Here is a 57,671-nt window from a genome sequence, read left to right as displayed (position 1 = left end):
AGAATTATATAATCCAATCCTCTCATAATCAATATTATTTTCTTTTATAAATTGATCTCCTAATTGTACAATATTATCTCCTAAATCTATATATTCTAAATAATCTTTTAATGTTTTATATGGTATTTCATGATTACTTAGGTATTCTTCCGCCAAAGTGAGAGCTAGAATTGTTACATCAAACTTTCTTATAAGACTATCATATAATGAAATAATTAATTTACAATGCCCTCCTCCATATACTGGAATAAATATCTTTTTTTTCAATTAATCACCCTCCTATATAAGATCATTAAATGATGGTTTTTTAGTAAATTTATTATCAATATATATTCTGTACCATAACTCTACAACTAATATAGCTCTAAGCTGTCTAGTATAGTTTTCCTGGCTATTTTGATGTGATTGAATCATTTTTAAAACTCTGTCATAATTAAATACCCCTCTATTTTTAAACTTCTCTGAACATATAATTGGATTAATTTTATCAATAAACTCCTTATCTTTGAACCATTCACCAATTGGTACTGTAAACATTTGTTTCTTCCTTTTTATAAAGTCATCATCAAAATCTTTAGAAAGAATATTTTTAAGTAAATATTTTTTTTCTCCGTTGTAGATTTTCTTACTAGAATCTATGTTAAACATCATTTCAATTATTCTATAATCTAACAAGGGGTATCTTCCCTCAATTGAGTTAGCCATACCCATTCTATCAGGTTTCACTAAATTATTTCCTTCTAACAAATAGTCTGAATCAAAATACATTATTTTATTTATGAAATCCGAATTATGAATTCCTATATATTTTTCTTCAATTTTTTTAAAAGAATCAATCTCAATTAAATCAGACTTAAACTCGTTAGACAAAATCGATTCTTTTTCTAAAATATTAAAAACACTAATTTTATTAAAATAATTTTTAAAATTTTCATTTATATCTAATTCCTGATTATAGATAAAATCCAAATACTTATCATATCCTCCAAAAATTTCATCTCCCCCATCACCAGTAAGAACTACCTTTAAATATTTTGATGCTAATTCTGATAAAATAAATGTAGGCGCAAAAGATACATCTCCGTGAGGATTTTCACAAAACCATATAGAGTTAACTAATTGCTCTAAAAAATCATCTTGATTAACTATCTTATAAATATGGTTTGTGTTATATGTTTCCGATACTTTTTTTGCATAATCTAACTCATTATAGATTTCTTCAGTGAAACCAATTGAAAAGGTTTTAAACGAATCTTCTGTTTTCTCTCTCATGTATTTTGTTACTATAGTTGAGTCAATCCCTCCACTTAAAAAAGCTCCTACCTCTACATCACTTCTCATCCTTATTTCAACACTGTTAGAAATAAGTGAATCTAAGGTTTCAAAATTTTCAAAGTTATTATTATATATAGACTTTTTAGGAATTTCCCAATATGTTTTTTTTGATATTTTATTATTTTTAATTATGATGCTCTTCCCAGGCTCTAATCTATAAATATTTTTAAATGCTGTATTAGGGTATGGAACATAATTAAAAGTTAGCATATCATTAATAGAATCTTTATTCGCTTCACACTTTATATCACTGCATAATAATAGAGATTTTATTTCAGATGAAAAATAAAAAATATCATTCATTATAGAATAGTATAATGGTTTCTCACCTACTCTGTCTCTAGAAACAATTAGAACATTATTTTTAATATCAAAAAGTGTATATGAAAACATTCCATTTAAGTAACTCGAAAAATCTTCTCCATATTCTTCGTATAAATGCACTAACACTTCTGTATCACTAGAGGTATAAAACTTATGCCCTTTTTTTAATAATTCATCTTTAATTTCAATATAGTTATAAATTTCTCCATTAAATACTACAACAATAGATTTATCTTCATTAAATATTGGCTGAAATCCATTATCTAAATCTAAAATACTTAACCTTCTCATCCCCATAATTAAATTTTTAGACTCATATTTTCCTTCTCCATCTGGTCCTCTATGAATCATAGATTCTAACATCTTGCTTAATTCTTCAGTCTTGCTTAATAAGTTAGTTTTCTCATCAATTGAAAATTGACCTACAATACCACACATCTTATACCTCCAGATTTGAATAGTTTAATTTACATCCTTCTTGTTTAAAACATTAAGTATAGTTTTAATTATTATCATTAAATCAGTTTTAAAACTAATATCTTTAGTATACTCTTTTTCCCAATATAATTTTAGGTCTTGAGTTAAATTACTTCTTCCATTAATCTGAGCATATCCTGATATCCCAGGCTTAAATTTAAATATTTCAGTTTGAATATACTCTTGTGGATAGTCTTCATATACCCCAGGCCTATAACCCACAAGACTCATATCTCCCTTTAAAACATTGAATAGTTGGGGCAGCTCATCCAAACTAGTTCGTCTTAAGAATTTGCCTGTTTTTGTAATTCTATTATCATCTTGCGAGGTACGTTTAGGTCCCAATTTATCAGCATCCTTAAGCATTGTTCTAAATTTATATATATAAAAAGCTTTTCCAAATTGTCCTACCCTTTCTTGCTTGTAAAGAGGTGAACCTTCTGAATCTATAGAAATCAAAAGCATTATCACAATAAATATTGGCGATAAAATTATAATAGAAGGAAAAACAATTATTAAATCAATTGCTCTTTTTCCAAATTTGATATAAAAATTATTTTTTTTCGTTATAAATTCGTTGTTTTTTTGAAACAACTTCATTCACCCTCTCTATCACTTCTTCTCTGTTTCTTGCAAAATCAATTTCAGACCATGTTTTTATTTTTCTTTCTATATCCCTAATTTTTTTTATTTCCTTAATTAAGTTGTTAGTAAAGTCTTGATGTATCACTTTTTCTCTAAATTCTCTTGATAAAATAACCGATTGTGAGTTTAACCTATAATGTTCTCCAATTATTATTTCCGCCGGAACATCTCCTTGACCAATTTTTGCAATCCCACCAAATCCAAATTTTATATCCTTATACTTTATCGTGTCGCTCAAATATTCTACAATTCCACCAGATAATAACTCGAACATAAAATCAAGTCCCATTCCCAAATGCAAATCATTTAATCCTATATGAATTCTATCTATCCCTTTAACTTCTATAATATTTTTAATTCGACTCAATGCCTGAGGTGTTTCTAGCAGCAAGCAAACTTCAGCTCTTTTATCAACAATTTTTATAAATTCTTTAACTTCATTTTCAGTTTTAAACATAGGAAGCATAATTATATCTGCTCCATAATTTATTGCTATGTTAACCTCTTCGTGCGTTTTATTATATAAAGGATTAACTCTAACTAAAATTAATGATTTTGTTATTTTTGATTTTATTAATTTAATATCTTCTATTTTATGGTCCGCTATATGTGTATCTAAATGCCCTTGTCTCTCTTTTTTTCCATTTATTTCTAAATCAACAAATATTATGTCTATACCTGCCTGTTCTGCACTAACAGCTTCCTCAACCTTATTAGTAATAAACATTAATTCCATATCGTTCTCCTTTATACTCTTATCATAATTAGCACAATACATGGCGGAATCATCATTAAGCCCGTAGATATTCCAAAAAATATCCCATAAAATGCTATATTCACAGCTAAGAATAAGTATATTTTATTGCCATTTGATTTGACTTTAGTATATATACATCCTAAGTTTGATAATAAAAATATTGTACCAATGAAAACAAATATGCTAAAAATAAACATATTAGAAACAAAGATTTTACCTGCCCCATGATTAAGCATATTTACAGCTCCATCAATTCCTCCACCATAGAAAGTAATATTTTTATTTAGCATAAATAAAAAATATGTAAAAAATTTATATATTACTGGTAAAAGTATAATTAAACCTATCACAATTTTTTTTATGTTTTTTTTCTTTATAACCTTATCACTGTTTGTTATATATAGGGATATTATTGAGAATACGAAAGTAACAGTCATAGTTCCACTACTTACCATTGTAAAGAGAAAACCAAAAAATAACTTAGATATAAATAAAGGATTTATAGCTATTTTCTTATTTTCATTCTCCAAAAATAGACTTATCACTATCATGAATCCAAAAAATGCAGGAATTAATCTTCCATTCATTATGAATGCTAAAATTAATAATGGTATTAATGTAATCATACATTTAATAACGAAAGAAATATTTCTTTTATTATTTCTGTATTTACTTATATTGTCTATAATTAAAAAATATAAAAATGAAAGAAGAATTATACAATAATACGTAAAGCCTATATTCAAGTTTACGTTAAATATTTGCGAAAAAATATATCCTGGATAAGATATTAAAAGCCTCACCGAATGAGGGTGACCACTTAAAATCCAATATAACAGACTATCATCCATTTTCAGTAACTCATTTGCTTGTGGCAAAAATTCAAATTTAATTAGCTGGATTTTAGTTAAAATACAAAGCAAAAAATAATAAAGAATAGAGAATAATCTACTGTAATTATTGTTGGCAGGTAAAAGATATAATACCAAAGTAACTAAACAAATGGATAAAAAAAGTGACTCACAATTATATAAAAAAGAAAGCAAATACAAAACTATAAAAACAGCTACTGTTGTTATAATCATGAACATAAAATCTACTGATTTCTTTTTGTAAATTAATTTCAGCATATATACCTCGCAATCAATAACCTCTGCATGCTATTAATAATATTGATAGCATGCATTATTATAACTATTACTATTTTTCAATATAAATAGCATTTATACCTAAATTATATTTACTATTCAAATTTGAAATTTGATTGATATGATCCTTGTTTGTAAAATTTTCTTCTACTATAATAAAAGTTTTATCATATAACTTCGATTGAACTAAAAAATTATTATCGGTATAATTTAATATATTAATTTTAATCTCATTTTCATCAAACATTTCTTTAATATATTCAATATTATATTTCTCAATATTATCATCTAATCCAATTAAAACACTCTCAAAATTGGCTAGCATAACAAAATATAGAATTTTATCTATTTCAGTTTTGCTTAGTTGTTTATTAAGAATTAAATCTACTTCAAATCCATTTTCTGTTAGATAAGATGGTAGCTGAATCCTTTTGCTATAATAAGTACTTATAAAAGAAGCTATTATTCCTAGTACTAATCCAAAAGCTAAGCCAAATATCAAGAAAATAGGCAATGTGTTAGAATTAAGCTTATAGGACATAGCTTTATCTATAATAACAATTTCATAATCTTTCAAATTTTCGTTCGCCTTTGCCATTTCTACTAATTTTCTAGGTATCTCATTTGCAATATCTTCAGCAATTTTATTATTACTATCTTTAACTGATATCATAATGAGATTACTTCCATTTGGATTTACAATTTCTATATTCTCTTTCAATTTCTTTACTCTTAAATATTCACCCTTCTTATTCTTTATATCCAATTCTGAAATAACATTACGCAATAATGTGTAAGATTCTATATATCCTTTAATCGTAGGTATCATATTGTTTTGCATTCTGTCTTGATAATACACATATCCTTCACTTATTTCTTCGGGATTAGTCGGAGTCTTATAGTTATATATAATAGATATACTACTAGAAGCCTCGTATTTATAATTGTTTTCAAAAAGAGGAGAAAAAGCATAAATAAATGTTAATATAGCAACCAACGCAAAAACTTTGAATCCTATTATTCTTTTTTTAAATAATATATGTGTCAAATCAGCAAATGATATTTCTTCTTGTTTTTCCATTATAATATCCTTTCCTTTGAGTTCTTAATAGTTAATGATATACAAATTCCTATAAAAATATAAATTATTGGAGAAATAGCTAAGATGCTATCATTAAAAACTGATGAAATTAAATATCCTACAATCCCTAAACTCATTATATTCCAGTTATATTTAACATCACTAAAAAAAGTATCTTGAATATTTCTATATAATAATAAAAATATGCCAATTAAAATAACTATTAATGATAAAACTCCTGATTGGACCCCCACTTGTATATAGAAACTATGTGGTTTATCAGTAATAATCCATAATCTAGTTAAGTGGTCATCTACTTGTCTACCATAAATATCGTTTCTAGGAAATTCAATTACAAAAGAATCCTGACCTGTCCCAATCAAAAGATTTTCAATCATAATAGGAAAACTTCTTGACCATATATATCCTCTTCCACTGGCTATCATACCTTTACCTGTAAATCCAATGTGTTTAGATGGCTGCAAATCTCTGTTAATATCTAATTTTTTATAAAAAGAATCAGCTATATTCAATTTTCCTTTATCAAATATAAAATATAAATCTACTCCATAGGGATTTGCACTATACTTTATACCATAAACATCACTATATTCAGTTTTATTGAGCAACAATTGTGCCTGATATGATTCGTGACTATCTAAAATATAAATTTCTCCATCAATCAAATCATCTATATTTTTATTCCAAACAACTTTATCTTCTTCCAAAATATTTATATTTGAAGAATCATCAATTTTAATATAAGTGGAACTTTGATTAATTACTATTTCAATCATTTTATCATCTATATGTTTTATATCATTTATAGGCCCTATCTCCTTGTAATCTTTGCTTTTTAAGTCGGATGGTTTAAATAAAGCTACTGCTTCAGTTCTTATTCTAGTTAGTGGATTTTGTGAGATTGGTATGTATGATAAACTCACTGGCAATATAATAAGTACTCCTAATATAGGTACAAATTTCGCAAACATTATTTTTTTATACTCTTCTTGAGGCTTATCTTTGATTATATATCTAGCTATTACCACTAATATTAGTAGTAATACAGTTCCTATCGTCCCTAATACTCCTGCTTCACTACGACTGCCATATAATGCAAGGATAGAAAGTATAAAGAATATAGAAAATATGATTTTTTCTTTTATATTTTTAGATATTATAGCAAATGATAGCATTAATGGTGCATAAAAACTTATATATCCTCCTAAATAGTTAGGGTTATAAAACACTCCGTATGAATATTTTTCTCCAAACTGTATGTTAAATTCCTTTATTTGTGCTTGTATTTCTTTAGAAATCATATAGTCCTTGGCAAATTCAGTTGCAAATATATCCATCCCAAAATATTGAAAAATTGATATGATAGATATTATGACTCCTGATATGCCCAATGTGTAAATTATAGCTTTAATTTGTTTCTCCGTTTCTACTAGGTTTATAGTTGAAAACATAAGAAGTAAATAACAAAGCACTATCCACATACCTTCTCTTCGTTCTACAAATCCATTCAGTGTTATCTGAGGGTATTTCGAAAAAACGGTAGATAATATTATTAATATTGCATAGGTTCCCATAAAATAATATGCCTTAGTAAATTTAATTTTTTTTGTAAAAAGAAAAGTGTTTAACATTGCCCAACACGTTACTATATATATAAATATTTGTTTATAATATGTAAAAAAATCTGCATTAATTTTTTCACCATTCCAAAATTCATAAAATGGTCCTTCTAGTGGGATTATTTTAAGCCTAATAACAAATGGCAATAATCCCACTATAAATAGTAGAGGGATTATTTTATATATCTCGTAGTAAAAATCTCCATTGTGTCCATATGACAAAACTTTAGATTTTTTTATACTGTCTTTTTTTATATTAGTATCTTTACTATTACTTAACTTACGCAACTAGTCTACCTCCTTCATCATTCTAATACCAGTTTATTATATCATAAGAGGTATATTAATTACTATTTCTATAACCAATTTACACCATAATCAAAAAAACAAGCTCTTTTTTAGTAGGTTAATTATAAAAATAATTTTACTAAAAAAGAGCTTATTAAGTTTCAAATAATACACTACCCAATATTCCCTCCAACTAGGAGTGGGTTGTTATACATTTCAACTAATAGCGCATGTTGCGATTGTATTTTTTCAATGCCATTTTGAATTTCAATTAATCCAAGTGTCAAATCTAAATAGTCTTGATTAATTGCAGTACCGGCTTTAATAGCAACTTCTAATACTCTTTTTTTCTCTTCTAAATCTTTAAGTTTTAGAAGAGTATTTTCATAGGTATTCTCAAGTTTTTTTATAGAGTTATATTTCCCAATAACGGAGTCTTTTAAATCTTCTTTTGCTTGCTCTAAATCATTAGAAGAAATCCTTGCATCCAATTCTAAAGATTCATATGGCTCTGGACTCGATTGCTGATTGCTTGGCGCTCCACTAATGTAGTTTAAAGAATAAAAATCTACATCAATTCTTTGAATATCTAGTTGCTGCTCTTTTCCCCAAATATTTATATCACTACTAATCGCTCTCGTCACTTTAAAATCTATATCTTCCTGAGTGTCATTAACCGGAGAATATTCAAAATCTAATTTTTCGATTTCATATCTAGTAAACCTATCAAATCCAAGTAGTTTGTTTAATTCTATATAATGATCATCTAAATCCTTTTCTAGTGCTTCAATATCCTTTTTTGATTGACTAATTTCAATATCTTTTGTAGTAATATTGGTTTTACTCTCCATTCCGTATTCTAACTTTAAAGCCATAGTATTTCTCTTTTTAATAGAATTATCTAATTGAAGTTTTTTTAGTTCAATATCATTTTTAATTAAATTTATATTATTAAATATAGATTTAATTTTAAATGCCAAACCTTGTTTTATATAATTTTCAGTTCTCTCTACTTTTTCAGTATTAAGTTTATCGTTTTTTTGAAGTTTCATAAGGGCTAGTACTTGAGGGTCATATAAGCTAGTTCCAAAATTATCTAATGCATCATCAATTTTTATAGTATTAGAATCTTTTTCAAGTTTTAGGTTCTTGATATCATTGTTTTCTTTGAATGCTAATTTTATAGCTTCATCATATGATAAAATTTCTAAATTCTCAGCTATAGGCATCTCCGCTTTATTCGCATATATGAAATTCGGATTCACTATGGAAAATATTAATACGAGAGAAATTCCAATTTTCGTTATATTTTTATTCATTTTTGTTATTCTCCTCTATGCTTAATCATTTAACACCTTAAATGTTAAAGTTTCTTTTTTAGGGTAAGTTTCATTAACTTCTAAAACTACAGTAACTGTCATTTCTCTTATTTCTTTATCATCTTCTGGCAATTTTGAAAATGGAATATATGTTTTTAATTCTTCATTCCTCCTAATCCATTTAAATAAATCTCTATCTAAGTTTTCTTGAAATTGAAAAGATGCTTCATATTTATCTGTACTTGTCTCTATAATTGTTGACATAGCGTCAATCTTAACCCCTGTATCAGCATCTTCATTTTCTAATGTGAAATATAAACGCCCATCATTACCTTCTTCTCTAATTGATAGCCCTTCTAAAGTAAGCTTATAACCATTTTGTGCAATTCTAGCTGGCAATTTTGTGTAATCAGAATTTGCAGAAGTCGATGATTCTAATTTCTCTATTTTCTCTTCAAGTATTTTAATCTTTTCTTCATATTCTTTGATTTTTTCTTGTTCAATGCCAACATCCGGATTAGAGTTTATGCTTACAGTTTTCGTATCGCTATCAAAAGTTGTATTCGCTCCAAGTAGCTGAGCTATATAAGATGCCGGTAAATATGTTCTATTTTGATAAACTAAAGGTTTTAATCCTTCTGGATGATATTTAAATTCTCCATTTACTTTAATAAGAAAATCATTTTGTAAATAAGCTTCTACAACTTTAGGAGTTGCATAACTAAATGTTGAAAGTCCCACAAATAGTCCTAGCGCTATAGCTAATATTTTTTTCATTATTCATTCCTCCTTAATAAAATAAGTTAAGTAATTCAGTTTATTAGTATAATTGAAGTCATGATCTAAAATAAAATCATACACTATAATTTTACCCTAAATCATAGCTTAAATTATAACAGCTATGTTACATTTTTATAAAAAAGAGAGCTGAGATATCTCAGCTCTCTTTTATTTGATTATAATTATTCGTTTAGACTCAGATTATTGAGCGTTAGGGAATAAAGTTACAGTTCTAGAAGCTGCATCATAAACTATATCAGTTCCATTTTGGATACCGAAAGCTTGAGCAACATAAACAACTGATACAAATGCTCTTCCGTTAACTATTTCTGGCTTAGCATCCATTGGAACTGGTGATCCGTTTACTAAAAGAATATTAGTGTCTAAGTTCATAGATACAACTAGGTTATCTTTAGTAAATACAGCAGTTCTTGTAGATGGTGAGTAGTTAAGAGTAGCACCTGCTAATTGAGCTACAGTTCCTATAGGAAGCATAGTTCTGTTATTAGAAATATATGGTGCTGCATCTAACATTTTAGTTTCAGAACCTACAGTGTAAGTTGCAGAATCAATAGTAAATACAGTTTTTTGTTGTCTAGCTGTTTGTACTTCTGTTACTACGTTTAAGAAAGGAACTTTCTCAACGATAGTTTCTACATCATAATCAAAACCTTTTTCTTCTGGATCAAGACCAAATTCACCATCAGTAGCAGTTGGAGTAGTTTGATCTCCATCAGCAACAACAGCTCCGAATCTTAAATCAAGCTGTCCAAATGGAACTGCTCTATCAAGAGTTGCAGTAAGTCCTTTAATAACTATAGAAGAAGCTTCTTTATTTGACTCTCCATCTATATAAACTACTACTTTCTCGCCATTTTCGATAGTATAAACGTCATCTACACTAATGTCTCCAGTAGTTTCAAACTTAACAGTTGAATCAATAAACTCTACTCCTGTATATCTAGCTTGATTAAGATCGAATACATAGTATCCTTCTTGTAAAGAACCAGCTTCAGTTTCAGTTATTGTAATTTCAGGTGTTGCTTGGTTTTGAAGTCCTACTACAACGTCAGCAACAGTTTTCTTGTCATCAACCTTAGTAGTTATTTTAGCTGCTGCTAAAACATCTGCTAATTTAATAGTTTGTTCTTCAACTCCTGCACCTTTAGCAGTAATTTTTAATTCTCCAGCTGCATCCCAGTCAGCTTTAAGGTATAATTCAAATTTTAAATCATTGTCAGTTGTGTAAGCATTAGTAAGATTAACTTCAAACTCATCATCATAATCTCCAACTATGTTGTCAAAAGAAGTATTAGAAGGAGCAGATCCTTTTAATTTAACATCTCCGCCAGCTACAGTAAAATCTATAGGTCTTCCAGCTATGAAAGAATTTCCAGCAGTTTCTAATTTAACTTCTACAACATAATCTTTGCTAGTATCAGATTTTCCAGCTACTATAGACTCAACTTTGTCTACTATAAGCTCGATTCCAAAATCTTTGTATTCAGCGATTTTAACATCTTCTGCATCAACATCAGCAGTTTTGTCTAAAACTTCAACTGTAATATCTCCGAATTTAGCATCTTTAGTCAAAGTAACTTCAGGACTAACAATAATTCTATCAATTACTGTATCAAGAGCTCCAGCTACAGTCACTGTTAATTCTCTATCTCCGAAAGCAGATACTGCTAATCCATTTCCATTTAAAGTAACAGTTGTTCCAGCAGCCCATTCTACATCTTTTGGTAATCTTAATACAAATGTTCCATTAGACATAGCATCTTTTGTAGTTTCTCTTAATTCGAAATCAGATGCATCTTTAGTTCCTCTAGTTACAGTAGTAACATCTCCAAGTCTTCTTGAAACAATTGTTCCACTTCCAGAAACAACAGCATAAGTAAGAACTTGTCTAGAAACTCCAGAGTTTGTTATGTTCTCGATAGTTACTTTTTGGTCTCCATCTTTTGCACCATCTAATGTAACTTCTCCAGAAATTTTAATATTTCCAGTTGTAGCATCAGCGTTTATTACGTACTCAGCTCTTTGCTCTCCAACTACAGTTGCAGCATTTCTAAGTGTAGCTCCTCCTGTTGCATTAGGAGCAGTTGCCCACTCAGCATCATCGCCTAGAGTAAGTTCAAAGATTCCTCCTGAAGTAACTCCTGCACCTTTAATTTCGATATCTAAATCGAAATCCACTGTTCCGTCAGCACTAGTTACTACTGTATTAACTACAGCATCACTTGCAGCAAACGCCATGTTAGCAGGTACTAATGTTAACATCATCATTAATACCATTAATAGAGATAATTTTCTCTTCATGTTTGTCTTTCCTCCTTTAAAATATGTGTTTTAGTTTTTTGAGAATTTTACAGCTTCTCTAGCTGGTCTGTCGCTCATGTCGTCAGACTTACAAAATGAATTATAGCATTACATCCAACTCGAGTCAAGCTCTGAATGTGCATGTAATAGAGTTGTAACTTGAGAAGTTTACATACTCCACCCCCAAGTTCTTATAGCTATTATACTACTAAAACTAGGTTTTTAATATTACATGTCTGTTACACTTGCTTGTTTTTGTTGTAATATTAACATTATTTACCTGTTATTTCTGCTTTATAAATTCAATTGCTGTAATTAGTTGATTATCAGTATTTGAGTTATTTATAGGCATGATATACTCTACTTTTTTATCAGGATTTAATCCTTTTAAGTTTATACTTCTGCCTGTTGGCAGGACATATTTTGCTATAGTTAGCTTTATTGCCTCACCGTTTTTTAGAGGATATAGGTCCTGCACTACTCCTTTACCATAGGTAGTAGTTCCAATTAACGTTCCTGATTTTGTATCCTGAATAGCTCCTGCTAGGATTTCTGATGCCGATGCTGTATTTCCATCTATTAGTACTGCAACTTTTTCAAACTGAAGGTTACCAGTAGAATAAAATGCATCAGGTTTATCTTCCTTATATTGTATCTCTAGGAGTTTGCCTTTTGGTACGAAATAGTTAGATACCTTTAGGACCTGGTCTAGTGAGCCTCCTGGATTCCCTCTTAGGTCTAGTATTATTTTCTTAATTCCTTGCTTTTTTAGGTCTTGTATAGCTGTAGTCATATTATTATAGGTATTATTATTAAATTCAGTTATTCTTATATAACCTAGGTCTTTTTCTAAAGTTTTATACTCTATAGGGTTTACTTGAATCTGCGCTCTTACTATATTTACTGTAAGAACTTCATTTCCTCTTTTTACAGTTAGCTTTACACTAGTTCCTGATTGACCTCTTATTTGTTTTACTAGAGACTCTGTATCTTGCTTTAGGTCTATCGCTTTATCATTCACAGATATTAATATATCCATAGGCTTTAGCCCTACTTTTGATGCTGGTGAGCCTTCGTTTATGCTTACCAGATAAAATCCATCATCTCTTTTTCCTACTACTGCCCCTATGCCTGCAAATTCACCTGTAGCTTCTTCCATGAAGGCTTTGTATTCTTCTTCATCCATATAAGTGCTATATGGGTCAAGTGCATCAAACATACCCTTTATAGCTGAGTCGTAGAGCTGGTCTTCTGTTACTTCTAGAGCGTAGTTTTGCATGATGTACTCTTTGACTGCATCAAAGAATTCTTTGTCTTTTGTTATCGGATCTGCATATGCAAGATTCGTAGACAATATCACTATAGTGAATAGCAATGTTAATGTCTGTCTTAGTTTTTTCATTTTCAGGACTCCCTTTTAGTAGTTGACTATTCTTTCTCTAAAATCCTCTCTTAGGTCATAGCTGAGGTAGTGAATGTAGTTATTTAGTATGCTAGCTGCTTCTGCTCTAGTTAAGCTTTTGTTCGGTTGGAAGAATCCATTTTCTGTTCCATCGATTAGTCTTAGATTTCTAGCCATATATACAGAATCTTTTGCCCAGTAAGGTATAGAGTAATCGTCTTTGAATCCTGTAGAGTAAGCTCCGTTAGGTGCTAGAGCTTCTACTCCTAGAGCATTTATTAGGATGGTTGCCGCTTGAGCCTTGCTAAGCTCTCCCTTTGGTTCGAACCTATCTTCTCCTACTCCACCCATGATTCCTTTTGTTGCTACTGCTTTTACGTATTTATATTTCTCTGAGTCCATCGCAGTGTCAGTAAATAATGGTTGCTCTTGATTTTTCTTGCTTCTTCTTACTGTGGTTTCTTCCTCTACTATATCTGATACCACAGCTACTGCTTTTGCAAACTCTTCTCTACTGATTGCTAGGGACGGAGCAAAGTTTTTCGCATTTGGCGAGATAGCATTTAATGATGCTAGAATTTTTATAGGTTCCTCTGCCCAGTGTCCGCTAGTATCTCTAAGCTCTGGAACATTTAATCTAGTGAACTTTGGATTGTTTGCAAGTGTAAGCGAATTCGATCCTACTCTACTGTTTATATCATATGAGTATTCCATTACACTTTCATCTTTTTCTGATATCATATATCCGCCTCTAAATGAAATCTGAGTAGGCTGATTTTGTGCATATACTATATCTTTAGTTACATTGTTAGAATTTTTAACTGTGTAACTTCCTTGAATACCTTTTGAATCCGAAGACGATATATAGTAGTTCATGGTTCTAGTTTCAGTATTCCCCCATGCTTGGTCGTAGCCTACAGAGCTTCCTTCCATGTCCACTGTGATATCTGGAGTTTCATCGTCTCCTTTATATACTTTTCTGTAAGCCATGTTTCCTGCGTAGTAGCTGACAGCTGGTTTGTTATCGTAGATAATACTCTGAGTAAATTCAGAGGTCTTATCATCTGCGCTATAAGTCGCATCACCTAGTTTTATTGTTTCCTTAAATGAATCCACTTCAGCTACTTCTACTGTCTGTCCGTAGTTGTCCTGAAGAGTAGCTGTAAGAGAAAGGGAGCGCGAAAGAGTAAATTCTCCAGACGCGTCTTCTAGTTTGTAGGTATATTTTTCTGTTCTTTCATCATCTTTTTCTTTTACAGAGGTTTTTACTGTTCCTTTCATAAGAATTGGTCGTCCTGTCAGAAATACAACTTCCTGATATCCTTGAAGGTTTTCTATTCCTGGGTCGAATCCTCCAAGAGGCTCTGCGTAGGCAGATGATACAGAAAGTGACGATATCATCAGGCCTGCTAAAATCGTTGAAAAAAATTTTTTCATAGTCTACTCCTTTTTTATTCGAATATTATTTCTTTTCTATTTCTATATTCGCTTTTTATTTTATTTCTATATTTTGATTTTATAATTTCGGTTGTTTCCTTAATAGTTATTATCTATTCTATATTTTTAATGCTCATATTTTTATTATACATGTTTTACTTTATTTTTTATAAAGAAAAGTCTCTTCCTTAATATACGTGATGTATATGATAAGGGCAGAGACTTTTCATTTTTTAATCTACTATTATAACTATACCATTATTTTTTCTGGTTGTGTTTTGTTTGTAGACTGCTCTTATTTTTTTGCCTATCAGTTGTTCGGCTGATAACTTAGGTAGTTCTTTGTTTCCTGATATAATGCTTGCTTTTGATATGTCTATAAGCTCCTCTGTCTGCTGAGGCACGAATATTTCTCTTAGAGAGTTATATTTACTTATCTCTGAAAGCGTAAGCGTTTTGGCAGTTATATCTACTGCTTTTACTTTTCCTGTCATGACATTTTGAGTATTTACTTCATCATAGCCTGATTCAGATAGGAAATTTATAGATATAGCTACGTCGTCTTTTGTTACTACATATACCTGTCTATCGTAGTAAACTGGATCTTCATCGTCATATTTACTTCCTTCATATTTGTAATCTCTAAAATCTCTAACTGGAATTTCTTTTCCCTTACCTCTATTATAGTCAGAATCATAAATAGTAGTACTGTCATTGTAGGAAATTCTCGGTCCTTCACTTCTTGCTCTAAAGCTGGCCCATACTGAACCTCTCATTTCATAGTAGTATCTATCGTCTTTATCATTTCCTAACTCTATAGAGTAGTCAAAGATATCTTCAATAGTTCCTCTGTAGATTTTGTATGGATATTCCCTATTATCTGATGAATACTGAGTGTTGTTCATAACTATAAGTGAAGCATTTTTGTTAGTTCCAGACTCAACATATGCTCCTACATCAGCCTGAAGGTTTCCTGGAGCTACTATCCTGCCATCTTTCACTATCAGAGTTCCTTCTGTGTAGTTGATGAGATTCGTCTCGATGTTTAGGTAGCTACCTGGGTAGTCCACCTGAGATATTTCATCTGAGAATGATAAGGCTGAACCTCTTCTTATATTTGCTTTTTCTATTGTAGGATTATTTTGATTTTTTGCTAGTACTGCATAGATTTCTTGACCCTTATAGTCTTTTAGCTTTGCAGCTGTTAGTTTTTTGCTTCCGTCATAGATATCTCCACTTAGCTTTAGCTTTGTGTAGCTAGTATCTGCAGCTACCCATCTATCTCCGTTTAGCTTTGTTACGGATTTAAGTGCTAGCTCTCCTCTTCCTAATGCGTAGCTGTCTATGGTTCCTTTTATTATAGTGTCAACTTGTCTTTGAGGTCCTTCTACCTCTGCTCTAGTCACCATAGGAGCATAGATATCATCAAAGAAAAGTTTTACTCTATCGCCTTCCTTTATATCTCTATAATCAGTTAGCTCACCGTTTCTTAGGATAAAGGTGTCTGGATTTATATAGTACTGCTTATTGTCTGTAAGAGTTACATAGTTTGCAGTTACATCTAGCACTACTCCAGCAATTAGCTTTGATTCTGCTGGTATATAGCCATCTAAATCCGAGTCTCTAGGAACGAAGGTCTTAAGCTCATGTACTAGACCATTTTTGACTGCTAGCTGCATATCTTGATTGAAAATCAAATCCTTTGCTGCTATAGTTCTAGATTTTCCTTGATTGTCAAGCTCACCTTCTACTTCTAGGATTACCATGTTTGGATGAGTTTTATAGGTTCTGATTTGGTTGTTAAAATCCAAAATAGTCAAAGTGTCTCCATTTAGACTTTGAAAAGTTCCATTTATGGTCTGAGCTGTCGTCACTTCTGATATAGCAAATTGAACTTGGTTATTTTTGTAATAAAAAGAGGCTACCTCTCCTTTTGATAGGTTTGTCATGTTAAGAGATATCTGCCCATTTTTTACTACTGGGATATCTTGGTTACTAAGGATGGTTATATAGCCTCCTGTATCTTGCTTTACTGAGGTCGCTATTTTATTTACTCCATCTTCAGTTATAGTTTTTTGGTCTACTATTTCACCTTTTAGCAAGGTGAAGCCTTTCGCTGGAGCTACTAGTTCCTGATTGTTATGAAATAGCTCTGCCGCATCTATTCTTCTAACAGTAGCATTCGGCAAGAGCTTGTACTTAGTTTCTTTTTGAAGACCAGTGCTGAGCCATTTATTAAATTTTTCAGCTGTAGCTAGCTTTGTAAACGGGGTATCTGGTGTATCGCTATACTCAGCCAAATCTACATCTGTTATGATGCCCATCTGAGTAGCCATATCGATATAGCCTGTTCTCCAGTTTGTAGGATTTGGCTCTATCTGTTCACTCATTCCTGAAGCATTCACTACTGCTGCCAGGACATCCATCTCTGTCATAGGAGCAAACGGATTAAATCTAGTGTTTGTCACCGACATAACTCCAGTACCTAGTGCAAAGTAAGGAAGTGTGCTTCCTGATGCATCTGTCACTGTCATTTTTAGCATATTTTCCTGAGGATTAATAAGTCCTCTATATACTGGATATGGTGATACGTCATCATAGGCTGCCCATGAGGTAACTGCTGATGAAAGTATCATGATTAAGCTTAGGAAAAGACCCAGAATACGGGTCTTTTCTTTTTTATTTGTTTGTAAGAAGTACATAGTTTCCTCCTTGAGTGATGATGTTTGACTGCAGTATTGAGAATGTGTCTGCACTTTCTATATATACTGCGTGGTATTTAGGATATGCTGGGGCGTTTATGTTTATAGTAGCACTTCCTGATAGCATAGCTATAGGGGTTACTAGTTTTGGCTGTGCTAGCTCAAAATAGATTCCATATACGTTAGAGGCTTTTTTATAGACTCTAGGTATAGCTCTAGTTAAGCCTTCTTCTACTTGTTTTTCTGCCGCTGATATCTTAAATCTAAATACCGCATCATCTGGTGCATTTCTAAGCTCAGGGGTATTAAGTGAGCTGTAGCTTACTGTCAAGCTCAGATCTTTGTCTGTTATTGTTATAGTTTTGTTTCCTGATTTTATATCTTTTACAGGAATTTGAACGTATTTGGTTTTATTTTTTGCAGTAGTGTTTGAAAGATTGATAGTAGACTCTCTAGTTCCTACAGTGTAATATAAGGTATCTCCTATTACTTCTTGCTTTCCTTGAGTTTCTATTTCATATACTGCATCATCTACTGCATCTACCTTCTCTTTTTCTTTGTAATCTTGACTTTGTCTCAAAGTAGTTTCTCTCACACTTGCAAAGTCTTCTGCTTCTCCGTATTTGTTTAGTACTCTAACTAGTATATCGTAGGTTGTGTCGTATTTTAATCCTTTTATTACATAGGACTGCTCAGTTGTATCTTGTTTTGTATCTCCTACGAAAGTATAGTCTCCGCTTCTACGCTCTCTTACGTAGATTTCAAATTTTTCTGCTGCATTTAGTACGTCTTTGTCTACTTTCCATCTCAGTAGCATTGTTCTTTCAAAGCCTGGTATAGCTTCGATATCTGGCACGTCTGGGACTGGTGGTTTGATGTTGCCTTGTCCCGGTTCAGACATACCAGTGTCTGGATTCACTATTATGATTGAAGTATTTTCAAGAGATTCTATTCCATCAGGCATTTTAAATGTTATTTGGTTAGTTCCTGTAACGGTAACATTCGCGGCCTCTACCCCACCTACAAGATGTGCCTCTTGATTTATCCCATCAGTTGTTACTCCAAGCATACCTGTTACAGATGCATCAGCAGGTTTCTTGCCTTTAGTTTGCTCTGCTCCTATTACTACCTTAGCTCCTGATAGAAAATCTTCTCCAAAAAGTCTTACTTCTGTAGTCGTGTCATTGAAGAATATAGAACCTTCTGTTTTAGAAATTTTAGGCTGAGATACATATGTGAAATCTTTTGGCTCTGAAGTTCCTCCATCTGCATTTACTACCTGTAGCTTTGCTTTCCCAGTTACAGATGGCGGCATAATTACTTTTAGCTCTACAATTTCACCTTGCTCATTTTTAACAGTGCTCTTTAATCCAGCTGGCATAGAGCCGTTTACTGTTATAGTTATTCTTTCTTCTACTTTGTCAGAAATAACTCCAAATTCATCCTTTTCTCTAAAACCTTTACCTTTTATAGTAACTAATGTCCCTCCAGTTCTAGGGCCAACTACTGGAGATACTGTTTCTATTACTGGTTTTGAATCAGCTGCTATATACATGAAGTATACAGGCGGTACGGTTTTTGAAGAAAACCCATTTCCCTCTTTCGTTACCACTATAACTTCTAGAGGTTTTCCAACTTCACCCTGAGTTGCTTTTGGAACAGATACTATCATGTAAGTATAGTCAGGTGATACCGATTCTATTTTTACATCTTTTGTTCCAAACTTCACAGACTGAACATCTTTGAAATTCTTTCCTATTATTTTAACAGTTCCATCAACTGTATAATCTTGAGTTTTTACTTGAACCTTTTTTTGAACTCCATCAATCTCAACTGTTCTTTCTTTGCTACCTTCTAAATCTGTTATAACAGGAGCATCAGTTCCTCCATGGAATTCAAATGGAGCAGTATCAAAAGTACCATCTTGATTTATAACAGTGATAGTAGTCTTTCCTGAAATACTATGGTAAGGGGTAGCAACTACTAATGAAGCTACATTTGTACTGTTGTTTACGGAATAATTTAGTATTTTCCCTAGTCCTCTTCTACCCACTACTTTATTTACCCTACCATCTTGAACTATTTCAAGAGATATATACTCCGTGTTCAGCTTCGATATCAAGTCTGGATTTGAATTCAAAGTAGAGTTTTTATGATAAGCTGGATTTTTCCAGTTTACTCCTACAATTACTTTTTCTCCGACTTTATTTAGAGCTATTTTACCATTATCCGTATTTATTGCATCATTCATTAATACCAGATTCCCATTTTGATCATCATAGTATATTTCAAAATTCTTACCATCAGTTGCTTTCGGCAAATATTTAATCACAATTTTCTCAACATCATTGTTTACTACATCTGAATCATCACCTTTTGGTTTAAATAAACTAAAGTAATCTTCTGTAGATGTAAGGTCCATGAAGTTAGATTTATCACCAAAAGCTACTATTAAATCATTCTTATAAACTCCTTTTGCCGATATCTTAACCTCATCAAAGAACTTTGATGCTTTGAGCATTGAATCATTTTCAATAATCTCTGGTTTTCCTTGATTATATATAAATCCTTTTTCCAGTATAGCAGTACCACCATCTGGATTAATTACCATTACATTCAAAGAACCATCTTGAGCTATGTTCAATGGCTTCGGTGGTATTTTTACTAAAATTCTAGGGAAGCGATGAATTTGACCTAATGTCCCAGGTTCTTCTTTGTCAACAATTTCAACTTTACTATATCCAAAGTATATATCTGGATACTGTAATTCTAAGCTTAGTGCTGAACCAGTAGTAACTCCTAAAAGATTATCTCCTTCTACCCAGAATAAATCTCCTGCATTACCTTTGTTTGTTTTTGGCTGTACATCTTTTTTATAGACGCTTGTTATCTTCATTAAATCAGAATATGTTGGATTGAAATAAGTGAAACCTTCTTTAACAGTAGCAGTTGCGCCACTTTCTTTTTTCTGCAGAGTTACAGGAACCGTATACTGTTCTCCAGCTTTTAACTTAATATCTACTAATGGTGGTACATCAACATAAACTTCAGTAAAGTCAAGATTTGTTCCTATTATTTTAGCTTTTTGACTACCAAAATATACATCTACTCCACCAGAAAAATTGGTTCCTGGCTTTGCTGTGATTGTCGAAGGTATTCCTCCTTTTAAATCTCCATGATCTGGATCTATAGATTGTATTTCTACTACGTCGCCATGTACATCTCTAACTAGAAATGGTAAGCCTTGGCTTCTACTTTTATCCGGATTCTCAACTTGAATGTTATGATTACCTAATGTTGTGTTTTCTGGAATTTGAAATACCATTGTGTTCGAATCTTTTACTATAGCTCCAGATATTGGTTGTCCATCAATTAAAATTTTCGAAGCTGTATTTGGGTCATTATTTTGAGGCATAATAAATCCGATATTATTTATATCATCATTTCTTTTTACAACAACCCAAGTCCCTGCTTGTCCATTATTCGGAATTAATTCCTTTAAAAAAGGACCATTTACCGGTTGAAAATCTAGATTATACGAATCCATTAGGCCTTCTAGTGATATAACTTCTAATCTAGTCTTTCCAGAAATTCCTTTCGGGGTTTTAAGAATTATATAAGCATAGCCACTTCCATCTTCATCATAATCTCTTTTTATAATTCGATCTTTCATATCCATTCCATCAATAGTAACTACTACTTTATCTAAATTAGTAACTGGATAAGATATGAATCTTACTGTTATCTCATTCTCCAAATCAGAGTTTATAACCCTAGTAGGAGAACCTGCATAATATACATTCTCAATATGTGGTTGTTTTTGTTTATCGCTATTTGTTGGATATCTAAAGTCAAAAGTCGGTTCTGATGCTATACTTCCATTATTATTACCAGATTTTTGTATTATCGCAAACCTTGCTTTAAGATCTTTGAATCCATTACCTTCTGTTCCTTGTTGCAATATAAAACTACTAAATTGAGTTACATCTATTTGCGGTGCTACTTCTATTACCATTATTTCTCCAAAACGATTCTGTCCTTGCCCATCTACTACTGTCCCATCAGCTTTTAAGACTTTTATGACTTTTGTTTTGTTTTCTATATCTGCAGCGTCTCTAAAAACAGGCTCCCCTAGTGGTGTCTTAAACTCCTCTGCCAAGGCTTCATTATTTCTTATCTCTATTTTTGGATAAATAGGCTCATATTGATTTGTTACTGGATTTAATTCTCTTCTAACTTCAAAGTTTTTACCTTTTAATCTTAGCATCAAAGGTTTTACATTGTCTTTGTCAGCTGAAGCACTCTGGTCTAAACCCAATGCTCCTAAATTATTATAGTACCCATATAAAGGTTCAACACTTTCCACTGTCGGATTGACAGTAGTACGATCAAATGTATATTTCCCCTCTAATATATCTCTTTCTACTATAGGGGGATATTCCTGCATTCCTACAAGTTTAATGTATGTCTTTGTTTCTACATTTACATCATATGTCTGCTGAACGCTTGCATCTAATCCTTGGGTTTTGAAAACCACACCATCTAGTTTGGGATTTTTACTCATAAAATGAGCTGAATCTATTGGTGTAGGCTCTGTATCTAATATGTTTAATTGTTGAGGTAATGCATTTCTACCTATATACACTCTAACTTTTCTATATATTGTATCTACAGGTTTCCCTCCATAGGTTGTTCCTGATGGAACAATATAGCTGATTAACAGCCATTCTTTATCGTTAGGGTCTGGTCCTATAGTTGTAGAGCTCGGCTTAAACAAAATTTCTCCATTAGGCACAGTTCCATCTGGAACCACGATATCTTCAACCTCGTCTATGTTTAATAAATTTATACCTTTTATTTGAACTAAAGTATTTCCTCCATCAGGACCTTTAGGCGGAAGGATCGAGGCAAGATCAAGCGAACTTCCCCCCTCCATATATCTGAATGCATTTTGTTTTATAGACTCTTCGTTATTATCAAATACATTATATATTTCCATATGAAAATCTTCATTTACGTCATTAATAGAAACTGGTAGGGTATCTACCGTAAGTCCAATTCCTTGTCCTGCTGGATTTTTTACGACAAGAGGGTTTATTGTTTGAACTATTTTTGTAGGATCATCTTTTTTAACTAACCTAACTCGCATAGTGTCTTTAAATATATCTTTATCTAATATAGGCACTGATGTGGCTGCAATCGCTGGGTCTGGGTCGTCAGGGTCAGCATTTGCCATGGCAGTTATGTTAAGTGTCGTTCCTCCTTTGTAAGTTCCTTTTTTGGGAACTACACTCATATAGTCTAATCCATCAAAGGGCTTTTTAATATCTATTACTTTTTCTAGTGTAAATTCATAATAGGACTTTACTTGTACTGTTTGTTCTGGTGATGTATTCGTAGGACGGTAAAGATTCCCACTGTCTTGAAAATCAATTCTTATAGTTATATCTCTACCAAGTCCTGGGTCACCCTTTAAATTATTAATAGTTACTTGATTTCCATCAACAGAATAATCATCATTTTGTCTATTTCCAACTATAAAGAATGAATCTTTTTCATTTATATAGTCACCTTTGTCCTTTAGATTTTGCCCCGAAAGCTTATATGGCTTTCCTAAGTAGCCTTTTCTATCTGACACACTAAGGGTAGGATAATCAGTACCAAATTTTATTTCATATTCTTGTGAACCAATAACATTGCTAGTATTAAGTATATTGTTTGCTAGTATAGGTAAGTTTGCACTGGCGGTATTATCTCCAGAAACGGTAGAGAATTCTACCGAAAAATAACTATCTCCCGCATCAATTTTAGCTTCAGGCAAAGTTCTCAGATTTTTTGTATTCATAATAAACTCAGCCCCTTGTAGGAACTCACCGCTTATATATATACGAGTATATTTACCTTGAACACTTTGCACTGATAAACTCTTTACCAAAGGCTTTTGTGTTGGTGGTGCTGCATAACTATCCATAGGTAAAGAAGTTAGTAAAAATGTAAAAATTAATATCCAAGATAACAATAATTTTCCTTTTGGTTTTTGTTTTGTTTTAATCATGATTTTTGGTGCCCATCCCTTTCTTTTTGCAAATTTATTTTCTAGTTTATTTCTAAGTAACCATCCTTATTTAATTTTCATTATTTTGTTAGATGTAGAATAGTCATAAGTTCATTAGATTAATAAAGTTATATTGACTATAAAGAATTAACACTACAATCTTTTTATATATCGTCTATTATACTGTATGATTTTAGTTTTTGTATTGAATAGATATATAATTGTAATATTTTTTTAATTTTTCTCTATACAAGTGCTACAGGGTTGTAAATATTCTGTAATTGTGTTGTAATTTATAAAGGTTATAATTCAATTAGTGACAATTATAAAGGAGGAGTTTTTTGTGAAGTTATTTAGTTCAAAGAAAAAAATAGCAATAATTGGTACTATGCTTACTACTATGCTAGCAGGAACCATAGCTTATGCTGCTACCCCTATTAAGCAAGATGCATATTATGATACTTTTAAATTAGTGGTAAACGGAACAGAGCAATTTATTTCTGATACGGCTCTTAAACCATTTATAGCAAACAGCAGAGTTTATGTACCGATATCTACACTTCAAAATTTAGGAATAGCCAATGTTCAGTGGACTCCAGCAGCGACAGGACAAGCCGCTTCATTATCAGTAACTCCAAAGGGTGGTACAGCTAGTGGAGAAGTTGCTTTATACCAACAGCAACTAGCAGCTCTAAATACTCAGCTACAAGCTAAAGAATCTGAAATTACTACCCTAAAAGCAGATAAAACCAAGCTAGAAGCAGAAGTTGATAAATTAAAGAGCAGCAGTTCTTCTAGTAGTGGCGATCTTTCAACAAGAGATTTACAAGATTTAGAAGATATTTTGAATGATGATAGAGATTTTGAAGAATTCTATGTTGATTCAACTATTAGAGATATCGGTTTCACTTATGAGGTTGATGAATACAGAGGCGATGTTGAAATTAATATGTACCCAGACATCGAAATAACTTCTTCAATATTATCTACTTTAAAAACTGATAGTGTTGCTAGAGCATTTGATAGTTTTATAGAAGACATCGGAGAAGAAGCTGAAAGAAAATTTAAAGATTCTGATGTTATTATCAATTTATATGATGATAGAGAAAGAAATAGACCGTCTGAAATTCATAGCTTTGATTATGACGGAAGACTACGAGATACTATTAAAGATGCTAGATAAACTAAAAATTGTTGCCGATGGGTAACCATTTTCGAAAATCAAAAGGGACGGTTCTTAGTGATTTAAATCACTAAGAACCGTCCCTTTTGATTTCATTTTGATTTAGTTTTTGTTTTTTGTGTAGACTAGGCCTTCTAGGTTGTCGTATTCGCTTATAAGTATGTCTTTCATTTCTAGGTAGGACATGAGGTTTTTTAGGATGTTTACTCCTGCTGTTATTACGTCCGCTCTTTGAGGCTGTAGGCCTTTTATCATCCGCCTTTCATCTAATGTTTTGTATTTTAGGTCTTTGAATATAGCTTCTACCTCTTCATACATTACTAGGCTTTGATGAACTTTTTCCATATCGTAGACATCTAGTTGCTGTACCATAGCAGATATAGTAGTAGCAGTTCCACCGATACCTATGAGCTTTGTAATAGGGTAGGTTTTGAGGATTGATATGGTGTTTTCTGTTACTGCCTTGATATAGGCATCCATGTTTTCTAGCTCGATTTCATCTACTGGGTCTGATTTTATGAATTTTTCTGTAAGTCTTACTGAGCCGATGTTTTCACTTTTACTAAAAACTATTCCTCCTGTTTTATCCCCTAGGATAAACTCTGTTGAGCCTCCTCCTATATCTAGGATAAGAACTTGGCCTTCTTCTTTTAGGTCAGCTGTTACTCCATAAAATCCAAGTGATGCCTCATCATTTCCAGATATAATGTCTACATTTACTCCAGCTTCGTTTTTTGCTCTTTCTATGAATTCCTCTTTGTTTTTACTATCTCTCAGAGCTGATGTTCCCATGACATATATTTCCTCGCAATCTTCGTGTTTGGCTATTTCAACAAATTCTTTGAGTGCATGTATGTTACGGTCTATGGCTTCTTTGGATATATATCCAAATTCATCTACCCCTCTACCTATTCTGGTTATATTTGTATATTTTTTTCTTTTAGAAAATCCATTTTCATAATCGGTAATAAGTAGCCTCATAGAGTTTGTCCCAATATCTATCGATGCTAGTTTCATTTATTTCACCCCTTAGTTTTTCTTTTTTGTCAAATCTATATATACGGTTTCACCCGGTTTTATCATTCCAAGTTTTTCTCTAGCTTGTTTTTCTATGAACTCTAAGGTATCCATCTGATTAAGTATTTTTTTTGTTTTTTTAAGTTCTTTTTCTTCTTGCTTTATCTGAGTTTCTAATGCCAGTTTTCTTTCCTTTAGGACAGAGATTTCCATTTGTTGCTCTATAAATGTAAATGACAAAGATATCCCTGCCCAAATTAATAGTCCTATGACTACTGCCGATGCAACATCAAAGCTATCAAGCTTTTTTTTAGTTTTTTTAGATTTATCGCTCTTAAAATCCAGCTCTACAACTTTACTTGATTTTGTTTCATCCTGATTTTTGCCTTTCACTACTCAATCACCTCATACAAGGAAGCTGCTTCGTCCTTGCCTACATGTTCTTTTAAATCAAGTACTTTAACTCTTAAAATTTTTTCTCCGAAATGAAGCTCTAGTATATCTCCTATTTTAACTTTAGTGGAGGCTTTGGCTTCTTTGCCGTTTATGAACACTACTCCAGCATCTGAAGCATCTTTTGCAACTGTTCTTCTTTTTATGATACGTGATACCTTAAGATATTTATCTAATCTCATTATAGTTCTCCTTATTTGAAAAGACTACATGGCAAAAGCCCTGTAGTCCTTTTATTGTCTTTATTTCTTTTTAGATGATTTTGCAGCTTTTGTAGCGTTAACTTTTTCTTTTAAGCCTTTTCCAGCTTTGAATACTGGAGCTTTTGAAGCAGGTATTTTAATTTTCTTTTCTGGATCTCTTGGATTTCTTCCTTCTCTTGCTGCTCTTTCTCTTGTCTCGAATGTTCCAAATCCAACAAGTTGAACTTTTTCTCCAGCTACTAATGCTTCTTCAACTGATGCCATAAAAGAGTTTAAAGCTACCTCTGTATCTTTCTTAGTCATGCCACTCTTCTCAGCCATTTTTGCAACTAATTCAGCTTTGTTCATTTGTAATATACCTCCTTATTATTATGTAGCTTTGCTACGTTTTAGCTTAGTCATACTAAGCTTCCCATTTAGTTTATCATCGGGATGTATTGTCTTGTCCTAATTCCTATTGTATATTCAATATTTATGTTTCGTCAACCTCTAATTCGCTGTTTATCAGTATTTTTGTTGTTTTTTTCAATCTGCTTCAATCTTTCCCACATTTCTGGTAGGTCTTTTTCATCAATTTCTAAGTCTGAGAACACGTGTGGATGTCTAAATGTGAGCTTCTTGCAAATCCCATCCGTAATGTCTAGAAGGTTGAAGTAGCCAGACTCTCTGCCTAGCTCGCTGTGAAACACTATGTGAAGCAGTACGTCCCCAAGCTCTTCTATTAGGTTATCTAGGTCGTCATTTTCTATTGCTTCTTTTACTTCTGTAGCTTCTTCAACTATATGGTCCTTAAGTGATTCATGAGTTTGCTTAGCATCCCAAGGGCAGCCATCTGGTCCTCTTAGCTTTCTAACTATGTTTATGAGGTCAGAAAGATTGCTGTAGGTTTTGTGAATTACTCTTGGAATGTAGAGGCTAGTTAAGTAATCGTAGCATATTCCCATCTGGTCTAACTCATATATTTTACATACTGTTATTTCTTCTGTGCCTGTTATTCCAGCGTTTTTAACTATATATGCCTCATGTTCATCTGGATATGCTTCTAGTAGCTTTAATTTTGTTTCAGAGGCTATGAGGTTGTCATATACCTGAGTGATTACTAAATCATGCTCAGTATCTAGGCTAAGAGTATCTATGTTAAATGCATCCTTTAGCTCAAATCCATCTGAAGGGTCTCTTTTTACTGCGGCAAATAAAGCGTCAATAAAGCTCATGGATGGATAAGTTACTATTTCTATATTTTGCTCTTTGCATTTTTCATGAAGAATAGCTACTGTTTGCTCCGCTACATAAGGATGCCCAGGTACAGCGTATATGATTTCATTTTGTGTTTTCACTTCATCAATCAAGTAATCTACAATAGCTTCATATACCTGCTCAAATACCTCTCCAGTTTCATAAAATCTATCAAGATATTCTGCCTTCATACCTCTTTGCTCTAGAGTATCTATTACTGGGTGTTTTTTTGTTCTAATATAAAGTGGAAGATTTGAAGCTGTCACTATCTCATATACTTTGTAGCTAATGTTATCAAGACTTCCTGGACCGAGTCCTACTATATTTATTTTCATATAAAGTTCCTTTTTATTTTATTTTTACGCAAGTGATACGTCAGCCATTATAACACCTACAATATTTCCATTTTCTTTTATTGGAAGAGATACTGCAACGCAGTAGTTCCCTGTATCTGTAGATATGTATGGCTTTGATTCATAAGTATTTCCTGCAATAGCTGATTTAAAATACTCTGCATGAGAGAAGTTAAGCTTGTAGTCTTCTTCATCTATGCTCGACACTAAGCTTAATCCACTAGCATCTAGTATACAGATTACTTCAAATGATGGATATGCTTTTGCCAATTTTTTTAGCTCTTCTCTTGCTACTTTATTATTTTCTCTTTTTAAAAGTGACGTATCTGTCTGCTTATTTGCAAGTGCTGATTTGGCATTTGCTATGCAGGTTTTCATTTTATCAGTAAGAGGTAAACTCTCAGTATAAGAACGGATAAAGCCAAAGATTTCCTGAGTTCTTTTTTCTGTTTCTAATAGCATTGCTGTGATGTTTTGAGACTTTGCATAGTAATTCTGACTTCCTGCTCTCATATCTTCAGACAGGCTAGTTACATCCTCCATAAGCTGAATAAAATCAGCAGATACAAGTTCAACTTTTTCTCCTAGCTTTTTCTGAATCTGGGTGTTTTTTTCTAGATTTTTCATTTTTGAGGCTGCTTTTTTGGCTTCCTCATCTATGATCTGCATAGATGCTATAGAGTTATCAGCCACTTTCGCTTCTTGCTCTACATGGTTCATCTCTGTGGTTACATTTTCTGTTATGTTTATGATTCTAGCTGCCAAATCTGTCAGTGTAGAGTCAATTTTTTCTACGGCTTCTTGAGACTGCATAGCAAGCTTTCCAATTTCCTGAGCAACAACAGCAAAACCTCTTCCAGATTCTCCTGCTCTAGCTGCCTCTATCGAAGCGTTTAGTGAAAGTAGATTTGTTTTGTTTGCTATGCTTTGTACTTCCTCTATGATTTTATTAATATTTTTTATTTCACCAGCTAGCGATGTCATGTTTCCTGCCAAATCCAGTCCAGTATCTTTTGTAGTGTTTAGAAGCTTTACAACTTTTAGGAAATCTTCTTTTCCATGTATGATTGCATCATGCATTTGGCTTAATGCATCAGTTACTTCCTTGGCTCCTGTTTCAGATTCTTTTGAGCTCTCTACAAACTGCTCTAAAGATTCTTTAAGCTCAGATATTCTCTCACTTCTTTGATTCATCTGTTCAGCAAAATCATCAACTCTTTTGTCTACCATAGCAAAGGTTTCATTGGCTTCTTCTAGGCTACTGGAAAGTACCTCTGATTCTTCTGACATTTTTTGTGAAAGTGCATAAAACTGACCTAGATTAGTTCTGATATCAATTATAAAGCTATTGATGTTTTGAGCAAATTCTCCAAGCTCACTAGGTATCATTTGAGTTAAATTTCTTTTTTTAATTTCCCTAGATGCTCTGATATGTTCATCCGTAATCTTGCTACCACCAAAAAATCCCATAGAAGACCTCCCTTAGACTTAGTTAAATATCATTAAGTTATAATATATAGCTTAAACTATTACTATTGATTTTGCAAACCTTTGGAAACTTTTCTACCATATTATCATAATTTTCAATCAATAGTCTTATGAATTTAATTATATATGTAATTTATGTTAATTTCAAACCAAAAATCACGAGGGACGGTTCTTTTTGACCACTCCCATTTAATTTTATTGTTTTCTTAAATTTTTTAAAATCAAAAAGAACCGTCCCTTTTGATTCCTTATGAGGAAATCAAAAAGAACCGTCCCTAATGATTTTGTTATTTGTAGTAGGTTGTTCCGCCTTCAAATAGTAGTTGTTTTGAAGTTATTTTGTAGTTGTTGAAGAGGCCTTTTTGAACTCTTTCTGTGTGTCCCATTTTGCCTAGGATTCTGCCGCATGGGCTTACTAGGCCCTCTATTGCTCCGTAAGAACCATTTGGGTTATATGGTAGCTTCATCGTAGGATTTCCAGAGTCATCTACATACTGAAAGGCTACCTGGTGGTTGTCATACAGCTGTTTTATTACTGCTTCGCTTCCGATTAGTCTACCTTCTCCATGAGATACTGGTATCTGATGGATATCTCCTTCAGTTAATAGGCTAGTCCAAGGTGAGTTTGTAGCTACTACCTTTGTTTTTATAAACTGAGCCATATGTCTTCCTATAGCGTTATGAGTAAGTGTAGGTGCATCTGAATCAAGTGTCTTAATCTCACCGTATGGAAGAAGTCCAGTTTTTATAAGTGCTTGGAAGCCGTTGCAAACTCCAAGTATCAAGCCATCATTTTTTTCTAGTAGCTGAGCTATTGCATCGCTGATTCTAGGTGAGCTAAGCACTGCCGCTATGAATTTACCTGATCCATCTGGTTCATCCCCTAAGCTAAAGCCTCCAGGTATCATAAGAATCTGAGATTCTCTGATGGTTTTTTCTAGTTCCTTTAGAGATTCATCTATATCTTTTAGTGTTAGGTTTCTAAGGACCTGAATGGTTGCTTTTGCTCCAGCTTTTTCAAAGGCAAAGGCACTGTCGTATTCGCAGTTTGTTCCTGGGAATACTGGGATTACTACCTTTGGCTGAGCAATGCTCGTTTTTGCTTTACTAGGTTTTGCCTCTAGCTTTGACTGAGCTTCAAATACAGTTTTTACTGTTTCTTGAGCTGGATTTTTGGTTCCAAATACAGACTCAAGTGGCTCTTCATAGGCAGCCTGAAGGTCTTTTAGCTCTATAGCTACACTAGCTCCTACTTTTAGAACTGGAGTTTTTTCTACTTTTCCTAGTGTCATAACTCTTGCATCTTCCTCAGCTAGCTCTACTACAAATGAGCCGTATAGAGGTTTAAACAGCATATCTGCTTTTAAATCTGCATTTAGATTTACTCCTAGGTTGTTTCCAAATGCCATTTTAGTTAGTCCAGCTAATATACCTTCATGCGTAACTGCATAGGCTGATTTTATTTTATTCTCCAAGGCTAAAGCTTTTAGTGTATTTAGGTTGTCTTTGTACATTTCCATATCTAGCAGGTTGTCCTCTGTAGCTGGAGTGAAAAGTAAGCCTATGGTGTTTCCTGCTTCTTTTAGCTCCTGTGATATGATTTTTTCGCTGTCTTGATATGATACTGCAAATGATATCAAGGTAGGAGGTACATTTAGGTCTTTGTAGGTACCTGACATAGAGTCTTTGCCACCTATAGCAGGAAGATTCAGCTCTCTTTGTACTTTTAGAGCTCCTATAAGGGCAGATAGGGGCTTACCCCATTTGCGCTTGTCTTCGCCTAGCTTTTCAAAGTATTCCTGGAGTGATAGTCTAGTTTTTTCTACTGGTGCTCCTAGGGCTGCTATCTTGCTCACTGACTCTATCACTGCATAGTAAGCTCCATGAAATGGACTCTGCTCAGATAGATATGGGTTGTAGCCATAGGTCATAACTGAAGCAGTAGATGTATCTCCATCTAGAGATGGTATGTTGCATGCCATACCTTGAGCTGGTGTAAGCTGATAATCTCCACCTAGAGGAATCAGCACGCTAGCCGCTCCTATAGTGTTGTCAAATCTTTGAATCAGACCTTTTTTGCTACATACATTCAGGTCTGCTAGTCTAGATTTTAGCTCTGCTTCTATATCTTTAATTTCTGTCTCTGCAAACATATCTAGAGTGTAAGGAATTTCTACTTCTACTTCTTGAGATGAGGTAACTCCTGCACTATCTAGGAAGGTTCTATCTATATCTACCATGACTTCATTGTTGTAAGTCATAACTAGTCTATTTGTATCTGTTACTGTAGCTACTACTGTAGCCTCTATGTTTTCCTCGTGGCACAGCTTCATAAATGCATCTAAATCAGCTGGCGATATCACACAAGCCATACGCTCTTGTGATTCTGAGATTGCTATTTCTTTTGGTGTAAGTCCAGCGTATTTTAGTGGAACTTTATCTAGCTTGATATCTAGTCCATCTGCTAGCTCTCCTATTGCTACTGATACTCCACCTGCTCCAAAGTCATTACATTTTTTGATTAGAGAAGCAGCTTTTGGATTTCTAAATAGTCTTTGAAGTTTACGCTCAGATGGCGCATTACCTTTTTGGACTTCTGCTGAAGATAGTTCTATAGATTTTTCTGTTTGCTCTTTTGACGAGCCTGTAGCTCCACCTACTCCATCTCTTCCTGTTCTTCCGCCGATTAATACTATGATGTCGCCAGATTCTGGCTGTTTACGTATTACGTTTTCTGCAGGAGCCGCTCCTATTACTGCGCCTACTTCCATTCTTTTAGCTTTAAAGCCTGGGTGATAAACTTCATCTACAAAGCCTGTACAAAGTCCTATTTGGTTTCCATATGCGCTGTAGCCTCTAGCTGCTTCTTGAGTTATTTTTCTCTGTGGCAATTTGCCCTCTAGTGTTTCGCTTATTGCTTCTCTAGGGTCTGCTGAGCCTGTTACTCTCATAGCCTGGTATACATATGAACGTCCAGATAATGGATCTCTTATAGCTCCACCTAGGCAAGTTGAAGCTCCACCAAAAGGCTCTATCTCTGTAGGATGGTTGTGAGTTTCGTTTTTGAACATCAATAGGTAATCTTGGTCTTCACCGTTTACTTTTACTTTTATTTTTACTGAGCAAGCATTGATTTCATCAGATACCTCTAGGTCATCTAGCTGGCCATTTTTTCTCATGTATCTAGCCATTATGGTAGCCATATCCATAAGAGTGAGTGGCTTTTCGTTGTTGTGAGCTTTTTCTCTTAGGTCTAGGTAGTCCTTGTATGCCTGAAGCACTGCTAGCTGAATAGCTTTATTTGCTGAGGATATAAAGCTTACATTTTCTAGCACTGTGTTAAATGTAGTATGTCTACAGTGATCAGACCAGTAAGTATCTACCATTGCAAGCTCTACTTCACTAGGGTCACGATTTTCTTTAGTTTTGAAATAATCTTGGAAATATTTTAGGTCCTCTAGCTTCATAGCTAGGCCGTTTTTTGCATGAAAATCTGACAGAGCTGACTCATCCATAGCTATAAAGCCATCTATCACAGCTTTTGTCTGGATGATAGGCTGCTCGTCTTCTAATAGATTTGGAAGCTTCATGCTGCCTTCTTGCTGGTCTACTGGGTTGATAAGGTAGGCTTTGATTTTTTCCAGCTCTTTGGCTGTAACTTTACCTTTGATGTCATAGACTCTAGCACATCTGATTTTTACATCTTCTTTTCCTAGCACCACTGCTAGTGACTGAAGCAGGCCATCTTCTCTTTGGTCGTACTGTCCTCTATGAAGCTCTACAACAATAGGGCTAGTCATAGATTTTTCTACTTCAAATGCCTCTTCTTGGATATATATATCATCTACAGGTGGCTCGCTGAGGATGGTTTTTGATATTTTGTTTATCTCATCTATAGTTATGTTTTGCATATCATAGCGTTGATATGGGCTTACTGATTCTAGATGTATTCCTAGGCTTTCCTTAATCTGAGCTGCAAGTGAAGCTCCTTCAATGTCAAACTCAGCTTTTTTCTGAACATAGATTCTTTTTACCATAGGTCCGATATCCTTCCTGTAGGTTTTTCCTTCAAAATCAATAAGCTCTGCCATTTTATATGCTTTTTCCATAGCCTCATCTAGAGTAGGGGCTTTTGCTGTAAGGCTAAGTACTCTGCCTCCATTTGTCACAGCTGTATTTCCATCAAGCTTTGTTCCTGCGTGAAATACTACTCCAAGGCTATCTATCATAGCTTTATCTTTTATAGTTATAGGCTTTCCTTTTTCATACGCTCCTGGATAGCCTTTTGATGCTAGAACTAAGGTTACTGCCTGATCATCACTCCATTTTATATCCAGTTCATTTAGTTTATCCTGGGTTGCCATGTCAAATATCTCTAGTAAATCCGTCTCTAATCTAACTAATATGGACTGAGTTTCTGGATCTCCGAATCTAGTGTTAAATTCAAGTACCTTGATACCCTCTGGAGTAATCATGAAGCCAAAGAATATGATTCCTCTATAACTAAGCCCTTCTTTTTGCAGTCCCTTATGATATGCCTGAGCTACCTCTTTTATCATCTCATCGTGATAGGCTAGGGCTATAGGGTTTGGCGAGTAAGTTCCCATTCCACCAGTGTTTGGCCCTCTTTCAGCTTCGTAGATTCTCTTGTGGTCTTTTGCTGTAGGCATAGCTACTATTGTGTTATGGTCTACAAAGCAAAGCAGGGATGCCTCTATGCCTTCGATGTATTCTTCTAGTACTAGCTCAGTTTCTCCAAAAATTTTATTTGTCAGTACCTCAGTTATAAATTCAAAGCCTTGTTCTAGGCTCTCAGCTACTACTACTCCTTTGCCTGCGCAGAGTCCATCAGCTTTTATTACTGCCTTGCCGTAAGGTGAGCTAGTAAACATCATTTCAAATGCCTGCATAGCTTGATTTATATCTGAAGTCTTTATGTACCTAGCTGTAGGTATTTCATTTCTTAGCATGAACTCTTTTGCAAAGGCTTTGCTACCCTCTAGCTGAGCTGAGGCTTTTTCTGGTCCAAAAACCTTTATCCCCTCTGCTGTGAGTATATCTACTACTCCCATGCAAAGAGGATCCTCAGGTCCAACTATTACAAGGTCTATGCTGTTATTTTTTGCAAATTCTACTAAGCCCTCTACATCTGTTGCTGAAATGTCTATGCATTTTGCTAGCTCAGCTATTCCTGCATTGCCTGGAGCTGCGTAGATTTTTTCTGCTCTGCTGCTTTGACTTAGTTTGTAGATGATAGCGTGCTCTCTAGCTCCGCCCCCGATTACTAGGATATTCATAGGTTATCCTCCTGTTTTTATTGTGAATATGACAAGGTTATAAGTGCCCATTGACACTAAATTTGCATCAATGGGCTATTTTATTCTAGTGTTTAAAGTGACGAGTTCCTGTAAATACCATAGCTATTCCTGATTTGTTGCAGGCATCTATGCTATCTTGATCTCTTCCTGCTCCACCTGGCTGCATGATAGCTGCTATGCCATGCTCTGCTGACAAGGTCACACAGTCATCAAATGGGAAGAAGGCATCAGACGCTAGGCTGCATCCTGCAAAGTCTTTGTCTGGGTTATTTCTGATGGCGTTTTGAAGTGCCCAGATTCTAGATGTCTGTCCACCACTGATAGCTACTGTTGCTCCGCCCTTTGCTATTACTATAGCATTAGATTTCACATGTTTACATACTATCATGGCAAATTTCATATCATCTAGCTGAGCCTTAGTAGGAGCAGTAGTTGTAACTGTCTCTAGCTTTTCGCAGTTTAGATTGTCTGTTTCTTGGATTAATACTTTTCCGCTAGCGAATTTTACATCTAGTCCAGATTTTTTATTGTTATAGTTTATAACTAGGATTCTTAGATTTTTCTTTTTCTTAAGTATTTCTAGGGCCTGCTCACTATATGAAGGCGCCGCAACTATTTCTAGGAAAATTTCATCCATGGCAGTTGCCGTTTCTGCATCCATTTCTTTATTCATAGCTACTATTCCGCCAAATATAGACATTTTATCTGCTTCATAAGCTCTTACAAAGGCTTCATAAATAGTACTTCCTATAGCTGCTGCACACGGAGTTGCATGTTTGATTACTGCTACAGCCGGCTCTTCAAATTCACTAGCTAGCTCTAGAGCAGTGTTTAGGTCGTTTAGGTTGTTAAATGAAAGCTCCTTGCCATGAAGCTGAATCATGCCTGTCATAAGGCTAGTAGTCATAGCATCCTCATAAACTGCTGCGTTTTGGTGAGGGTTTTCTCCGTAGCGAAGAGATGATTCCTTTAGTAAACCTATAGCTGTTCTTTCTGGGAAGGTTTCATTTTCTAGCCCAGCAAAGTATCTGCCTATCATGGCATCGTAGTATCCAGTAAGCGAGAATGCTTTGTAAGCTAGTTTTCTTTTGTAGGCTTCATCTAGAGTTTTATTTGATAGTCTTTCCAATATTTCTTGATAATCTTTCGGGTCAGTTACTACTGCTACATCTTTATAGTTTTTAGCAGCTGATCTAATCATTGATGGGCCACCGATATCTATATTTTCTACTATTTCATCGTGAGGCTTGCCAGATTTTAGGGTGCCTTCGAAATCGTATAGGTTTACTACTACCATGTCTATAGGGTCGATTCCATGCTCTTTTACTGTAGCAACATGGGTTTCATTTGCTCTGATATGTAGGATTCCTCCATGAACCTTTGGGTGAAGGGTCTTAACTCTTCCGTCTAGCATTTCTGGAAATCCAGTAAGCTCATCTATTGATATAGCTTTTACTCCAGCGTCTAGTAAAACTTTCAAAGTTCCACCAGTAGATACTATTTCATAGCCAAATTTTTCTAGTCCAAGGGCAAAGTCTGCAATTCCGGTCTTGTCAGTTACACTTATTAGAGCCTTCATATCTCACCTCGTATATTTTAAAATTTAATTAGTTAAACTTCTTATAAATAACTATTGCATGTTTTTATTTACTTACTCATAGTCATTTACTTTGTTATGATATTGATTATTGCTCTTCTATTATTTTTATAGCTTCTTTAAGTATCTGATGTTCTATTACTAGCACTGCTTTCTGAAGCTCTTCAGGAGATTTAATTACATCGTAGTCTACTATTAGTTTTTTCTGAATTATAATCGGTCCTTCATCCACCTCGGCTGTCACATAGTGAACTGTTGCTCCTGTTTGGTCTTTTTTGTCAGCAAATACTTTTTCGTGAACATAAAGCCCATACATCCCATGACCTCCATATTCTGGAAGCAGGGATGGATGGATGTTTATTATTTTATTTTCGTAAGCATTTATAAGCTCTGAGCTGATTACTTTTAGATATCCAGCTAGTACTATTAGGTCGATTTCATTTTCTAGCAGAGCATCTAGTAGCTCTTTATCTGACTTTATAACTAGCGCTTTTATTCCAGCATTTTCTGCTCTTGTCAGTCCATAGGCTGAGGCTTTATTTGATACGACTAGTGCTATTTCAGAATTAAAGTAGCCTTCCTTCTGGGCATCTATAAGAGACTGAAGATTTGTTCCTGAACCAGAGACTAAAACTGCTAGCTTTAATTTTTGCATCTGGTCTTTAGATGTTTCCATTTAAAATCACCTTTTTACTGCCTTTTTCTACAGTTCCGATGATAAAAGCGTCGTCCCAGCTATTTTCATTGATATGGTCAAGTATAGTTTTTGCTTCTTCCTTGTTTACTACTACTACCATTCCTATACCCATGTTAAAGCTTTTGTAGAGTTCTTTTTCTTCTATTTTGTCTAGAGCTAGAATTTCTTTGTATATCTCAGGCATATTCCATGAGCCTTTGTTGATGTATACATCTAGGTCATCTGGCAGTACTCTAGGTACGTTTTCAAGAAGTCCTCCACCTGTGATATGAGCTATAGCCTTGATATCATATTTTTCTAATATATCCATAATCGTTTTTACGTAGATTTTAGTAGGTACTAGAAGTAAGTCACCTATAGTTCTGATGCTAGTATTTATCTTATCGTTTATTCCTAGTCCTAAATGGTCAAAGAAAAGCTTTCTTGCTAGCGAGTAGCCATTGCTGTGCAGTCCACTAGATGCAAGTCCTATAACTACATCTCCTTCTTTTACTCTAGAGCCATCTAGAATTTTTGCTTTGTCCGCTATCCCTACTGCAAACCCAGCTAGGTCATATTCATCTTCCGTGTACATATCAGGCATTTCTGCAGTTTCTCCACCTATTAGCGAGCAGTCTGCCATCTTACAGCCGTCAGCTATTCCGCCAACTATGTTTGCTATTTTTTCTGCATTTACTTTGCCTGTAGCTACGTAATCTAAGAAAAATAGTGGCTTTGCACCTTGGCAAATAAGGTCATTGACACACATAGCAACTAGGTCTTGCCCTACGCTGTGGTGCTTGTCCATCATCTGAGCTATGATGAGCTTTGTTCCCACGCCGTCTGTAGCCGCAAGTAGCACAGGCTCTTCCATATGCTTAAAATCTTTTAATGAAAATCCTCCAGAAAAAGCTCCCAAATCTCCTACCACTGCGCTAGTGTAGGTAGATGCTACCTTGCTTTTCATTAGCTGTACGGCGCGATTGCCTTCGTCAATATCGACTCCTGATGCTGCATAGGTTAACTTTTCCATCATATCCTCCAATTTTTTAATAGGTATTTTTAATATTATTTATAGTACGCAAGGGTCAAGCGGATACTTTCCATCAAAGCAAGCCTTGCAAAATTTAAACTCTGGTCCTGCCGCTTCTCTTAGGGCATCTATAGATATAAAGCCTAGTGAATCAGCGCCTATATTGTCACAGATTTCCTGCACTGTGCTGTGAGCTGCTATTAGGTTTTTTCTTCTAGGAGTATCTATTCCAAAATAGCATGAGTGAGTAACTGGGGGAGATGTGATTCTCATATGAACCTCTTTTGCTCCTGCTGCTCTTAGGCTCTCTATTAATCTTTTAGAAGTAGTTCCTCTTACTATTGAGTCATCAACCAGTACTACTTTTTTTCCTTTTACCACATCTACTATAGGGTTTAGCTTTAGTTTTACTGCTATTTCACGTTCTCTTTGAGTCGGCTTGATAAAGGTTCTTCCCATGTAGCGATTTTTTACTAGCCCTTCCATTATAGGGATGCCAGATTTACTTGAAAAACCTATAGCTCCCGGCCAGCCTGAGTCTGGAACTGGAACGATTACATCTGCATCGACTGGGCTTTCCTTTGCTAAGATTTCTCCTGTTTTTACTCTGAATGAGTAAGCATTTAGTCCATCTATTGTTGCATCTGGTCTAGCAAAATAAATATGCTCAAATATACAAGTCGACATAGGAGCCTTGTGCTCGTACATATGGGACTCCATTTTATTGTCTTTTACTATTACTATCTCTCCAGGCTCTAAATCTCTGATATATTCTCCACCTAGTACATCTATTACTCCTGTCTCAGAAGCAAAGATGTAGTCATCTCCACGTCTTCCCATAACTAGTGGTCTAAAGCCGTATGGGTCTCTTACTGCTACCATTTTGTCTTTTAGCATTACTACAAGAGAGTAGGCTCCTTTTATGAGGTCCATAGTTTTTTTAACTGCATCTAGCATATTCCCATTGTAGTATCTAGATATAAGATAAAGAATAACCTCTGAATCTATAGTGGTTTGGAACATCATTCCATCTTCTTCTAGTCTTGTCTTAAGTAGTTGATTATTTATTAAGTTTCCATTATGAGCGATTGCTATTCTCTTGCCTTTTGAAAATCCAAGCAGTGGCTGAGTGTTATATTCGTAGCTTCCTCCTGCTGTAGAGTAGCGTACATGTCCTATTCCTATATTGCCGTTCATGTTTTGAATATTTTCTTCTCTAAATACCTCTTGAACTAGTCCCATTCCTTTATGACAGCTGATATCCTTGTCATCTGAAACTGCTATTCCGCAGCTTTCCTGTCCTCTATGCTGAAGAGTGTTGAGTGCATAAAATAAATCTCTTACTACTGGTTCGTTAGAATATACCCCTACGATTCCGCACATAATTATTTAATCCTTTCTAATACTTCTTGGTAGCCTTCAATAACAGAACCTAAATCTCTTCTAAATCTATCCTTATCAAGCTTTTTATCTGTATCCTTATCCCATAATCTGCAAGTATCAGGAGAAATCTCATCTGCAAGGATAATCTCACCGTCTTCTGTTTTTCCATATTCGATTTTGAAATCAACAAGCTTTAGATTTGCTTTCATAAAAAAGTCTTTAAGAATTTCATTTATTTTAAATGTCTCTTGCTTGATAAACTCTACTTCTTCTCTAGTAACTATTCCTAGTGCAATAGCATGATCATCGTTTATTAATGGATCCCCTAGGTCATCTCTTTTGTAGCAAAATTCAAAGATCGGAGTTTCAAATGCAATACCTTCTTTTAGGTCTAATCTTTTCGCCATAGAACCTGCGCTTATATTTCTAATTATAACCTCTAGCGGAAGAATAGTTACTTTTTTTACTAGCATATCTCTTTCGTCGATTTGCTTTATGAAGTGAGTTTTGATGCCTTTTTCATTAAGCATAGTGAAAATGTGACTAGATATCGCATTGTTAAGCTGTCCTTTTCCTGCAAGCTGGTCTTTTTTCTCTCCGTTAAATGCTGTTGCATCGTCTTTATAGTGAACTATATACTCATTTGGATTTTCTGTTAAAAATACCTGTTTAGCTTTTCCTTCATATAACATTTTCATAATATATTCCTCCAGTATTATAATTTTAAAATATAGTTTAAAAGATTAATAATCTCGCTCAATTTCGTAATTATATAGTTTTAGTACCCTTTGCTTTTTAAAAGGTCTTGTTCTTTAGAAAGAACTTCTAGTCTCATTTTGTTTTTGTATTCTTTTAATTTTGTAGCTGTTTTTTCATCCTTTAGCGCTATAATCTGAGCTGCAAGGATTCCTGCGTTAAGTGAACCGTCTATTGCAACTGTTGCTACTGGGACGCCTTTTGGCATCTGAACTATTGAAAGTAGAGCATCTAGTCCATCAAGGGTTGAAGCTTTTACTGGAATACCTATAACTGGCTTTAAGGTTTTTGATGCTACTACTCCTGGAAGGTGAGCTGCTTTTCCTGCTGCTGCTATGAATACTTCAACTTCATTTTCCATTTCTGTAAGATATTCTATAAGCTCTCCTGGTGTTCTGTGAGCAGATAGTGCTCTAAGGCTCACCTCAATATCCATTTCTTTGAAAAAATCCAGCATTTCTTTTAATGAATCAAAATCAGATACAGATCCCATAACAACAGATACTTTCATAACATCCTCCTCAAAATTTACAAAATTAGTTAATTTTCATAGATTTTTTGTGAAAAAAAGCCCACCTCGAGAATCAGGTGGGATTTTGTATTTAATTAGTTTAGCCTGCTAGTATTACTTTTGCTATGAACAATACCGCAAGTACATATAATGCAGGTGTTACTGTCTTTCCTTTTCCTGCTAGCAGTTTGATGATAGCAAATGATACTACTCCAAACAAGATACCTTCAGCTATAGAGTATGCAAGAGGCATCATTACGATAGTTAAGAAAGCTGGAATAGCTTCTGTCATATCGTGGAAATCTATTTTCAGCATAGATGATGCCATCATTACCCCAACCAGAATAAGTACTGGAGCAGTAGCTTGAGATGGAATCGCTATGAAGATAGGTGAAAATAATAGTGAAGCTATGAAAAGCATTCCTGTAACAACTGCTGTAAGTCCTGTTCTTCCGCCTTCAGAAATTCCTGATGCACTTTCAACAAATGTAGTTACTGTTGAAGTTCCAAGTATAGCTCCTGCTGTAGTTCCTATCGCATCTGCAAATAGAGCTTGCTTAGCTTTCGGAAGCTTGCCGTTTTCGTCTAGCATGTCAGTTTTTGCTGCAAGACCTACTAGGCATCCTACTGTATCAAATAAATCTACGAATAAGAAAGTAAATACGATGATAGCCATTTCTGGTCCAAATATCTGAGCTTTATCAGCTTGAAGAAAAGCTCCAAATATAGGGCTAAGTGATGGAGGTGCAGATGCAAATCCTGAAGGAAGAGCAACAATACCTGTAACCATACCAACTGCGGTAGTAACTAGCATCCCTATTAAAAATGCTCCTTTAATGTTTCTTGCAAGAAGTCCTGCTGTTACTAAAAGTCCGAATAAACTAAGTACTATAAGTGGCTCTCGAAGATTTCCTACTGAAAGAATAGCTCCACCAGCCTGTACGATTCCTACATTTGCAAGTCCGATAAATGCGATGAATAATCCGATACCAGCACTAACTGCATTTTTAAGTCCTAGCGGTATGGCATCTATAATTTTTTCTCTGACGTTAAAGAATGTTAAGATAATAAAGATAATACCTTCAATAAATACTGCCATAAGTGCAAATTGCCAAGTATAACCCATACCAAGTACAACAGTATAAGCAAAGAATGCATTTAGTCCCATTCCTGGAGCCAGTGCAAAAGGGTAGTTTGCTAAGAATCCCATAACGAAAGTCGCAATAGCTGCTGCAAGTGCTGTAGCTACGAATACCGCCCCTTTATCCATGCCTGCATCAGCAAGAATCATAGGGTTTACTACCAATATGTACGCCATAGTCATAAATGTTGTGATACCTGCTAGTACTTCTGTTTTCACATCTGTGTTGTGCTCCGACAGCTTAAAGGTTCTTTCTAAGAAGCCCTTTGGTGCCTGATTTGCAATATCCATTTCATACCTCCTGAATTTTGAATGATGATGAACATGAGAGCCCACCTTGCTCCATTTGTTACCCTCACCCAATAGTAAAAAGTTTACGGCTTTTTGTAGAAACTCCGGACCATATTACCGGATTATATCAGGCTTTTTTACTTTATTATTCGTCTTTTAATATTCATGATTTAATTTTAATGGATATATTACAATAAATCAAGTGTTTTTTCATATATTTTTCAAAAAATTATAGCTTATTGTTCGTATAATTCCGAACTATAAGCTATATTACTTTATCTATAATCCATATTTTCATTTTTTTATAGAATGTTCCATTATTTGTAGAAATTAAATTTATACTAACTTCAACTCAGCAAAATATAAGTTCCATCTATTTTAGAACAAATCCATCAGTTTCATTTTTCAAGGATTTAGCTATAGATTCATTCTTATCCATATTTACATGAATGTCATTTATGCCTTCCACTAATTCAGTTACATTTGTCGCAGCGCTCATAACTCCCCTACTGCTTTCTTCCATTGTATCCGAAATACCTGTCATTTTCTGTGCTATCATTTCCATTACACCAGTTAGCTTCTGATTTTTTAAATTAAAATCATTCATAATTTCGTTTATATGAGAAGCATCTTGGTCATATTTCAATCCCATATCTACAAAGCTATCGTAATCTTCAAGTATAGTCTCATTAATATATTTAATCATATTTTTTGAGTTATCTATTAATTGTTCTACTGTTCCAACTATTTCTGAATTTAATTGTTGAATATTGCTAGCTGCATCCTTGCTCGAATCTGCAAGCTCTCTGATTTGTCCAGCTACCACAGCAAACCCTCTACCTGCTTCTCCTGCTCTTGCTGCTTCAATAGATGCGTTTAGTGATAATAGATTTGTCTGTTCAGAAATGGCTAAAATATCTTGAGTTAGATTGTTAATCTGAGCTATACTCTTACTGTTTTCTATAGCAGAATCTAATTTTTCAACTATTTCTACTACTACACTTCCTGTACCTTCTTTAGTTTCTAGTGCCGCTTTTTTCATTTCTTCCGCTCTAGATTTCATGATTTTCGAATATTCTAAAAGATTTATAGTTTCATTATTCATTTCAACCACTTCCGAATGAGCTTCATCAGTTTCCGAACTTACACTTTCTACCGTTGCAGATACTTCTTGAGTAGATGCCGCTAATTGTTCCATCAATGCTGATATATCGCTTACACTAGTGTCTGCCTTTTCAATTTTTCCTATTACATTTTCAATGACATTGTACATGTCCTGAGTGTTTACTGTCAATTTTGATATTATTTGTTCTAGAGTTTCTATAAATTTATTGATATTTATACCAACCCTACCTATCTCATCATTTACTTTTATATTAACTCTGCTAGATAGATCGCCTTTTTTCGCTTCAACTCCAGATATTATTTCTGTTAATTTTGTTTCTAGATTTCTAAGTGGTATAACTATATACGATCTAATATTTAATATTCCAAACGCAATTAATATCAAAGTAGCTACTGCAAGTCCTAAAGCAATCATTTGAGATTGTTTTAGCATATCTAACTGATTTTTTAAAACTTCTTTTATTACATCATCGTTTGCTACTATTAATTCATAGACATCCTCTTCAATTTTTTTGCTTACTTCTTTATTTGCTTCAATATTTGAATAAAAGCCTTCTAAATTATCAGATTTTACTGCATTAACGCTCTTTTGAGCATTTTCATATAAAGCTTTTATATTTTCTGTCATTCTATTTACTATTTCTTTCTTATCTTTTTCGGCATTTCCTAGAGCTTCTTCTGCGTAATACATCATATCTTCATATGCACCGGAAAGTTCTTCCTCATATTCCTTTATTTCTTTATCGCTCTTTGAGTTTCCTATGTGATATACAAGTTTCTGGATTCTATGAGTACCTCCAGCTATTTCATCAAAATCTATCATATTTCTAATTCCAACTTCATTTATTTTGGTTGATCCTTTTTGAACATTATTTAGATTATATACAGAGTAAATCCCCGACGCTATTGTTATAAGACCTAAAGCAACTATAATAATCAGTATCCTCGCTTTTACAGAAATCGAATTTCTAATTTTTTTATCATTTTTAAACTTTGAACCTTTGCCCTTTTTTAATTCTTCCAAATTCCTCGTTGTTTCCTCTTGCTTTACTCCCTTAGTTTTGATAAATTTTTCTTTCATCTTCTCCTCCATTCAAAATAGTTTATTATTTAAGTCTAACAAAAGTGATTAAAAAAAAGTGTACCTTAAGTTACAATATAATGAAAAGTTACAATATAGGAATTAATTATTTATATCTAAATACCCATATTTATGTATTTAATATCGGCAAATTTAACATATATTTAATAAATTATATTGATTATAAATTTAATTTAACAATTTAATTATCTTTTATTTGTTATATAATATAGATAAATGATATCGAAGGGAGATGCACCTTATGATTTACAGAAATGCTACTATTGATGATATCGAAGCAGTTGCAAGGCTCCAGCAGAAATACCACGTGTCCACTATTGATGAACAGGATAAGAAGGATGGGTTTGTTACTACCTTATTTACACATGAACAATTTAAGGAAATAATAGAAAAAGAAAATGGGCTTGCCATAGCTTGCGACTCATTAGGCGTTATAGGATATGCGATGGCGGCGTCGTGGGAGTTTTGGTCAAAGTGGCCTTTGTTCCAATTTATGATAGAGGATTTGCCTAGTACTACTTATTTAGGAGAAGTTCTTAGCACAAAAAATTCTTATCAATATGGACCTATATGCATAGACAAAGCCTACAGAGGAACCGAAGTGCTTGCTAATTTATTCGAGTTTTCTAGGCAGCAGATGGAAAAAAGATACCCTATTATGATTACTTTTATAAATCATATCAATCCTCGCTCTTACGAGGCTCATACAAGAAAGCTTGGATTAGATGTGATAAAGAATTTTGATTTTAATAACAATCATTACTATGAGCTAGGCTATGATATGAAGAAAAAAACATTAGGCTCTACTATATAAAAAATTAAACCGGCCCATTTTGACTTTTACTAAATCAAAATGAACCGGTTTTTATTAATATAATTAAGGTTTGCGATTCTTAATCTATCTTTATAAAAATAACCTCTTATCAAATCATTTCAACAATTTTTTTCATAAGGGCTGGCAAATCCCCTGGATTTCTAGAGGTCAAAATATTATCTGATACAACTACTTCCTTATCAATCCATATTCCGCCAGCATGAATCATATCGTTTTTTATTGAGAAAAAGCTAGTTACTTCTTTATCTTTTATAGCATCTGCAGATGCTAGCATCCATGGTCCATGACATATCGCAGCTACAGGCTTACCTGTTTTTATGAACATTTTTACTAGATTTACGGTTGCCTCTGTTCTTCTCATATAATCCGGGGAAAACCCTCCTGGTATAAAAAGAGCCTCATACTCCTCAGGATTGATTTCTTCAGAGGCTAAATCTGATTTTAGACTAAAGCCAGCTTTTGACTTATATGCTTCATCTTTTTTACTACCTACTAATACGACTTCAAAATCTTCTCTTAGTCTATGATATGGATAAATTAGCTCTTGCTCATCAAAAAGGTTCTCAATTAATATCATTACTTTTTTCATTTTACTATCTCTCCTTTTTCTATTATAGTTCATTTGCACCGAAAGTATCCCATTGACTTAAATCTCCTGCTTCATAGCCTTTAAAAAACCATCGTTTTCTTTGCTCTGAGGTTCCGTGAGTAAAGCTATCTGGAACCACGTAGCCTTGAGATTGCATCTGTATTCTATCGTCTCCTACAGCGCTTGCTGCAGTCAGTGCTTCTTCTAAATCTCCTTCTTCTAAAAGATTTTGTCCCTGAACATGGTTAGCCCAAACTCCTGCTAAATAATCTGCTTGCAGTTCTAGCCTTACATTGTATTTGTTGTACTCTTCCTTACTCACTTTTCCTCTAATTTCATCCATCTGAGCTATTATTCCAAGCTCATTTTGAATATGATGACCCACCTCATGAGCTATTACATAGGCCATAGCAAAGTCCCCTGGAGCTTTGAACTGGGTCTTTAGTTCGTTGTAAAAGCTAAGGTCAATATAAACATTTTTGTCTCCTGGACAGTAAAACGGCCCTGTTGATGCTCCTGCCACTCCGCAGGCTGACTGTACGCTACCAGTAAAAAGAACGAGCTTTGGTTCATTGTATTCTTTGCCCAAATCAGCAAAGATATCATTCCATACCACCTCAGTGTCGGCTAAAACAACTGACACAAATTCAGCAAGCTCTTCCTCTTCCTGAGTAGCTTCATAAGGCACGCTTTGAGTTTGACCAGGATCTATGCTTTGCATTATGTCTCCAGGATTTCCTCCTAGTAATGCATAGATAATCATTATTATGATACCAAAGCCTCCCAAGCCACCAATAGCGGCTCCTCCTACGCCTCTTCCTCTTCTATCCTCAACATTAGAGCTTTTAGCTCTTCCCTTCCATTTCATATACTGCCTCCTTTCTCTATTTTAAGCTACCTAATTAATCTTCCCGTATATTAACATTTACCCTAGAATATCTTTCTTAAAAGCAAAAAACTCTCAGCATAATACTAAGAGTTTTCTTCTATAGGCAATCCAACCTAGAATCAAAAAGAACCGTTCCTATTGATTCTACCTATTGATTCTACTGCTTTGTTCCGTCCCAGCCTCCACCTTGGTTAGGGTCTGGGCTAGTTTCTTGCCATGACCCACTAAAGGATTTTTCATCTTCGTTCATTATAAATGTAAAAGTTCCCTCATCGTCATTTTCTATCCATGTACCTGATAGAGTATTGCCACTCACTGTTCCAGCAAGACTTCCCACATCATGAGAATAGCTACCTGACACATTATTTCCACTTTGAGTCATTACTAAAACTCCAAACTCTGTATCCCAGGCCCCTGACCATACTGAAGCAATTTGAGGATTTAAAGCTTTTTTGATATTTTCTCCACCTTTTCCACTCTTATAAAACTCTAGAATAGATTCTTTATCTACACTAAATCCAAACCATTTTTTTAGCATTTCTTTATCTGGAGGATAAGCCTGTGTTTCTGGAAGCTTTAGCGCATCCTCATAAGCCTTTTCAAAGTTTGACCATAGCTTTTTGATATGCTCTGCATCGTCACCATTGTAACGTTCTAGTTGCTCTAGCTTAGGTAATGCTACCTGTATTATATTTTTCATGTATTCTATATTTCTTTCGCCATAAAGCTTACTGTCAAAATATCCTATGTCACCATTCTCATCTTCAATCTTATGAGAAATCTCATGCCAAATCAGCTGCCCCATATCCATATCATCAGATGGTGCAATTGCTGAAGGATCCTTTTTCAAGGTTATAGTGTTTGTCTTTGGGTCATACTGAGCATCTTCCTTAAACGTCATATCTACTACCAAAGTGGTATCAGAAAGCTCCATGCGATAGGTTTCAATATTTCCAAGCTTTATAACTTCATTAAATCTGCTATTTTCAAACTGGTTCATAAAATTCTTCATATGAGCATACGAATTAGCTTGGATTGTTTTCGCATCTGGCTTATTTTGCGTGTCAGATACTGAAGTCTGGGCATCAGCTGATACTATTTTAACTGTTTTGGTATTTGCATCCCAATCAACTTGTGCTCCTAGTGTCTCTGCTATGAACCTCGCTGGCACCATAGTTCTTCCATTTACAAGAGTCCCTGGCACATCAAGACTTACACTTTGTCCATTCACAACTGCATTTGTACTTCCAATTTTGAGTTTCATATCCACTTTATCAGTTTTTGCTGTAACAGTTTTGGTAGACGGGTCCCACATCGGTGTAACATTCAAAGCTTCAAATATAGCTCTTAGCGGAACTAAGGTTCTTCCGTTCACAAGTGTTGGTGGCTCATCCATTACAAGCTTTATCCCATTGATTTCAACCGTTGCCATATTTTGAGCAAATGACAAGTTTGGTAAAGTTATAACAATCAAAGCTACTAAAAATAAGTATTGCCAAGTTTTTTTCATAAAATCACCCTCCTTAAAACTTAATAATTCATAGGATATATTGATATATATTTATACCCTTATTAGATCTCTAATAAATAAATTACAAATATATATTTGATAATATGAATAATTTTTATGAAATTAATAGATGCTTAATAAATTTTAATCATCGTCTTATAGTTCAATCTAAGATAAAGTATACGATTGCAATTTATGACTTGCTACCTGCCCAAATTGTTTTTCAGAAGATCATACTGCAGATGCTATTTACTGCAACAAGTGTGGAAATTTACTCTAATTCAATTGTAAGCCCTACCCCTACATCATGTACCTTCAAAGCATTATTCATTTTAGCCTTAGCTTGAAAAGAAATGCAGTGACCTGGGTATAGCATAGGTATATTCTCATTTTTTAAGTAGTCTACGGTAGCAGCTAGTCTTTCATCGCAGTCAAACATATGAAATCCACCTATAACACCTAGGATTTTGTCTGAGCTACATACTTTTTTAGCATGCTCAATTATATTGCAAATACCACTGTGGGAGCATCCTGTAATAATGAACAGTCCAGATTTCGCTTTATATACTATTGCCGTGTCATCGAGCAAAGTGTCAATCTCAAAATTCCCATTTATTATAGTTTTACCAATTGGTATTCTTGGCTCAAAAGCTAAATACTGAGGTATTTCTCCTAAGAAGATTAATCTCTCACTTATTTCATATGGCTCTTTAGAAAGCTTTAGTTTAGATATTTTTTCTATCTGCTCTAGAGATATTTCTGAGCCTATAGATTCTTCATCATAGTATTTTGGATAAAAGCAATCTGGATGAGCAATGACTTCTACCTGCGATAAATCATATTTATCTTTAAGATACACAAGGCCTCTCGTGTGGTCGTTATGCCCGTGCGATAAAGCTATATGAGTCAGTTTTTCTAAATCTATATTTAGAAGCTTTGCATTAGAAATAAATATATCAGAATAACCCGTATCAAAGAGGAGCCTAATTTCTTCATCTTCTATATAGTAGCTCACGGCAGGTTCGCCTAGATAATACTGGTCTATAAACGTGTTGTTATCTACTAAAACTGTTAGTTTCATTAGTCCCTCCTCCAGCGAATTGGATAGATATTATTTATATTTCTCCAAATATGTCTATAATTTTATTTTTAAAATCGTATTTTTTATCATCATTTATTTTGAGATTATTATTTATAGCATTTCGTATAAAAAGTTTTTCAAGTTCTGGAATTGTTTCAATATAGATTTCAAAATGCAGTAATATCATAAGACTATTTATAATGCTACTCATTAGACTTATTTGATTTGATATGTATATTACATCTAAATTTGTCCAGTTCATTATGTCTAAACACTTTTCATTAGAGTAATATTGTGAATTTTTAAAGCTAAGATGGTTTGACAATTCTCTGTATTGAGCATTACATCTATGAGTCATATCATCGCAAAATACCACAGCTTTTTCTAAATCTATATCATATTTTCTTTCAAATTCATATTTATCTATCAAAATATTTCTATAATTTATATTCTCGAAAACTAAACCTAGTTCTAATAATTCATGGTTAACTTTACTATCAAAGAAAAATAAAGCCATTAATTCTAGGGTTCTATTTATCATCATCAATAAAGGCAGTCTCATCTTAAGCGCTGAAAACACTATTATATGTAAAGTATTTGAAATACACTCCTTGAACATGGATTTCATACTATCATCCATAATCTCAGCATTATAAATATAGTTTTCCCATGTATTTAGACTCAAAAATAATTTGACTGCCATATCCATTAAAGAGCCTGGATTTTCATTTTCTAAATCAACATCAATACTATAATTTTCATTTAAAAAATCTCTAATATTATTAAATTCAGCTTCTTCTCTAAGATTCATAGCATCTCCTTTGGCTGGAGTTCGTAGATTCTAACTTAGTCTCTACTTATTTTTTATTTGCTTTATTTTGCTTATAAAAATCTAACCACATATCCATAAAGTCTTTTTTGTCAGTTTTTGCTGATGATTTATTTTTCGAATTTGTTTTTAATGTTTTTTCGTCATTTTTAACTAATCCTCTTTCGATTAGTTCTACTATAGCTCTACCTCTCATATCATCTAAGGATAGTTTTTTGTCATACGGTTTTATATCTAGCTCCATTAAAAAACTCATCATCTTATCTTTTCTTCTGATTTTTTTCATTTCTTCAAGTATGTTAACTATGTTTTCCATTGAATATAATGATTCATCAGCTTCCCTAACCTTCTGCTCCAGAGAGTTAGTTGATATTGACATAGTTGACATTATTTCATTTCTCACTTCATTCAATCTATCCTTATCAGAAAGAAATGAAAGCGAATATAGTTTGTTTAGCAAATCTAATAGGTCATAAATATCATTTTTAGTTTCATCTTTCATTTTATAATCGTCCTCTCTGAATTAGTTCTAATGAAAGCTCTTCAATGTTTTTTCTCAGTTCAGTTTCAACTGTCATATCAACAATATATTTATTTTTATTTAACTCATCATCTAAACCTTTAACTATGACTTCTCTATAAGGAATTTCATTCATGAAAATATAGTCTTTCCAATCGTTTTTTAGCTTATCTTTTACTTTTTTATAAATTAAACGACTAGGTATTACCATATTAAGTATTATTCCTATAAAATTTATTTCATGACCAAACTCCCCGTATATATGACTATCTATATAGTTTTGTAGCATTGGAAGTCCAAACATAGAAAATGCATCTGCTTTCATTGGCACTACATAGCTATCTGCCGCGAGCAATCCCATTTTTGTGTACTCAGAAATAGTCGGTGGACAATCCAAAATAATAACATCGTATTTTGATGCAAAGTGATTATTTATATATTGCCTTAATTTATACGGGCGTTGATCTAAGTTTATTTCCATTAACTTCATATGAGATGCAACTATATCAAAAACTCCATCTACATTTATTGTAAGATTCTCTAGTGGTTCATCTTGGGTATATTTTTTCAATGTTGCTTTTACTTGATATTGCTGGTTCATAAACCCAAAAATTGTTCTATTTGGCTCTTCCACAAGCTGAGTAAGAGCTTCTTGAGATAAACAGTACTGAGTCGAATTCATCTGTGGATCGATATCTATTAAAAGTACTTTTTTGCCATGAATTTTTGCCAACGCATAAGCCATATTTACTGCTAGAGTTGTCTTTCCTACTCCACCTTTCATATTAATAAATGCAATAGTTTTAGCCATCTTGACTCCCCCTTCATTTCAGCACTATCTATTCACCAATATTTAACCATATATATAATACATTTAATCGTTTCATTTTCTAGTCCATAATACCATTTCAATATTCATAGGTCTAGCTTCATATAAATCAACGTGTCCATAGGGTTATTATTGTAGCTAGGTATTTCATAAAATCCGAAATTTTTATAAAGCACAATTGCACTTTTTAAAAACGGAAGCGTGTCTAATAGCATTGCTTTGTAGCCTATTTCTTTTGCCTCATCAATAATTTTCTGGATTAATAAATTTCCAAGCTTAAGCCCTCTAAATTCGGGTCTAACATAGAGCCTTTTGACTTCGCAGTTCTCACCGTCTAGCTCCTTTAGCGCTATGCAACCCGCGACTTTCCCATCTACATATGCAAGGTATAGTCTTGCTCTGGGTAGTCCATATTTTTTCTCAAGGTCTTTAATTTCATCGTCGTAATTTTGAATTTCCAAATATTTTTTGAACGTGCTATCCCCTGCTATGAGCATTTCCATATACTCAGAAAACAGTGCTAAAACTTCCTTAGGCGAGTCGTAACCTAATTTAATTTCTATATCCATATACAATCTCCCCTTTTTATCGGCCACCGTAGCTTCCGCCTCCACCGCCGCCACCGCCACCGCCCGAGAAACCTCCTCCTGAGCCTCCTCCTGTGGATGATTTGCTGACAGCTTTTTGGGCTGATGAAAATGCTTTGTCTATTGAATTTCCTACCATATCAAATGAATCGTTAAATGCTCTAAAGCTTCCGTAGGATGAGTAATTCATCCAGCCATATCCAAAGCGATAGTCTCCATCGGTCATATTAGGAAATACCAGCTCTAGTTGTTTTATTACTTCTTTTGCAACCCCTAAAGTGACTGCATATACAAGGTAATGTTCCCAAATTATAAGGCTTGGAATTTCATGTCTTTGCATCTCAGAAAAATGCTCTAGAAATTTTTTAAATGCTTTCCACTTTACGTAGTCGTCCTGACCATTTGGAGAGCGTCTTCTAAATAGCTGAGGTACTAGCAATATCATAAGCCCTGATATCACTAGAGCAATCCCAATCGCAAGCATTTTAAAGGTAGTAAAAATACCAAGCGCAATTATCAAAATTCCACCGATTGCAGAATATTTATATAGGGCTTTGTTTTCATCAAAGAAACTATATTTTGCTGTAGTAATTTCTATATCCTCTGTCCAGCTTTGCCAGAATTTATAGAACTCTTCTCCATATTTCTTAGCATAATCCTCTATTTCTGTAAGATGAATAAAGGGCTGTCTTCCCCCTATGTCGTTTTTGAGGTAGTCAAGTAATCTTTTCTCATGCCTTTTGAGTACAGCATCTTCTGGATTCCTAAAGCTTCCAGGCTCAGGATCAGGCATAAATGTAAGCTTGTAGGTTGTGACTTCCTTAGTTCCTATGAGTTTTTTTACTTCTACTTTATCTTCTTCTAGGTATAGAAATTTTCTTCTTGCTAGGTCCAAAATAGTCGCTGTTATATCCTCTGGCTTCATTTTTTTGTAATTCCAAAGGATACTTAGCTCAGCTGGGCTATAGTCTGCTGGAAGGTCTCTATAGTAGTCACCTTCAAAATTCGATTTATATTTTCTTCCGAACCTTCTCCATAAATATATAAGAGCCCCTATAGTAGCTGCTAATATTCCTGCAGCTCCTCCTAGCTCAAATCTAGCTCTTTGTCTTTCTTTATTTGCTTTGTCTGCATTTGCTTGCTCTTCTGATAATATACTCCCTAAGGCCATTTGGTTTGTGTAGGCTTCTCTAGGGGCATCAGAAAAAAGTGCTGTAGGCATTACTACTCTTCCTTCTACAAAGGTGTAGGGAGATAGATTCTGAGTTTTCCAAATCACCCCATTATTTTGAGTGAATTCTACAACCCCATCTAAAGGGCCATGTCCCCAAATCCTAATGTCTTGACCTTGGACATAGCTTTCTGCTCCAGATGGAAGGCTAAGATTAACCTGCACATCGTTTATTTTATTGCCATTTGCATCACCTACAAATTTTCTATATAGCTCTGCAACGTCATTGTGAATTTTTACAGCATTTACCACAGTATAGGAAAGCTCAAAAGTTCTCGTCTGGTCGTAGGCATCTATGCTCCAGTCTATAAGGATGTCACTTCCTTCTTTTTTAGTGAGGAAGGTTCCTGGTGGACCATATTCAGTGCCTGGATTATAGGTATAGGGCTGGCCACTTTCACTAACTGACACATCTACTATAGGCGTAGTTCCTTCTGGAATTTTGACATAAAATCCATTCCACTGCTCATTAAATTCCACAGTTATTTTTTCTGTCACCATCATTGAAGCATCAGGCAAGAGCTGGGCATCAATGTATAGACTTCTCATACTTAGGCTTCTATCAGCAAACGCTTGATTCGGTATTAAGGTCATCAATACTATAGTCAAGATTATTATTACTTTATTTAATTTTAGGCTATACGAGGAAAAGCTTTTGTCCATAGCAAATTCTCCTTCCTAAAATTCCACCTTTACTGTTTCTCTAGCTTCTGGTTCATCCTGAAGTGTGAAATAATCAGCAGGAGTAAAGCCCATATTCCCAGCTATAAGGCTATTAGGGAATACCTCTATGCTTGTATTGAATTTTTGAACTGTATCATTATAAAACTGGCGTGAAAAAGCAATTTTGCTTTCTGTATCGCTCAGCTCTGCTTGAAGCTGTAAGAAATTTGTGTTTGCTTTTAGCTCTGGATAAGCTTCCGCTACAGCAAATAAAGAGCGAAGAGCCCCTGTTAGCATGTTTTCTGCTTGAGTCTGTTCCTGAACAGTCCCTGCATTCATAGCCATTGTTCTAGCTTTTGTTACATTTTCTAGTGTTGTTTTTTCATGCTCAGCATAGCCTTTTACTGTATTTACAAGGTTTGGAATCAAATCATATCTTCTTTTTAGCTGTACATCCACTTGAGACCAAGCGTTTTTAACCCTTTGTCTTAATTGCACCAAATTGTTGTAAATCTGAATAACAAAGCCTACAACTCCAAAAACTATAAGCCCCAAAACTATCATTCCTACCATAACTTTTCCCCCTTAATCTAACTCAAATTTTACTATCAAAATTTCTAAGCTACTGAGTCCTATCATCTTTAATTTCTAAATAATTAGGACACCATTTAACTATTTGACTTTCTGCTTGCTCTGTTCCTATTTGCTCTTTTGCAGTCATCTTGTAGTAATCGTTGTTTCCACTTGCATCAGTAGAGTAAATCATTCCACTACCTGGAGCGTAGTAAGCAATTGTTACAAACCCAGCTGCTTGATTGTCTTCTTTTACTACAAGGCAGTTGCTGAATTTTTCAAAGCCTAAATCCAAGTCCACTCCCATATCCATAACTGTCCAAACTATATCGCCAAACACTTCATCCTCATAGCTCCATGTCTTTCCTATGGATAAATCATCCTTAAGATGAGAGTAGATTTCAAATGGTGTGGAATCCAAAATGTAATAGCTTCCATCTTGGCGAGTCACATAATGAAACCCATATCCGTAGTCCTCTCCATTTTCTCTTACTACTTCGACCTCTGAAACTATTACTCCTTCATTTGCATTTGGTCCTCTTCCGCTAAATCTCTCAACTACACCTGCCATTCCATCTGGATAGTTTACAAAGAATGTGGACTTATATCCTGGTGTAGATAAATAGGTCCTAGCCTTTGTCAAATCTAGCTGAGACGATGTAAGCTCGGTTTGCTGAGTTTCTCCAGTTCCCTCATTTGAAGCCTCGGAATTTTGATTTGAAGAGTCTGCATTTTGATTTGGCTGGTCTGCTATATTATCATTTTCCCCTTTTTGCGAAAAAAACCAGTAGCCTCCACCAAAAATTACTATTACTAGAAGCGCTACTACTGCTATCACCCCTGAGTTTCTTTTTTTCTTAGGTCTTTCTGGAAAAGGCTCCCTAAAAGGTTCTCTAGCTGCTTGCCTAGCAGGTGGTACAATGCTATCTTCTTGTTTTGGATATGGACTTCTTTCTTCCCTTACTTCTGGCTTATTTTCGTAATCATCAGCTTCTAATTTTTGTCCACAGCTTTCACAAAATACATCCTCTGGCTGAGTTTTTGCTCCACAATTCATACAAAACTTTGAATCTCCCATAGCTTCCCTCCACTTTGATTATTTTTCTAAAGCTTGAGTTATCTTTGGTACTACTTGTTTCTTTCTAGATAGTACTCCAGGTGCTAAGAAGGTACTGTCAACTAGCTCAGCATCAAAGCTTCTAGCTATACTTTCTGCATCTGGTCCTACTACTATAAATTTTGAAGTTTCCTTCAGTATGTCAGTAAGCACAAGGACAAAATCATCTTCTCCACCAGCAAGTCTAAGCTCAGTCATTTTTTCAATAAGAGCGAGTCTGATGCCCTCTAGACTATCTAAGTCCATAGTCATAACCTGTGCTATTCTTACTCTTTTGCCACTTATTATAAATTCTTTTACATCTCCTCTTAATAAATCCACAGGCTCTTTTTCTTCTAATGATGTCCCTGCTCTAAACATATCTTTTGCAAAGGTTTCTATATCTATTCCTGCTATTTTTGACATTCTTTCTAGCATTTGTCTATCTAGCTCAGTAGCTGTAGGGCTTCTTAGCATAAGAGTATCAGATATTATAGCGGCGCTTAGGATACCCGCAATTGATTGCTCTGGTCTTATACCCTGCTCTATATACATTTTTGAAATTATAGTAGACGTACTTCCTACTGTTTCATTTCTAAAAAACACAGGATGTCCTGTAGTTATGTTTGCTATCCTATGATGGTCTATTATTTCTGTGATTCTTGCATAGTCTATCCCTGGTATAGACTGGTTTTTCTCGTTATGGTCTACTAGTATCAGCTCTTTTTGAGGATTTGAGATAAGGTGAAATCTCGAAATATTTCCAGCAACATGTCCTGTTTCATCTATCACGGGATAGCTTCTGTACCTAGTTTCTCCCATGATTTTCTGAACATCCTCCACAAAATCATCCAAATCAAAGGTCACTATGTTTTCCGTAGTCATTACATAGCTTATAGGTACTGATTGAGGAAGAAGTCTAGCTGCCATAAAGCTGTTGAAGTTGGTTCTTAAGACCACAATATTTCGCTTCTCAGCTTCAGATAGTATACTTGGCTCAATCTCACAGCCTCCAGTTAGAATCAGCACAGAGACATTTCTATTTATTGCATCTAGCTGAGCATCTGAGCGGTCTCCTACTATTACTATATCTCCTTCACTTATAAATTCCTCTGCTTTTTGAGGAGTCATAGCATATACATGCATGAATCCAAATGAACGTATGTCTTCTGGTGTATACAGCAGTTCACCCGATAAAGTTTCCACTATGTTTTCAAGAGGAGTATTTGAATTTTTAATTATTGCATCATCCCAAACATCCAAGTAGCAGGCTGTAATATTTGAAAGACTTACTACTCCAACTAAGTTGTTTGAATCATCTACTACAGCTATGTTGTTGTTGTGATTTGATTGGATGAGTCTAATTGCTTTTGCTAGAGAAATCTCTGGGGAAGCATAAAATGCTGGATCCATGTCCAAATCTCCTACTCTAGGCTTTATGGTATCCATATATCTAGGCTTCTCTACCTTAAAATAATCTAGTACAAACTGGGTCTCACTGTTGATTTCTCCGAGTCTAACAGGAATCGCATTTAGACCATTTCTTTTTTGCTTTAGCTTTGCATAGGCAATAGCAGATACAATTGAGTCCGTATCTGGATTTTTATGTCCCGTTATATATATTTCTCTGTTCATAATTTTCTCCTTTTATAAAAGTTTTCATTTTCTTAGTAATACATTTAGTAAATAAAGTTAAGGCTCTAAAACAACCTCACCAATAGCTTTATTTGACTTTTTTAGCAGTATCATATACCAAGTAGCTAAAATAACTCCTTTAAATATACTTGAAATGCTAATCGCCCACCATACACCGTTTAATCCAAGGCTAGTAGCTGAAAGTATGAGTGCTCCTGGTATTCTT

The 57,671-nt window shown here is 34.1% G+C and carries 44 protein-coding genes and 1 riboswitch (2 of these 45 cut by a window edge); of the genes, 2 read left to right on the top strand and 42 right to left on the bottom strand.

The features are described from left to right. The 14 genes from CLOST_RS01945 to CLOST_RS01880 form a co-directional block, all read right to left on the bottom strand. Window positions 1-267: the 5' portion of a CDP-glycerol glycerophosphotransferase family protein gene (locus tag CLOST_RS01945; RefSeq protein WP_013360584.1), read on the bottom strand. 921 nt of this gene lie to the left of the window's left edge; only the first 267 of its 1,188 coding nucleotides appear in the window; its start codon is at window positions 265-267; its stop codon lies beyond the left edge, outside the window. A 12-nt stretch (window positions 268-279) separates the two neighbouring features. Further along, window positions 280-2,097, bottom strand: a complete 1,818-nt coding sequence (gene asnB, locus CLOST_RS01940; protein WP_013360583.1) for an asparagine synthase (glutamine-hydrolyzing) — start codon at window positions 2,095-2,097, stop codon at window positions 280-282. A gap of 24 nt (window positions 2,098-2,121) precedes the next feature. Next, window positions 2,122-2,736, bottom strand: coding sequence for a sugar transferase (locus tag CLOST_RS01935; protein WP_013360582.1), 615 nt, complete (start codon window positions 2,734-2,736; stop codon window positions 2,122-2,124). Then, complete coding sequence (locus CLOST_RS01930) at window positions 2,690-3,517, bottom strand: aldolase/citrate lyase family protein (protein WP_013360581.1); 828 nt, start codon at window positions 3,515-3,517, stop codon at window positions 2,690-2,692. Before CLOST_RS01930 ends, CLOST_RS01935 begins: the two co-directional genes overlap by 47 nt. Window positions 3,518-3,528: 11 nt before the next feature. Continuing rightward, the gene (locus tag CLOST_RS13865; protein ID WP_157858277.1) at window positions 3,529-4,164 is read right to left on the bottom strand and encodes a hypothetical protein; all 636 of its coding nucleotides are present in this window, start codon (window positions 4,162-4,164) and stop codon (window positions 3,529-3,531) included. A gap of 574 nt (window positions 4,165-4,738) precedes the next feature. After that, complete coding sequence (locus CLOST_RS01920) at window positions 4,739-5,767, bottom strand: YveK family protein (RefSeq protein WP_013360579.1); 1,029 nt, start codon at window positions 5,765-5,767, stop codon at window positions 4,739-4,741. Further along, window positions 5,767-7,695 carry an O-antigen ligase family protein gene (locus tag CLOST_RS01915; protein ID WP_013360578.1) on the bottom strand — a complete coding sequence of 643 codons (1,929 nt, stop codon included), beginning with the start codon at window positions 7,693-7,695 and terminating at the stop codon, window positions 5,767-5,769. Before CLOST_RS01915 ends, CLOST_RS01920 begins: the two co-directional genes overlap by 1 nt. Window positions 7,696-7,868: 173 nt before the next feature. Then, window positions 7,869-9,014: a TolC family protein gene (locus CLOST_RS01910; protein ID WP_013360577.1), complete on the bottom strand. Its 1,146-nt coding sequence runs from the start codon at window positions 9,012-9,014 to the stop codon at window positions 7,869-7,871. A 21-nt stretch (window positions 9,015-9,035) separates the two neighbouring features. Beyond that, window positions 9,036-9,791 (bottom strand): stalk domain-containing protein, encoded by a 756-nt coding sequence (locus CLOST_RS01905; protein WP_013360576.1) that lies wholly within the window; start codon window positions 9,789-9,791, stop codon window positions 9,036-9,038. A 204-nt stretch (window positions 9,792-9,995) separates the two neighbouring features. Continuing rightward, window positions 9,996-12,116: a copper amine oxidase N-terminal domain-containing protein gene (locus tag CLOST_RS01900; protein ID WP_013360575.1), complete on the bottom strand. Its 2,121-nt coding sequence runs from the start codon at window positions 12,114-12,116 to the stop codon at window positions 9,996-9,998. Between the two features lie 283 nt (window positions 12,117-12,399). After that, a complete protein-coding gene (locus CLOST_RS01895; protein WP_013360574.1) occupies window positions 12,400-13,518 on the bottom strand; it encodes a S41 family peptidase in 1,119 nt (372 codons plus the stop codon). Window positions 13,519-13,533: 15 nt separating this feature from the next. After that, window positions 13,534-14,955: an S-layer homology domain-containing protein gene (locus CLOST_RS01890; protein ID WP_013360573.1), complete on the bottom strand. Its 1,422-nt coding sequence runs from the start codon at window positions 14,953-14,955 to the stop codon at window positions 13,534-13,536. A gap of 233 nt (window positions 14,956-15,188) precedes the next feature. Next, window positions 15,189-17,657, bottom strand: a complete 2,469-nt coding sequence (locus CLOST_RS01885; protein ID WP_013360572.1) for a hypothetical protein — start codon at window positions 17,655-17,657, stop codon at window positions 15,189-15,191. After that, on the bottom strand, window positions 17,635-23,502 hold the full coding sequence (locus CLOST_RS01880; RefSeq protein ID WP_013360571.1) for an IPT/TIG domain-containing protein: 5,868 nt from the start codon (window positions 23,500-23,502) through the stop codon (window positions 17,635-17,637). Before CLOST_RS01880 ends, CLOST_RS01885 begins: the two co-directional genes overlap by 23 nt. A gap of 553 nt (window positions 23,503-24,055) precedes the next feature. On the opposite strand from CLOST_RS01880, the gene CLOST_RS01875 reads away from it, so the two are divergent. Beyond that, complete coding sequence (locus tag CLOST_RS01875) at window positions 24,056-24,895, top strand: RNA-binding protein (protein ID WP_013360570.1); 840 nt, start codon at window positions 24,056-24,058, stop codon at window positions 24,893-24,895. Window positions 24,896-24,997: 102 nt separating this feature from the next. Here the strand turns inward: CLOST_RS01875 and CLOST_RS01870 are convergent, their stop codons facing one another. From CLOST_RS01870 to CLOST_RS01800, 15 genes are all read right to left on the bottom strand, one after another. Next, a complete protein-coding gene (locus CLOST_RS01870) occupies window positions 24,998-25,912 on the bottom strand; it encodes a Ppx/GppA phosphatase family protein (protein WP_013360568.1) in 915 nt (304 codons plus the stop codon). A 12-nt stretch (window positions 25,913-25,924) separates the two neighbouring features. Beyond that, window positions 25,925-26,305 (bottom strand): FtsB family cell division protein, encoded by a 381-nt coding sequence (locus CLOST_RS01865; protein WP_013360567.1) that lies wholly within the window; start codon window positions 26,303-26,305, stop codon window positions 25,925-25,927. Then, complete coding sequence (locus CLOST_RS01860; RefSeq protein ID WP_013360566.1) at window positions 26,305-26,547, bottom strand: RNA-binding S4 domain-containing protein; 243 nt, start codon at window positions 26,545-26,547, stop codon at window positions 26,305-26,307. Before CLOST_RS01860 ends, CLOST_RS01865 begins: the two co-directional genes overlap by 1 nt. Window positions 26,548-26,607: 60 nt before the next feature. Next, window positions 26,608-26,916, bottom strand: a complete 309-nt coding sequence (locus CLOST_RS01855; protein WP_013360565.1) for an HU family DNA-binding protein — start codon at window positions 26,914-26,916, stop codon at window positions 26,608-26,610. Window positions 26,917-27,050: 134 nt separating this feature from the next. Continuing rightward, window positions 27,051-28,139, bottom strand: coding sequence for a MazG nucleotide pyrophosphohydrolase domain-containing protein (locus CLOST_RS01850; protein ID WP_013360564.1), 1,089 nt, complete (start codon window positions 28,137-28,139; stop codon window positions 27,051-27,053). Window positions 28,140-28,163: 24 nt separating this feature from the next. Then, window positions 28,164-29,627: a methyl-accepting chemotaxis protein gene (locus CLOST_RS01845; protein ID WP_013360563.1), complete on the bottom strand. Its 1,464-nt coding sequence runs from the start codon at window positions 29,625-29,627 to the stop codon at window positions 28,164-28,166. Between the two features lie 305 nt (window positions 29,628-29,932). Next, complete coding sequence (locus tag CLOST_RS01840; RefSeq protein ID WP_013360562.1) at window positions 29,933-34,942, bottom strand: phosphoribosylformylglycinamidine synthase; 5,010 nt, start codon at window positions 34,940-34,942, stop codon at window positions 29,933-29,935. A gap of 85 nt (window positions 34,943-35,027) precedes the next feature. Then, the gene (gene purH / locus CLOST_RS01835; RefSeq protein WP_013360561.1) at window positions 35,028-36,542 is read right to left on the bottom strand and encodes a bifunctional phosphoribosylaminoimidazolecarboxamide formyltransferase/IMP cyclohydrolase; all 1,515 of its coding nucleotides are present in this window, start codon (window positions 36,540-36,542) and stop codon (window positions 35,028-35,030) included. Window positions 36,543-36,648: 106 nt separating this feature from the next. After that, on the bottom strand, window positions 36,649-37,236 hold the full coding sequence (gene purN, locus CLOST_RS01830) for a phosphoribosylglycinamide formyltransferase (protein ID WP_231853138.1): 588 nt from the start codon (window positions 37,234-37,236) through the stop codon (window positions 36,649-36,651). Then, window positions 37,223-38,269 (bottom strand): phosphoribosylformylglycinamidine cyclo-ligase, encoded by a 1,047-nt coding sequence (gene purM, locus CLOST_RS01825; RefSeq protein ID WP_041487073.1) that lies wholly within the window; start codon window positions 38,267-38,269, stop codon window positions 37,223-37,225. The genes purN and purM overlap by 14 nt, the downstream gene beginning before the upstream one ends. Window positions 38,270-38,308: 39 nt before the next feature. Further along, complete coding sequence (gene purF, locus CLOST_RS01820) at window positions 38,309-39,652, bottom strand: amidophosphoribosyltransferase (protein WP_013360558.1); 1,344 nt, start codon at window positions 39,650-39,652, stop codon at window positions 38,309-38,311. 2 nt (window positions 39,653-39,654) lie between these two features. Beyond that, window positions 39,655-40,350 (bottom strand): phosphoribosylaminoimidazolesuccinocarboxamide synthase, encoded by a 696-nt coding sequence (gene purC, locus CLOST_RS01815; RefSeq protein ID WP_013360557.1) that lies wholly within the window; start codon window positions 40,348-40,350, stop codon window positions 39,655-39,657. Between the two features lie 80 nt (window positions 40,351-40,430). Continuing rightward, the gene (gene purE / locus CLOST_RS01810) at window positions 40,431-40,919 is read right to left on the bottom strand and encodes a 5-(carboxyamino)imidazole ribonucleotide mutase (protein ID WP_013360556.1); all 489 of its coding nucleotides are present in this window, start codon (window positions 40,917-40,919) and stop codon (window positions 40,431-40,433) included. A gap of 100 nt (window positions 40,920-41,019) precedes the next feature. After that, on the bottom strand, window positions 41,020-42,351 hold the full coding sequence (locus CLOST_RS01805) for an NCS2 family permease (RefSeq protein ID WP_013360555.1): 1,332 nt from the start codon (window positions 42,349-42,351) through the stop codon (window positions 41,020-41,022). 52 nt (window positions 42,352-42,403) lie between these two features. Beyond that, window positions 42,404-42,501, bottom strand: a riboswitch (purine riboswitch). A 223-nt stretch (window positions 42,502-42,724) separates the two neighbouring features. After that, entirely contained in the window at window positions 42,725-44,557 is a 1,833-nt protein-coding gene (locus CLOST_RS01800; protein WP_013360554.1) for a methyl-accepting chemotaxis protein, read from the bottom strand. 262 nt (window positions 44,558-44,819) lie between these two features. Between CLOST_RS01800 and CLOST_RS01795 the strand changes: the two genes are divergently transcribed. Continuing rightward, a complete protein-coding gene (locus CLOST_RS01795; RefSeq protein WP_013360553.1) occupies window positions 44,820-45,392 on the top strand; it encodes a GNAT family N-acetyltransferase in 573 nt (190 codons plus the stop codon). A gap of 109 nt (window positions 45,393-45,501) precedes the next feature. Here the strand turns inward: CLOST_RS01795 and CLOST_RS01790 are convergent, their stop codons facing one another. The 13 genes from CLOST_RS01790 to CLOST_RS01730 form a co-directional block, all read right to left on the bottom strand. Then, window positions 45,502-46,002 carry a type 1 glutamine amidotransferase domain-containing protein gene (locus tag CLOST_RS01790; protein WP_013360552.1) on the bottom strand — a complete coding sequence of 167 codons (501 nt, stop codon included), beginning with the start codon at window positions 46,000-46,002 and terminating at the stop codon, window positions 45,502-45,504. Between the two features lie 22 nt (window positions 46,003-46,024). Beyond that, window positions 46,025-46,870: a KPN_02809 family neutral zinc metallopeptidase gene (ypfJ, locus tag CLOST_RS01785; RefSeq protein ID WP_013360551.1), complete on the bottom strand. Its 846-nt coding sequence runs from the start codon at window positions 46,868-46,870 to the stop codon at window positions 46,025-46,027. 178 nt (window positions 46,871-47,048) lie between these two features. Continuing rightward, the gene (locus CLOST_RS13385) at window positions 47,049-48,401 is read right to left on the bottom strand and encodes a stalk domain-containing protein (RefSeq protein WP_013360550.1); all 1,353 of its coding nucleotides are present in this window, start codon (window positions 48,399-48,401) and stop codon (window positions 47,049-47,051) included. A 271-nt stretch (window positions 48,402-48,672) separates the two neighbouring features. Next, window positions 48,673-49,482 (bottom strand): MBL fold metallo-hydrolase, encoded by an 810-nt coding sequence (locus CLOST_RS01775; RefSeq protein WP_013360549.1) that lies wholly within the window; start codon window positions 49,480-49,482, stop codon window positions 48,673-48,675. Between the two features lie 34 nt (window positions 49,483-49,516). Continuing rightward, a complete protein-coding gene (locus tag CLOST_RS01770; protein WP_013360548.1) occupies window positions 49,517-50,293 on the bottom strand; it encodes a hypothetical protein in 777 nt (258 codons plus the stop codon). Window positions 50,294-50,339: 46 nt separating this feature from the next. Continuing rightward, window positions 50,340-50,813: a cytochrome P450 family protein gene (locus CLOST_RS01765; protein ID WP_013360547.1), complete on the bottom strand. Its 474-nt coding sequence runs from the start codon at window positions 50,811-50,813 to the stop codon at window positions 50,340-50,342. A 1-nt stretch (window position 50,814) separates the two neighbouring features. Continuing rightward, a complete protein-coding gene (locus CLOST_RS01760) occupies window positions 50,815-51,642 on the bottom strand; it encodes a ParA family protein (RefSeq protein WP_013360546.1) in 828 nt (275 codons plus the stop codon). 104 nt (window positions 51,643-51,746) lie between these two features. Continuing rightward, window positions 51,747-52,229 carry a GNAT family N-acetyltransferase gene (locus tag CLOST_RS01755; RefSeq protein WP_013360545.1) on the bottom strand — a complete coding sequence of 161 codons (483 nt, stop codon included), beginning with the start codon at window positions 52,227-52,229 and terminating at the stop codon, window positions 51,747-51,749. A gap of 16 nt (window positions 52,230-52,245) precedes the next feature. Further along, the gene (locus tag CLOST_RS01750) at window positions 52,246-54,141 is read right to left on the bottom strand and encodes a DUF2207 domain-containing protein (protein ID WP_013360544.1); all 1,896 of its coding nucleotides are present in this window, start codon (window positions 54,139-54,141) and stop codon (window positions 52,246-52,248) included. A 15-nt stretch (window positions 54,142-54,156) separates the two neighbouring features. Beyond that, a complete protein-coding gene (locus CLOST_RS01745; RefSeq protein WP_013360543.1) occupies window positions 54,157-54,714 on the bottom strand; it encodes a LemA family protein in 558 nt (185 codons plus the stop codon). Between the two features lie 49 nt (window positions 54,715-54,763). Continuing rightward, entirely contained in the window at window positions 54,764-55,792 is a 1,029-nt protein-coding gene (locus CLOST_RS01740) for a zinc-ribbon domain-containing protein (RefSeq protein WP_013360542.1), read from the bottom strand. A gap of 18 nt (window positions 55,793-55,810) precedes the next feature. Continuing rightward, the gene (locus CLOST_RS01735; RefSeq protein WP_013360541.1) at window positions 55,811-57,445 is read right to left on the bottom strand and encodes a putative manganese-dependent inorganic diphosphatase; all 1,635 of its coding nucleotides are present in this window, start codon (window positions 57,443-57,445) and stop codon (window positions 55,811-55,813) included. Window positions 57,446-57,502: 57 nt separating this feature from the next. Then, window positions 57,503-57,671: the end of an MATE family efflux transporter gene (locus tag CLOST_RS01730; RefSeq protein WP_013360540.1), read on the bottom strand. 1,199 nt of this gene lie beyond the right edge of the window; 169 of the gene's 1,368 nt are visible here — the last part of the coding sequence; its start codon lies off the right edge, out of view; the stop codon is at window positions 57,503-57,505.

The sequence above is a fragment of the Acetoanaerobium sticklandii genome, assembly GCF_000196455.1.
Classification (GTDB): Bacteria; Bacillota; Clostridia; order Peptostreptococcales; family Filifactoraceae; genus Acetoanaerobium; species Acetoanaerobium sticklandii.
The sequence above is the reverse complement of the archived record's forward strand: the minus strand, read 5'-3'. Positions and strand labels throughout refer to the sequence as shown.

Coding starts and splice junctions, on each gene's coding strand:
- asnB (WP_013360583.1), bottom strand. CDS start 2,097: ATGTGTGGTATTGTAGGTCAATTTTCAATTGATGAGAAAACTAACTTA.
- CLOST_RS01935 (WP_013360582.1), bottom strand. CDS start 2,736: ATGAAGTTGTTTCAAAAAAACAACGAATTTATAACGAAAAAAAATAAT.
- CLOST_RS01930 (WP_013360581.1), bottom strand. CDS start 3,517: ATGGAATTAATGTTTATTACTAATAAGGTTGAGGAAGCTGTTAGTGCA.
- CLOST_RS13865 (WP_157858277.1), bottom strand. CDS start 4,164: ATGATTACATTAATACCATTATTAATTTTAGCATTCATAATGAATGGA.
- CLOST_RS01920 (WP_013360579.1), bottom strand. CDS start 5,767: ATGGAAAAACAAGAAGAAATATCATTTGCTGATTTGACACATATATTA.
- CLOST_RS01910 (WP_013360577.1), bottom strand. CDS start 9,014: ATGAATAAAAATATAACGAAAATTGGAATTTCTCTCGTATTAATATTT.
- CLOST_RS01905 (WP_013360576.1), bottom strand. CDS start 9,791: ATGAAAAAAATATTAGCTATAGCGCTAGGACTATTTGTGGGACTTTCA.
- CLOST_RS01900 (WP_013360575.1), bottom strand. CDS start 12,116: ATGAAGAGAAAATTATCTCTATTAATGGTATTAATGATGATGTTAACA.
- CLOST_RS01895 (WP_013360574.1), bottom strand. CDS start 13,518: ATGAAAAAACTAAGACAGACATTAACATTGCTATTCACTATAGTGATA.
- CLOST_RS01890 (WP_013360573.1), bottom strand. CDS start 14,955: ATGAAAAAATTTTTTTCAACGATTTTAGCAGGCCTGATGATATCGTCA.
- CLOST_RS01885 (WP_013360572.1), bottom strand. CDS start 17,657: ATGTACTTCTTACAAACAAATAAAAAAGAAAAGACCCGTATTCTGGGT.
- CLOST_RS01880 (WP_013360571.1), bottom strand. CDS start 23,502: ATGAATACAAAAAATCTGAGAACTTTGCCTGAAGCTAAAATTGATGCG.
- CLOST_RS01870 (WP_013360568.1), bottom strand. CDS start 25,912: ATGAAACTAGCATCGATAGATATTGGGACAAACTCTATGAGGCTACTT.
- CLOST_RS01860 (WP_013360566.1), bottom strand. CDS start 26,547: ATGAGATTAGATAAATATCTTAAGGTATCACGTATCATAAAAAGAAGA.
- CLOST_RS01855 (WP_013360565.1), bottom strand. CDS start 26,916: ATGAACAAAGCTGAATTAGTTGCAAAAATGGCTGAGAAGAGTGGCATG.
- CLOST_RS01850 (WP_013360564.1), bottom strand. CDS start 28,139: ATGAAAATAAATATAGTAGGACTCGGTCCAGGAAGTCTTGATAACATT.
- CLOST_RS01845 (WP_013360563.1), bottom strand. CDS start 29,627: ATGGGATTTTTTGGTGGTAGCAAGATTACGGATGAACATATCAGAGCA.
- CLOST_RS01840 (WP_013360562.1), bottom strand. CDS start 34,942: ATGAATATCCTAGTAATCGGGGGCGGAGCTAGAGAGCACGCTATCATC.
- purH (WP_013360561.1), bottom strand. CDS start 36,542: ATGAAGGCTCTAATAAGTGTAACTGACAAGACCGGAATTGCAGACTTT.
- purN (WP_231853138.1), bottom strand. CDS start 37,236: ATGGAAACATCTAAAGACCAGATGCAAAAATTAAAGCTAGCAGTTTTA.
- purM (WP_041487073.1), bottom strand. CDS start 38,269: ATGGAAAAGTTAACCTATGCAGCATCAGGAGTCGATATTGACGAAGGC.
- purF (WP_013360558.1), bottom strand. CDS start 39,652: ATGTGCGGAATCGTAGGGGTATATTCTAACGAACCAGTAGTAAGAGAT.
- purC (WP_013360557.1), bottom strand. CDS start 40,350: ATGAAAATGTTATATGAAGGAAAAGCTAAACAGGTATTTTTAACAGAA.
- purE (WP_013360556.1), bottom strand. CDS start 40,919: ATGAAAGTATCTGTTGTTATGGGATCTGTATCTGATTTTGATTCATTA.
- CLOST_RS01805 (WP_013360555.1), bottom strand. CDS start 42,351: ATGGATATTGCAAATCAGGCACCAAAGGGCTTCTTAGAAAGAACCTTT.
- CLOST_RS01800 (WP_013360554.1), bottom strand. CDS start 44,557: ATGAAAGAAAAATTTATCAAAACTAAGGGAGTAAAGCAAGAGGAAACA.
- CLOST_RS01795 (WP_013360553.1), top strand. CDS start 44,820: ATGATTTACAGAAATGCTACTATTGATGATATCGAAGCAGTTGCAAGG.
- CLOST_RS01790 (WP_013360552.1), bottom strand. CDS start 46,002: ATGAAAAAAGTAATGATATTAATTGAGAACCTTTTTGATGAGCAAGAG.
- ypfJ (WP_013360551.1), bottom strand. CDS start 46,870: ATGAAATGGAAGGGAAGAGCTAAAAGCTCTAATGTTGAGGATAGAAGA.
- CLOST_RS13385 (WP_013360550.1), bottom strand. CDS start 48,401: ATGAAAAAAACTTGGCAATACTTATTTTTAGTAGCTTTGATTGTTATA.
- CLOST_RS01775 (WP_013360549.1), bottom strand. CDS start 49,482: ATGAAACTAACAGTTTTAGTAGATAACAACACGTTTATAGACCAGTAT.
- CLOST_RS01770 (WP_013360548.1), bottom strand. CDS start 50,293: ATGAATCTTAGAGAAGAAGCTGAATTTAATAATATTAGAGATTTTTTA.
- CLOST_RS01765 (WP_013360547.1), bottom strand. CDS start 50,813: ATGAAAGATGAAACTAAAAATGATATTTATGACCTATTAGATTTGCTA.
- CLOST_RS01760 (WP_013360546.1), bottom strand. CDS start 51,642: ATGGCTAAAACTATTGCATTTATTAATATGAAAGGTGGAGTAGGAAAG.
- CLOST_RS01755 (WP_013360545.1), bottom strand. CDS start 52,229: ATGGATATAGAAATTAAATTAGGTTACGACTCGCCTAAGGAAGTTTTA.
- CLOST_RS01750 (WP_013360544.1), bottom strand. CDS start 54,141: ATGGACAAAAGCTTTTCCTCGTATAGCCTAAAATTAAATAAAGTAATA.
- CLOST_RS01745 (WP_013360543.1), bottom strand. CDS start 54,714: ATGGTAGGAATGATAGTTTTGGGGCTTATAGTTTTTGGAGTTGTAGGC.
- CLOST_RS01740 (WP_013360542.1), bottom strand. CDS start 55,792: ATGGGAGATTCAAAGTTTTGTATGAATTGTGGAGCAAAAACTCAGCCA.
- CLOST_RS01735 (WP_013360541.1), bottom strand. CDS start 57,445: ATGAACAGAGAAATATATATAACGGGACATAAAAATCCAGATACGGAC.